The 57,671-nt window shown below is 45.4% G+C and carries 50 protein-coding genes and 1 riboswitch (1 of these 51 running past the window's edge); of the genes, 39 read left to right on the forward strand and 11 right to left on the reverse strand.

The window, feature by feature from the left end; translation table 11 throughout:
* The first annotated feature begins 484 nt into the window (after positions 1 to 484).
* From AZ46_RS19735 to AZ46_RS19745, 3 genes are all read left to right on the forward strand, one after another.
* Complete coding sequence (locus AZ46_RS19735; RefSeq protein ID WP_029283430.1) at positions 485 to 2,590, forward strand: ADP-ribosylglycohydrolase family protein; 2,106 nt, start codon at positions 485 to 487, stop codon at positions 2,588 to 2,590.
* 15 nt (positions 2,591 to 2,605) lie between these two features.
* Positions 2,606 to 3,742, forward strand: a complete 1,137-nt coding sequence (locus tag AZ46_RS19740) for an ADP-ribosylglycohydrolase family protein (protein WP_029283432.1) — start codon at positions 2,606 to 2,608, stop codon at positions 3,740 to 3,742.
* Between the two features lie 119 nt (positions 3,743 to 3,861).
* On the forward strand, positions 3,862 to 4,320 hold the full coding sequence (locus AZ46_RS19745) for an arsenate reductase/protein-tyrosine-phosphatase family protein (protein ID WP_051827411.1): 459 nt from the start codon (positions 3,862 to 3,864) through the stop codon (positions 4,318 to 4,320).
* Between the two features lie 185 nt (positions 4,321 to 4,505).
* Here the strand turns inward: AZ46_RS19745 and AZ46_RS21110 are convergent, their stop codons facing one another.
* Together AZ46_RS21110 and AZ46_RS19760 are read right to left on the reverse strand one after the other, a co-directional pair.
* Positions 4,506 to 6,389, reverse strand: coding sequence for an alpha/beta hydrolase (locus AZ46_RS21110; protein WP_051865786.1), 1,884 nt, complete (start codon positions 6,387 to 6,389; stop codon positions 4,506 to 4,508).
* Between the two features lie 115 nt (positions 6,390 to 6,504).
* The gene (locus tag AZ46_RS19760) at positions 6,505 to 6,939 is read right to left on the reverse strand and encodes an Rrf2 family transcriptional regulator (protein ID WP_029283436.1); all 435 of its coding nucleotides are present in this window, start codon (positions 6,937 to 6,939) and stop codon (positions 6,505 to 6,507) included.
* 186 nt (positions 6,940 to 7,125) lie between these two features.
* Between AZ46_RS19760 and hmpA the strand changes: the two genes are divergently transcribed.
* From hmpA to AZ46_RS19835, 15 genes are all read left to right on the forward strand, one after another.
* On the forward strand, positions 7,126 to 8,337 hold the full coding sequence (gene hmpA / locus AZ46_RS19765) for an NO-inducible flavohemoprotein (protein ID WP_029283438.1): 1,212 nt from the start codon (positions 7,126 to 7,128) through the stop codon (positions 8,335 to 8,337).
* A gap of 212 nt (positions 8,338 to 8,549) precedes the next feature.
* Positions 8,550 to 9,752 (forward strand): MFS transporter, encoded by a 1,203-nt coding sequence (locus tag AZ46_RS19770; protein ID WP_029283440.1) that lies wholly within the window; start codon positions 8,550 to 8,552, stop codon positions 9,750 to 9,752.
* Positions 9,753 to 10,283: 531 nt separating this feature from the next.
* Entirely contained in the window at positions 10,284 to 11,693 is a 1,410-nt protein-coding gene (locus AZ46_RS19775) for a SpoVR family protein (protein ID WP_029283442.1), read from the forward strand.
* Between the two features lie 112 nt (positions 11,694 to 11,805).
* Positions 11,806 to 12,255 (forward strand): MarR family winged helix-turn-helix transcriptional regulator, encoded by a 450-nt coding sequence (locus tag AZ46_RS19780; protein WP_029283443.1) that lies wholly within the window; start codon positions 11,806 to 11,808, stop codon positions 12,253 to 12,255.
* Positions 12,256 to 12,317: 62 nt separating this feature from the next.
* Positions 12,318 to 13,655, forward strand: coding sequence for an FAD-dependent oxidoreductase (locus tag AZ46_RS19785; RefSeq protein ID WP_051865789.1), 1,338 nt, complete (start codon positions 12,318 to 12,320; stop codon positions 13,653 to 13,655).
* 22 nt (positions 13,656 to 13,677) lie between these two features.
* Positions 13,678 to 13,878: a hypothetical protein gene (locus tag AZ46_RS19790; RefSeq protein WP_029283447.1), complete on the forward strand. Its 201-nt coding sequence runs from the start codon at positions 13,678 to 13,680 to the stop codon at positions 13,876 to 13,878.
* Between the two features lie 12 nt (positions 13,879 to 13,890).
* Entirely contained in the window at positions 13,891 to 15,138 is a 1,248-nt protein-coding gene (locus tag AZ46_RS19795) for an MFS transporter (protein WP_051865791.1), read from the forward strand.
* 132 nt (positions 15,139 to 15,270) lie between these two features.
* Positions 15,271 to 15,618, forward strand: a complete 348-nt coding sequence (locus AZ46_RS19800; protein ID WP_029283451.1) for an ArsR/SmtB family transcription factor — start codon at positions 15,271 to 15,273, stop codon at positions 15,616 to 15,618.
* A 15-nt stretch (positions 15,619 to 15,633) separates the two neighbouring features.
* On the forward strand, positions 15,634 to 16,929 hold the full coding sequence (locus tag AZ46_RS19805; protein WP_029283453.1) for an arsenical efflux pump membrane protein ArsB: 1,296 nt from the start codon (positions 15,634 to 15,636) through the stop codon (positions 16,927 to 16,929).
* A 39-nt stretch (positions 16,930 to 16,968) separates the two neighbouring features.
* Positions 16,969 to 17,388, forward strand: coding sequence for an arsenate reductase (thioredoxin) (gene arsC, locus AZ46_RS19810; RefSeq protein ID WP_029283455.1), 420 nt, complete (start codon positions 16,969 to 16,971; stop codon positions 17,386 to 17,388).
* A 91-nt stretch (positions 17,389 to 17,479) separates the two neighbouring features.
* A complete protein-coding gene (gene arsD / locus AZ46_RS19815) occupies positions 17,480 to 17,839 on the forward strand; it encodes an arsenite efflux transporter metallochaperone ArsD (RefSeq protein WP_029283457.1) in 360 nt (119 codons plus the stop codon).
* A 22-nt stretch (positions 17,840 to 17,861) separates the two neighbouring features.
* The gene (arsA, locus tag AZ46_RS19820; protein ID WP_029283458.1) at positions 17,862 to 19,640 is read left to right on the forward strand and encodes an arsenical pump-driving ATPase; all 1,779 of its coding nucleotides are present in this window, start codon (positions 17,862 to 17,864) and stop codon (positions 19,638 to 19,640) included.
* Positions 19,641 to 19,676: 36 nt separating this feature from the next.
* Entirely contained in the window at positions 19,677 to 20,105 is a 429-nt protein-coding gene (locus AZ46_RS19825) for a protein-tyrosine phosphatase family protein (RefSeq protein ID WP_029283460.1), read from the forward strand.
* A 23-nt stretch (positions 20,106 to 20,128) separates the two neighbouring features.
* Entirely contained in the window at positions 20,129 to 20,410 is a 282-nt protein-coding gene (locus AZ46_RS19830; RefSeq protein ID WP_029283462.1) for a HesB/IscA family protein, read from the forward strand.
* 88 nt (positions 20,411 to 20,498) lie between these two features.
* A complete protein-coding gene (locus AZ46_RS19835; RefSeq protein ID WP_029283465.1) occupies positions 20,499 to 20,987 on the forward strand; it encodes a GNAT family N-acetyltransferase in 489 nt (162 codons plus the stop codon).
* 24 nt (positions 20,988 to 21,011) lie between these two features.
* Here the strand turns inward: AZ46_RS19835 and AZ46_RS19840 are convergent, their stop codons facing one another.
* The 3 genes from AZ46_RS19840 to crcB (AZ46_RS19850) are packed head-to-tail and all read right to left on the reverse strand — an operon-like array spanning position 21,012 to position 22,881.
* Entirely contained in the window at positions 21,012 to 22,097 is a 1,086-nt protein-coding gene (locus AZ46_RS19840) for a M42 family metallopeptidase (RefSeq protein WP_029283467.1), read from the reverse strand.
* 38 nt (positions 22,098 to 22,135) lie between these two features.
* The gene (crcB, locus tag AZ46_RS19845; protein WP_029283468.1) at positions 22,136 to 22,489 is read right to left on the reverse strand and encodes a fluoride efflux transporter CrcB; all 354 of its coding nucleotides are present in this window, start codon (positions 22,487 to 22,489) and stop codon (positions 22,136 to 22,138) included.
* On the reverse strand, positions 22,486 to 22,881 hold the full coding sequence (gene crcB, locus AZ46_RS19850) for a fluoride efflux transporter CrcB (RefSeq protein ID WP_029283470.1): 396 nt from the start codon (positions 22,879 to 22,881) through the stop codon (positions 22,486 to 22,488). Before crcB (AZ46_RS19850) ends, crcB (AZ46_RS19845) begins: the two co-directional genes overlap by 4 nt.
* Positions 22,882 to 23,350: 469 nt before the next feature.
* Here crcB (AZ46_RS19850) and AZ46_RS19855 point away from each other — a divergent pair, with 469 nt between their 5' ends.
* From AZ46_RS19855 to AZ46_RS19865, 4 genes are all read left to right on the forward strand, one after another.
* Positions 23,351 to 24,025 carry a response regulator transcription factor gene (locus AZ46_RS19855; RefSeq protein ID WP_029283472.1) on the forward strand — a complete coding sequence of 225 codons (675 nt, stop codon included), beginning with the start codon at positions 23,351 to 23,353 and terminating at the stop codon, positions 24,023 to 24,025.
* 3 nt (positions 24,026 to 24,028) lie between these two features.
* Positions 24,029 to 25,426: a sensor histidine kinase gene (locus AZ46_RS19860; RefSeq protein ID WP_235728257.1), complete on the forward strand. Its 1,398-nt coding sequence runs from the start codon at positions 24,029 to 24,031 to the stop codon at positions 25,424 to 25,426.
* Between the two features lie 73 nt (positions 25,427 to 25,499).
* The gene (locus AZ46_RS21805; protein ID WP_139015520.1) at positions 25,500 to 25,655 is read left to right on the forward strand and encodes a lmo0937 family membrane protein; all 156 of its coding nucleotides are present in this window, start codon (positions 25,500 to 25,502) and stop codon (positions 25,653 to 25,655) included.
* 313 nt (positions 25,656 to 25,968) lie between these two features.
* Entirely contained in the window at positions 25,969 to 27,615 is a 1,647-nt protein-coding gene (locus tag AZ46_RS19865; protein WP_029283476.1) for a ribonuclease J, read from the forward strand.
* Positions 27,616 to 27,636: 21 nt separating this feature from the next.
* Here AZ46_RS19865 and AZ46_RS19870 read toward each other — a convergent pair whose 3' ends face one another.
* Positions 27,637 to 28,944, reverse strand: coding sequence for an MFS transporter (locus AZ46_RS19870; protein WP_029283478.1), 1,308 nt, complete (start codon positions 28,942 to 28,944; stop codon positions 27,637 to 27,639).
* Between the two features lie 115 nt (positions 28,945 to 29,059).
* Positions 29,060 to 30,532, reverse strand: a complete 1,473-nt coding sequence (locus AZ46_RS19875; protein WP_029283480.1) for a SulP family inorganic anion transporter — start codon at positions 30,530 to 30,532, stop codon at positions 29,060 to 29,062.
* Between the two features lie 362 nt (positions 30,533 to 30,894).
* On the opposite strand from AZ46_RS19875, the gene AZ46_RS19880 reads away from it, so the two are divergent.
* The 4 genes from AZ46_RS19880 (at position 30,895) to AZ46_RS19895 (ending at position 36,368) form a co-directional block, all read left to right on the forward strand.
* Entirely contained in the window at positions 30,895 to 31,812 is a 918-nt protein-coding gene (locus tag AZ46_RS19880) for a proline dehydrogenase family protein (protein WP_029283482.1), read from the forward strand.
* 28 nt (positions 31,813 to 31,840) lie between these two features.
* Positions 31,841 to 33,382 (forward strand): L-glutamate gamma-semialdehyde dehydrogenase, encoded by a 1,542-nt coding sequence (gene pruA, locus AZ46_RS19885; RefSeq protein WP_029283484.1) that lies wholly within the window; start codon positions 31,841 to 31,843, stop codon positions 33,380 to 33,382.
* Positions 33,383 to 33,564: 182 nt separating this feature from the next.
* Complete coding sequence (gene putP, locus AZ46_RS19890; protein WP_029283485.1) at positions 33,565 to 35,019, forward strand: sodium/proline symporter PutP; 1,455 nt, start codon at positions 33,565 to 33,567, stop codon at positions 35,017 to 35,019.
* Positions 35,020 to 35,147: 128 nt separating this feature from the next.
* Positions 35,148 to 36,368, forward strand: coding sequence for a PucR family transcriptional regulator (locus tag AZ46_RS19895; RefSeq protein ID WP_029283488.1), 1,221 nt, complete (start codon positions 35,148 to 35,150; stop codon positions 36,366 to 36,368).
* Between the two features lie 256 nt (positions 36,369 to 36,624).
* Here the strand turns inward: AZ46_RS19895 and AZ46_RS19900 are convergent, their stop codons facing one another.
* The gene (locus AZ46_RS19900) at positions 36,625 to 37,032 is read right to left on the reverse strand and encodes a YkvA family protein (protein ID WP_029283490.1); all 408 of its coding nucleotides are present in this window, start codon (positions 37,030 to 37,032) and stop codon (positions 36,625 to 36,627) included.
* 133 nt (positions 37,033 to 37,165) lie between these two features.
* On the opposite strand from AZ46_RS19900, the gene AZ46_RS19905 reads away from it, so the two are divergent.
* Positions 37,166 to 37,846, forward strand: a complete 681-nt coding sequence (locus tag AZ46_RS19905; RefSeq protein ID WP_029283492.1) for a zinc metallopeptidase — start codon at positions 37,166 to 37,168, stop codon at positions 37,844 to 37,846.
* Between the two features lie 49 nt (positions 37,847 to 37,895).
* Here AZ46_RS19905 and AZ46_RS19910 read toward each other — a convergent pair whose 3' ends face one another.
* Positions 37,896 to 39,902: a sigma-54 interaction domain-containing protein gene (locus tag AZ46_RS19910; RefSeq protein WP_029283493.1), complete on the reverse strand. Its 2,007-nt coding sequence runs from the start codon at positions 39,900 to 39,902 to the stop codon at positions 37,896 to 37,898.
* A 277-nt stretch (positions 39,903 to 40,179) separates the two neighbouring features.
* Between AZ46_RS19910 and AZ46_RS19915 the strand changes: the two genes are divergently transcribed.
* From AZ46_RS19915 to AZ46_RS19950, 8 genes are all read left to right on the forward strand, one after another.
* Positions 40,180 to 41,607 (forward strand): YfcC family protein, encoded by a 1,428-nt coding sequence (locus tag AZ46_RS19915; RefSeq protein ID WP_029283496.1) that lies wholly within the window; start codon positions 40,180 to 40,182, stop codon positions 41,605 to 41,607.
* Between the two features lie 36 nt (positions 41,608 to 41,643).
* Positions 41,644 to 42,819 (forward strand): beta-aspartyl-peptidase, encoded by a 1,176-nt coding sequence (gene iadA, locus AZ46_RS19920; protein ID WP_029283497.1) that lies wholly within the window; start codon positions 41,644 to 41,646, stop codon positions 42,817 to 42,819.
* Between the two features lie 56 nt (positions 42,820 to 42,875).
* Positions 42,876 to 45,401 carry a cyanophycinase gene (locus AZ46_RS19925; protein ID WP_029283499.1) on the forward strand — a complete coding sequence of 842 codons (2,526 nt, stop codon included), beginning with the start codon at positions 42,876 to 42,878 and terminating at the stop codon, positions 45,399 to 45,401.
* Positions 45,402 to 45,802: 401 nt separating this feature from the next.
* Complete coding sequence (locus AZ46_RS19930) at positions 45,803 to 46,468, forward strand: type 1 glutamine amidotransferase domain-containing protein (RefSeq protein WP_029283501.1); 666 nt, start codon at positions 45,803 to 45,805, stop codon at positions 46,466 to 46,468.
* 141 nt (positions 46,469 to 46,609) lie between these two features.
* Entirely contained in the window at positions 46,610 to 47,590 is a 981-nt protein-coding gene (locus AZ46_RS19935; protein WP_029283502.1) for a zinc-binding dehydrogenase, read from the forward strand.
* A 20-nt stretch (positions 47,591 to 47,610) separates the two neighbouring features.
* On the forward strand, positions 47,611 to 47,901 hold the full coding sequence (locus AZ46_RS19940) for a putative quinol monooxygenase (protein ID WP_029283504.1): 291 nt from the start codon (positions 47,611 to 47,613) through the stop codon (positions 47,899 to 47,901).
* Positions 47,902 to 48,020: 119 nt separating this feature from the next.
* A complete protein-coding gene (locus AZ46_RS19945) occupies positions 48,021 to 48,878 on the forward strand; it encodes a LysR family transcriptional regulator (protein ID WP_029283506.1) in 858 nt (285 codons plus the stop codon).
* A gap of 61 nt (positions 48,879 to 48,939) precedes the next feature.
* Positions 48,940 to 49,043, forward strand: a riboswitch (purine riboswitch).
* A gap of 188 nt (positions 49,044 to 49,231) precedes the next feature.
* Positions 49,232 to 50,266 carry a PTS sugar transporter subunit IIC gene (locus AZ46_RS19950; protein WP_029283508.1) on the forward strand — a complete coding sequence of 345 codons (1,035 nt, stop codon included), beginning with the start codon at positions 49,232 to 49,234 and terminating at the stop codon, positions 50,264 to 50,266.
* Positions 50,267 to 50,341: 75 nt separating this feature from the next.
* On the opposite strand, the gene bla is transcribed toward AZ46_RS19950, so the two are convergent.
* A complete protein-coding gene (gene bla / locus AZ46_RS19955; protein ID WP_029283510.1) occupies positions 50,342 to 51,268 on the reverse strand; it encodes a class A beta-lactamase in 927 nt (308 codons plus the stop codon).
* Between the two features lie 260 nt (positions 51,269 to 51,528).
* Between bla and AZ46_RS19960 the strand changes: the two genes are divergently transcribed.
* Together AZ46_RS19960 and blaI are read left to right on the forward strand one after the other, a co-directional pair.
* Positions 51,529 to 53,331, forward strand: a complete 1,803-nt coding sequence (locus AZ46_RS19960) for a BlaR1 family beta-lactam sensor/signal transducer (protein ID WP_051865797.1) — start codon at positions 51,529 to 51,531, stop codon at positions 53,329 to 53,331.
* Complete coding sequence (gene blaI, locus AZ46_RS19965; protein ID WP_029283513.1) at positions 53,312 to 53,692, forward strand: penicillinase repressor BlaI; 381 nt, start codon at positions 53,312 to 53,314, stop codon at positions 53,690 to 53,692. The genes AZ46_RS19960 and blaI overlap by 20 nt, the downstream gene beginning before the upstream one ends.
* 147 nt (positions 53,693 to 53,839) lie before the next feature.
* Here the strand turns inward: blaI and AZ46_RS19970 are convergent, their stop codons facing one another.
* Positions 53,840 to 55,231: a sigma-54 interaction domain-containing protein gene (locus tag AZ46_RS19970; RefSeq protein WP_029283515.1), complete on the reverse strand. Its 1,392-nt coding sequence runs from the start codon at positions 55,229 to 55,231 to the stop codon at positions 53,840 to 53,842.
* Positions 55,232 to 55,424: 193 nt separating this feature from the next.
* Between AZ46_RS19970 and AZ46_RS19975 the strand changes: the two genes are divergently transcribed.
* Together AZ46_RS19975 and AZ46_RS19980 are read left to right on the forward strand one after the other, a co-directional pair.
* The gene (locus AZ46_RS19975; RefSeq protein WP_029283517.1) at positions 55,425 to 56,627 is read left to right on the forward strand and encodes an ornithine--oxo-acid transaminase; all 1,203 of its coding nucleotides are present in this window, start codon (positions 55,425 to 55,427) and stop codon (positions 56,625 to 56,627) included.
* Between the two features lie 31 nt (positions 56,628 to 56,658).
* A protein-coding gene (locus AZ46_RS19980) for a Glu/Leu/Phe/Val family dehydrogenase (protein WP_029283519.1) crosses the window boundary here: on the forward strand, positions 56,659 to 57,671 show its 5' portion. Its footprint extends 268 nt past the window's final position; 1,013 of the gene's 1,281 nt are visible here — the first part of the coding sequence; it begins with the start codon at positions 56,659 to 56,661; its stop codon lies off the right edge, out of view.

The raw sequence follows: 57,671 nt of genomic DNA on the forward strand, positions 1-57,671 counted from the left end.
ATATTCGCTGCTAATTTAGTATAGATCCTCAGAACTCAGTGGAATGAAGCGGAAGGCGCTTGACTTCTTGTCCAGCTGCAGCGCCCAACTCCTCTGTCAGAACAAAATCCCCCAAAAAGTCAAACCCGGACTTTTCGTGTGATTTCTTATCTGACTGCCGGAGCAAAACGGGCGCTTCCGCTTTTCTATGGGATGAAGAGGGCACGGGAGACCCCGCAAGCGCAGCGAGGAGGCTCCCAGGGCTCCCCGCGGAAAGCAAGTGACTGGAGCGCAATGGAACGGGTACCAATGCTAAAACAGTGTTAATTTTTATGATTCAAAGAGATTCTTCGCAGAGTCTCTTTTTTATTAGGAGCACGTTCAAAAAGCTCCCTGCAATCTTTCTCTATCAAACTTTTTCCTGCAAAAAAGTAAGAATGATTGCCTCTCCCCAAACGTATGGTAGAAAGAATAGCTTGTACAGAAAACAGGGGAAGGGGAATGCATGTTGATTCCTGAAGATTATCTGGAGCGGGTATATGCAGGGTTTCTCGGCATGAATGCGGGAATAAGACTCGGGGCGCCGGTTGAGCCGCTTGAGTGGACATATGAACGGATACATGATGTGTACGGTGAGATAAACGGCTATTTAAAAGAGTATAAAGTCTTTTCAGCAGACGATGATGCGAACGGGCCGGCTTTTTTTATAAGGGCCCTTTATGATGACGCGAAGGACCGGGAACTGACGGCTGAAGATGTTGGCCGTGCATGGCTGAATTATACCCGCAGCGGCATCGGAATGTTCTGGTGGGGCGGTGAAGGTATCAGCACGGAGCATACGGCGTATCTGAATCTTGAAAAAGGCATTCAGCCTCCGTATTCCGGTTCAGCAGAAAAAAACGGCCTCACGCTGGCCGAACAAATCGGCGGGCAGATTTTTGTAGATACGTGGGGACTGCTTTTCCCCGGAAATCCGGAAAAAGCGGCCGATTATGCAGCAAAAGCAGCGAGTGTATCACATGATAAAAACGGTATTTACGGGGCCAGGTTCATCGCGGCCTGCATAGCGGCGGCATTCGATGCTTCAGACATTCAGGAAGTGATTGCCAGAGCATTAAAGACAATTCCAGAGGACAGCACGTACGCTAAAATTGCAGGCGAAGTCCTGGATTTTCATTGGGAACATCCGGGTGATTTCCGGGCATGCAGAGATTTTCTTGAGGTGAACTGGGGCTATGACAAATACCCCGGAGTGTGCCATATTATCCCCAATGCGGGAGTGTGCATCCTTGCCATGCTCTACGGAGAGGGTTCCTTTGCAAGAACCATTGAGATTGCCACGATGTGCGGGTGGGATACAGACTGTAATGCCGGAAAAATCGGAACCATAGCAGGCGTCCTCTACGGAACCCGCAGCATTCCTGATTATTACCGAAAACCAATCAACGACTCTATCGTCCTGTCCAGTGTCTCGGGCTATTTGAACATCATGGACATTCCTTCTTTTGCAAAAGAGCTTGCGCTGCTTGGCTGCAGACTGGCTGGGGAAGAAGCGCCGGACATGCTCGTGAAAAGCTATAAAAAAGAAAATCTCTATTTCGATTTTGTCCTTCCTGGATCGACTCACGGTTTTCAAACGGATTTTCCCTTTAAGCTTTTTCTCAGGCACTGCCCTGATATCGGCTGTATGACAAAGGGTTCACTTGAGATCTTCATTGACCGGATGATTGAAGGAGAGGCAGGAAAAGTATTTTACAAGCCGTTCCACCGCAGAAAAGAGTTCAATGACGAAAAATATAAGCCTGCTTTTTCTCCTAAAATCTGCAGCGGCCAGACTATCAGTATGAAGGTGTTTTCAGATAAATGGCAGGGGGAAGATGTGGTTTTGACGCCTTATGTCAGAAATACGTTTACGGAAGAGAATCTGAAGCTGCAGCCGGTCAAACTCGTCAATGGGGCCTGGAATGAGATTTCATTTATCGTTCCTGATACACACGGTGCGGTTATTGATGAAGCCGGATTTATGATAGAAAGCCCTTCTCATCTGCTTGAAAGGGCGTTTGGAAAACTCTATCTTGATGAATTTGAAGTCAGCGGAAAGGCTGATTACACAATTGATTTCAGAAAACAGGCAATGGAGTTTCAGTCCGTTATGCCTTTTGCCCATCATAAAGGCAAAGCAGTCCTTGAGAACGGCAAAATGAAATGCTCGTCTGATGAAGAATGTTCCTCGTTTACGGGGAACTATTATGCTCGGGATTATACGGTTTCAGCAGACGTGGAGCCGGTCAGCGGCGGCTGTCACATGATGATTGCCAGAGCGGAAGGTGTATACCGCCATTACAGGGCGGGGTTTGACGGCCATAACAAGGTGTCCCTGCATCTAATTGATTTTGGAGTGAAGAAATTGGTGGAAGTTCCTTATGAATGGAGTCATACCGAAACATACAGATTCGAGGTCACATGCACAGGCAGTCAGATTTGCTTTTCCATTAATGATGAAAAGATTTTTTCTGCAGAAGACAGCCGCTTTGCATCCGGCATGTTCGGTTTTTCTGTGCTTGGAAAAGGCGAGGCGCTGCTTTCGAATGTTGCGTGTAAAGAGCTGTAGAAGGAGGGAAAGGATATGAAGGCAAAGCTGCTTGATAAAATCGAAGGCGCCATTTACGGCGGGGCTGTCGGAGATGCGATGGGATCACCTACTGAAGGGCTTGTTCCGGCGGTCATCAGAGAGAAATTCGGAGTTGTGACAACCTTCCGGGAACCTGCAAGCAATGCCTGGAAGGAGCCTGGAAACATGCGGCCTCTTGAAAAGGGCAATGGCCATATTACGGATGATACGCTGATGGTAGAAGCGCTTCTCAGGGTATATGAAAAAAAGCAGAGACATCTGACAGCCTATGACATTGCTGAATGTCTTGTAGAAGAAATTGCAGAGCACAAGGTCTACATTCCTGAGCTGAAAAAAGAGGCACCTGTCATTACCCGTCTTTATTACCCGGAGCAGTATTTATTCCTGAGACACAGGCTTGCAAACGTAGATCCGCGTGAAGCTGGACAAGGCAACATGGTGAACTGCGGGGCGGCGATGTACATGAGTCCGGTAGGCATCATGAATGCGGGTGATCCGGAGCGTGCCTACCGGGAAGCGATTGACCTTGCAGGTGCCCATCAGACAAGCTACGGCAGGGAAGCTGCGGGAGTCATGGCAGCGGCCATTGCAGAAGCGATGAGCATGGATGCAAGCGTGCAGAGCATTCTCGCTGCAGCTAGAGATCTTGCCAAAGATGGAACAAAGCTTGCGATAGAAGCTGTTCTTGACGCGGCAGCGGGACACCTTGATGTTTTATCGGCACGTGAAGATATACGGACAGCGATGGAACCTTTTGATACCGTAAAATCCTTTTCAGACCGGAAAAAGCAGGGAAAAGGAAATGCGAACATTCCAAGCCGGATCCATGCCATTGAAGAGCTGCCAGTTGCTCTCGCTCTTTTTTCCATTGCAGGCGGCGACACAATGAAGACCATCATTGGCGGTGTGAATTACGGGCATGACGCTGATTCCATCGCAAGCATGGGAGGAGCCATTGCAGGAGCACTCTGCGGAGCGGCATCTATACCGGAAGAGCTCAAGGAGGAACTTGATGCCGTCAATAAGCGTTCCTTTAAACAGCTTGCCCAAACGGCCTTTAAGACGCTGACACCCATTTTGGAAAGTGACCTGGCTAGCCATCAAAAGCGATTTTCCCGAATTGGCAGGTAGGACAGCAGTGGTATTTTCCAAAATTCCTTAAGATTAACAGTAAATGGTTGTAAATAAACGTGTAATTCTTGTTAAGAGCGGGTAAAGAATAATACAAACTCATAGAAAGAGGTACAGCGATGAGACAACCTACCATTTACTTTCTGTCCTATTTCAACTCATGCAGGAGCTTAATAGCAGAAGCCTGGGCAAAGAAATTGTTCTCCAGTAAATGGCAAATTAAAAGTGCCGGCCTTGCCAAAACTCAAGTCGATCCTGTCTGTGTGAAAGCAATGAAAGAAGTGAACATGTCCATGGAAGACTCTGACTCTGAGAAAATTGACCTTGGCCTGTTAAATAAAGCGGATATCGTTGTTCAAATGTACGATTACAAACAGGAGAAAACGCCCCCTGTAGACGGGGAAACAGAGAACGTGCTTTCATGGAACCTTCCAAACCTTTCCCTTTACGCATTTGACAGCGAGGAGGAGGAGTTTGCCCACTACCAGGAGCTTTGCGATGATATCGCAATGAGGGTAAAGCGCTTGTATGAATCGATGGAAGGAAAACAAGCTGATCATACGGTTTCTGCTGTGTAAAAGTAAAAAAGCTTGGCGGATGCCAAGCGTACATAACCATTTTCCCGCTGCCTCTTTCATGGATATCTTCATTATTAAAATCTTATCTCTCACTATCTCCATCCTTCTCTCTAATATGTTCCATCATTCTTTACACCAAAAAGAACTGCGCCCGGTGGACGCAGTTCTTTTTTTTGAACAATACCTTAACGTGCAGACAATCCATTTTCAAACATATACATCAGCCCCTGCTCAAAGCCCGCCGCCCAGACGGACATACCGTGCCCTCCGTTTACAATTCTAAGTTCTGCCGGGCTTCCGGGTACAGGGCTCCACTTTTCAAAAGATCTTTTAAAAACATTGGATCTGTGAATCCGTTCATAGGACGTGACGGCCTGAACTTCCATGTTGTATCTCCAGGCGTCAGGGGGAAGGTCTTCTTTTTCACTTAAATGGTTCCAGTCATCATCTCCCGCGATGATAAAAAGGGGTACTTCGTGCGGCTGGTTCCCATATGCTTCGAGCGCCTGAGGATAATTCAGCTGTTCCCAGCGATCCGCATTAAAGGGCTCTCCGAATGAACCGCGCTCAACTGCCCCTGATGTGCTTGGCGCTTCATCTGACTGTATGGCCGGACTCAGCAAGGCAGCAGCTCCAAACAGATTGGGGTATACAAGTGAATAACGCAGGGCTCCGTATCCGCCCATCGAATAGCCGACAAGCCCGCGTCCGCTCCGATCTGCAATCGTCCGAAACTGTGAATCCATTTCCTCCATCAGATCCTGGGTAACGGCTGTTTCCACAGCTCCGTATTTTTCAGAGTTCACCCAGTAGCTGTTTCCTGTTACAGGGGCTGCGGCAATAACAGGTTCGATTTTTTTCTCTTCAATCATTTTGTCTAAAATCGGCCAGAATGAATCCCAGCTTTTTTCATTTCCATATGACCCGTGAAGCAGATAGAGAACGGGATAGCGTTTAGTCGGGTCTTTTCTGTATTCTTCCGGGGTGTACACAACATAGGACAGATCTTTTGATAAGCTGTCAGAGTGAAACGTGCGGCTCTGAACGGCTCCATTTTTTGAGCTTATATAATCATCCGGACGGTAGACAGGCGAGAATTCAGTGCCTTCCGGCTTGCCGAACATGTACTTGATACCTTCTTCAAACCCTTTCAGCCATACATCCAGCCCATGCCCGCCGTTTACAATTCTGAGCTCGGCCGGGCTTGATGGAACATCCTCCCACTTTGGAAAATCAAGACCGAACAGGTTTTTTCTGTGAAGCTCCTGATAAAGCTGCACAGCCTGAACCTCCACATTGTATTTATGCGCATCAGGAGGCAGGTCCTCTTTTTCACTCAGATGATTCCAGTCGTCATCTCCTGAAACGATGTACATCGGAACCCGGTGCGGCTGGCTGATGTAGTGGCGGATGGCTGCAGGATAATTGAGTGCATGCCATTCAGAGAGATCAAACGGTTCACCAAAACTGCCCCTTGTCACAGCCCCTGATGTAACCGGAGGTTCTCCATTTTGAATAGCGGGGCTCAGAAGAGTGGCTCCTGAAAATAAATCTGGATACATGAGTGAGTACCGTAGAGCACCGTATCCGCCCATGGAATAGCCTGAAATAAACCTTCCGCTGCGGCTTCTTTCTGTATTGTACTTTTTATCAATATGGGGAATGAGATCTTTAATGATAGCGCTCTCATAATCTCCGTACTTTTTTGAATTTACCCAGTAGGAATTTCCGGAAGAAGGGACGACGGCGATGACAGGTTCAATTTCTTTTTCCGCAATCATTCTGTCAAGCGTTCCAAAAAAATCATCCCAGCTGTGTTCATTTCCTCCGCTGCCGTGCAATAGGTAGATGACGGGATAGCCGGCTTTCCGTTTTTTATCGTATCCTTCAGGCAAATAAAGTTTGTAGGTGAGTTTGTGGTGATGCGGGCGGTCATCCTTTTTTAGTGCTTTAGAGGCAATGGTTTCAACAACGGTCTTACTTCCGGTTTTGGATGCTTCGGGTGCAGACGGAAAGGCAATCATAATGACAGCAAACAAGATCAGCAGCAAAATTTGTTTGGTTTTCAAAAGCATTCCTCCTCTGAAATAAAGCAGATAATACCAGTATATTTGCATTTCAATTATTATGTAACAAAATGGGAACTATTTTTGGACAAAAGAAAAAACCGCCCATAGGCAGTTTTCATTGCTTCAGCAATTCTGAAAGCATCGATTTATTTTGAACGAGGTCAGCAAGTGTATAGCCGTCAAGGACTTCAAGGTATGCTCTTAAAGCTTTATGCAGGACACCCTTCAGCTTGCATGCGGGTGAAATGGCGCACATATTGCGCTCCGGATCAAAGCATTCCACAAGATTAAAGTCATCCTCTGTCTGTCTGACAATTGCGCCAATGTTTATCTCTTCTGGACTTAATGCCAGACGGATGCCGCCGCCGCGCCCTCTGACTGTCTCAATCACCTTCATTTTTCCAAGCTCGTATGTGACCTTCATCAGATGATTTTTCGAAATGCGATATGCTTCAGCTATTTCTTTTATATTGGACAGTTCTCCCTTTTCTTTAGAGGCAAGATAAATCAGCACCCTCAGAGAGTAATCTGTGTAGTTGGTCAGCCTCATGTCTCATCGCCCCACTGCAAGAAGTACGTTTATCTTACCACAACAGTCTGTCCTTTATATAAAAGAAAGGCTCATTTGTGACAGATCCGTTAAAGATGTATTTTAGATATTGCTTTAAATGGGAAGCGGGAGTACGATAAAGATGTATTTGAAATACCACTTTAATTGAAAAGGGGAGCATCTCTTATGCTTACTCAAAAAACCATTGAAATTATTCAATCTACTGTGCCTGTTTTAAAAGAAAAAGGGGTAGACATTACAACACGTTTTTACAGCAATTTATTCAAGGATTATCCGGAACTATTGAATATCTTTAACCATGCGAATCAAAAAAAGGGCCGGCAGCAGACGGCGCTTGCAAACACCGTCTATGCAGCGGCTCTGCATATTCACCAGCTGCACATGATTTTGCCGGCAGTTGAACAAATTGCCCACAAGCACCGCAGTCTTGGGGTAAAAGAAGAACATTATCCAATCGTTGGAGAATATTTGCTCGGAGCGATAAAAGAAGTTTTGGGAGATGCAGCCACACCTGAAATTCTTGAAGCATGGGGCGAAGCGTACGGCGTGATTGCCGGCGTCTTTATCAATGCAGAAAAAAATCTCTACAGCAAAGCTATATGGGAAGGCTTCCAGCCGTTTACCGTTACACGGATCGAAAAAGAAAGCGATGCAGTTACATCTTTCTACCTTGAAAATAAGGCGATAAAACCACAATTTAAACCGGGTCAATATTGTACCGTAAGACTACAAATACCTGGAGAAACGTATACGATGAACAGGCAGTACAGCCTTTCAGGAGGACCTGAAATGCCTTATCTCAGAATTTCGGTCAAGCGCGAAGAAAAAGGACTGGAATCAGGAAAAGTATCAAACTACCTTCACAGTCACATTCAAGCTGGAGATACGCTTGAAATCAGCGCTCCGGCAGGCGAGTTTATACTTAACGAAGAGGCTGAAACTCCTGTAACCCTTATCAGCGGTGGAGTCGGCGTAACACCTTTTATGAGCATGCTTGCGTCACTTGCTGCAAAACAGCGTGACCGTGAAATGACCTTTATTCATGCCACGCAGAACAGCGGAACACATGCCTTTAAATCTACAGTGGCGGCTCTCTGCTCAAACATGCCAAACAGCAGTGTCTACACCATTTACAGCAATCCGCTGAACGAAGACTGCACAGAACGGAACTTCTTTAGAGAAGGACAGATCGAGAAGAAGGATCTGGAGAAAATGCTTCAAACGAAAAATGGAGATTTTTATGTTTGCGGTCCGGTCGGATTTATGAAGTGCGTCATCGACATGCTTGCTGAGCTCGGCATCAAAGAAGAGCAGATCCATTCTGAGTTTTTTGGGCCTGCTGTTGATATGAAGAGTCTTCCTGAAACAGTCTCCTAAATTCGTCAATTGTTTAAAATGACATCAAAATGTTGATAGTAAACCGGGAGAAAGTCAACCAGATTTTCTCCCGGTTTTTTCTGTGATGCAAAACAGTACGAGGCGGGGGTGCTTTCCATTGACAATGGGGCAGCAAACAATTTAACATAGTTAAGTATTTGCTGAAATAATGCTTACAACATTCGTTAACTATAGAAAGCGGGGCTGTCATTTTGTCTGCAGAACAAAAAAAGAAAATGTTTATTTTGATGGTCAACATGTTTATTGCCATCGGCAGCTTTGGGATTATTATTCCGATCCTGCCTGCGTATCTTGAATCAATCAATCAGGGCGGAACTGCCGCAGGATTGATGATTGCCATCTTTGCCGGCGCTCAGCTCATTTTTTCCCCGATAGCTGGGAAATGGGCAGATCAGTACGGAAGAAGAAAAATGATTATTTACGGGCTGGCAGGATTGACGTTATCCATGTTCGTTTTTTACGCCGTTGATTCGATCTGGTGGCTTTATGCTTCCCGTGTGATCGGCGGAATCGGTGCGGCTCTGCTTGTTCCTGCCATTTTTGCCTATGTGGCGGACATCACGACGATGGACCAGCGTGCAAAAGGGAACAGCTTTGTTTCTGCTGCAATGTCTCTCGGGATTGTCATCGGACCCGGCATCGGAGGATTTCTTGCGGATTTCGGGCTGAAAATGCCGTTTCTGATTTCTGTGATTGTTTCGTTGGGAGCCGTTATCTTCTCGATTGTGCTGCTTGAAGACAGTGAATCAAAAATGACGACAGCTGCCATGATGCCTCAGGACAATGAATCCATGGCGCGTAAAATGGTGCGCTCGGTGAAAATGCCTTACTTTGTGCCTCTTATCATTACGCTTGTCATGAGCTTTGGCCTCATGGCGTATGAATCTGTGCTTGGCCTGTTTGTTGACAATCAGTTTGGCGCGACGCCGCAGGAGATTGCGCTGATGATTACATCAACCGGGATTATCAGTGTCATTGTCCAGCTGTTTGTTGTAGACCGTGTTGTCAGACGCTTCGGTGAAGGAATTGTGCTCAATATTTTCCTTGCGGTTGCAGCTGCAGGATTCCTGCTTTCACTGTTTGCAACGAGCTATGTCTTGTTCTTCGGAATTACGCTGCTTATCTTCCTTGCAACTTCGATCCTGCGCCCCGTGCTCAACACCCTGATTTCTAAAATGGCCGGAAACGAACAGGGCTTTGCAATGGGGATGAACAATGCCTATATGAGTATTGGAAACGTGCTTGGGCCGACGATTGCAGGCATGCTGTATGATGTCCAGATTCTGTATCCCTTTGTTCTCGGACTCGTCTTCCTCGTTGTCACACTGGTGATGACAATGATCTGGCAGAAGCGGTCATTGAAGCGGGAAATGGTTGTTAAAACTGAACATTAATGAGAAAACATGAATCCTTTGGGGTTCATGTTTTTTTGTGGGCTCTTTTTTAGATTCCCGGAGTTCTTCTTACCCTGCCAGAACGAAAAACGGTTCTCGAGGGGAAGGAAAGGAGCGAATCATACCCAGCTAGACCGAAAAAACGGTTGGGGTGGGTAAGCAAAGGTGTGAATCGTACCCAGGTAGACGGAAAAAACGGTTGGGGTGGGTAAGCAAAGGAGGGAATCGTACCCAGGTAGAGCGAAAAAACGGTTGGGGTGGGTAAGCAAAGGTGTGAATCGTACCCAGCTAGACTGAAAAAACGGTTGGGATGGGTAAGCAAAGGTGCGAATCGTACCCAGGTAGACGGAGAAAACGGTTGGGGTGGGTAAGCAAAGGTGTGAATCGTAGGGCAAGGAAAGGAGCGAATCATTACCTTTTCAACAAAAAACATCGATTCGCCCTAAGAAAAAGGACCGGAACGCAATGTCTGTTCATGTTTTTCCCTTCCCGCTCATACATTGTCTTAAAGACGAGATAGGGGGAAAACGTGTGAACGAAGCCTACCGGAAATCACTGGAATATGCGATTGCGGAGATTACGGAAATTGCGGATGGATTTGGGCTCGATTATTATCCGATGCGGTACGAAATTTGTCCTGCTGATATTATTTATACATTTGGCGCTTATGGAATGCCGACCCGTTTTTCACATTGGAGCTTTGGGAAGCAATTTTTCAAGATGAAACTTCACTATGATCTGGGGCTGAGCAAGATTTACGAGCTTGTCATCAACTCGGATCCCTGCTATGCGTTTTTGCTGGATACGAATTCGCTCATTCAAAATAAACTGATCGTGGCGCACGTTCTGGCCCACTGCGATTTTTTCAAAAACAACAGCCGATTCCAAAATACAAAGCGTGATATGGTTGAGAGCATGGCTGCTACGGCCGACAGAATCAAACAGTATGAAATCGAGCATGGCAGAGCCGAGGTTGAAACATTTCTTGATGCGGTGCTTGCGATTCAGGAGCACATCGATCCTTCGCTTATGCGTCCAAAGCTGTCCTGGACGATGGAGGATATAGAGGAAGAGGATGTGAAAAAAGCATCACCTTATGATGATCTTTGGGGGCTGGATCAAAAGGACAAACCTAAGCCTGAGCGGGCGAAGAAAAAGAAAAAATTCCCTCCAGCGCCTGAAAAGGATATTCTTCTCTTTATTGAGGAGTACAGCCGTGACCTCGAAGACTGGCAGCGTGATATTCTGACGATGATGCGCGAAGAGATGCTTTATTTTTGGCCGCAGCTTGAAACGAAAATCATGAACGAAGGCTGGGCATCCTTTTGGCATCAGCGTATCTTGAGAGAGCTTGATCTTTCCACAGAAGAATCCATTGAGTATGCCAAGCTCAACGCTGGCGTTGTCCAGCCGTCCAAGACCGGAATCAACCCTTATTACCTCGGTCTCAAAATCTTTGAAGACATTGAGGAACGGTACAATAACCCGACAAAGGAAATGATCAGACGTGGAGCAGAACCGAACTCCGGCCGGGAGAAAATGTTTGAGGTGCGCGAGGTCGAATCAGATCTTTCCTTTATCCGGAACTATTTAACGAAGGACCTCGTCACCCGTGAAGATATGTATCTTTTCCAGAAGCAGGGGAGAGATTACAAGGTTGTCGACAAAGAATGGGAGCATGTCCGCGATCAGCTGATCAATATGAGAGTAAACGGAGGATTCCCGTATATTACGGTGAATGACGGCGATTATCTCAAAAACAATGAGCTGTACTTGAAGCACTGGTTTGAAGACATTGAACTTGACCTTAAATACCTGGAAAAAGTGCTGCCGTACATTCACCAGCTTTGGGGCCGCGCGGTTCATATGGAGTCCGTGCTCGAAGGCAAGCCGGTGCTGTTCACGTATGACGGGAAGGCGATTCACAGGAAGTATTTATAAGTGCAGGGACTGGCCGAAAAGACTAATTGTCTGGCAGGCCAGTTTATTTTTTTAAAAAACACTTGCATTTTACAAGTAATAAGCGTATAAATAAGGTATGAGGTGAGAAAAAATGGAAAACCCGCGTGAGTTGTTTCAAATCATGACCCGCCGTTTCGGACTGTTGAACAAGAACTGCTGTACAGCAGGAGGAATTGATATTTCTTTAATACAAAGCCATATCCTTTATGAAGTGGAAAAGATGACCCGCCCGTCTATGCAGGAAGCGGCAGAAGTGCTTGGCACGGATATAACAACTTTCAGTAGACAGGTCCAGTCATTGGTAAAGCTGAATTTGCTGAAAAAAACCCCTCACCCTGATGACCGCAGAGTTCATATCCTGTCACTGACAACAGAGGGAAAGTATGTGGCAACAACGATTGATCATCAGATGAATGCCTATTTGAACGAGGTTTTTTCGCACATGAATGAGTTTGAAAAAGAAACGGTTATCCGCTCGATTAAGCTGTTAAATGAAGCAATGGCGAAGTCCAGTGTATGCTGCACCACTCCTTTGGGGTGATTTCTTCAGTTTAATACTTGCAATATGCAAGTATTAATAAAAATGGTTATGGAGGGTTTTAAATGAAACTTGATGTAAAAGTGAACACATGCTGCAATGCCACGGAAAAAGCGCCCAAGGAAAAGAAATTGCCGGTTGCCATCATAGGAGGAGGGCCAGTCGGCCTTGCAGCTGCTGCACATTTGGCTGAACGGGGAGAAGCCTTTTTCCTGCTGGAAGCAGGGGAGGCGGGGGCAAACGTATTGTCCTGGGGTCATGTGAGATTATTTTCACCGTGGCGTTATAACATTGATAAAGCTGCGGCCGCACTGCTTAAGAAGCATAACTGGCAGGAGCCTGAACTGGATGCACTGCCTTATGGAAAAGAGCTTGTTGATCACTATCTGGCGCCTCTGTCGAATCTTCCTGAAATAAATCCTTTTATCCACACGAAAACAAAGGTTCTATCAGTCGGGAAAAAAGAGATCGATAAGATGAAATCCGCGGGAAGGGAAAAAGTTCCGTTTGTCATCTATGCAGAAAAAGAAGGAGACCTTCAAATTTTCGAAGCAAAGGCAGTCATTGATGCCGCTGGAACATGGGGAAATCCAAATCCTGCTGCTTCAAGCGGCATCTGGCTCAGCGGAGAAAAAGCATTGAGCGGTCAAATCTATTACGGAATCCCTGATATTGCCGGAAAAGAAAAGGAGCGTTATGCAAAGAAGCGGACAGCTGTGATCGGCGGAGGGCATTCTGCAGTCAATGCGCTGCTTGAACTGGCAGAACTTAAGGAATTACACCCTGAAACGGACATTGTCTGGGTGATGCGCAAGCAGAACGCGGTAGATGCATACGGCGGAGAAGAGAAGGACGCGCTTGCTGCAAGGGGGGCTTTGGGAAGCAGGGTTCATCAGCTTGTCGATGCCGGAGTGATAGAAGTCCAAACACCGTTTTTCATCCAATCTATGAAAAAGTCGGATAATGGAATTGAACTGATTGGAACTCAATCTGGAGAAACAAAGCAGCTTTCAGGCTTTGACGAAATCATAGTTAATGCGGGAAGCAGACCGGACTCCAGCATCATCAGCGAGCTGCGGATATCCATTGATTCTGCAACAGAAAGCGTATCCGCTTTATCCCCGTTAATCGATCCCAACGTGCACAGCTGCGGTACCGTCCGGCCGCACGGTGAAAAGGAATTGCGCCAGCCGGAGAAGAATTTTTATATGGTAGGTGCAAAAAGCTATGGGCGTGCTCCAACCTTTTTAATGGCAACAGGGTATGAGCAGGTCCGTTCAGTAGTTGCACACCTGTGCGGAGACTTTGCTGCGGCAGAAAAAGTGGAACTTGACCTTCCTGAAACAGGGGTGTGCAGCGTGAGTTTTTCAAAAAGCAGCAAGACAGAATCCTGCTGTTCTTAAACTGAAAGGCGGAGTGATGGGAATGGTCATCAATCATGCAGGAGCACTGCGGAAAGAGTATTTTATTGCTTATATGAATTTGATGATAAATGCATTTGGATGCACGGATGAAGAGGCTTTTGACAAGACCTTTCAACGTCTGTTTCAGTCGCAGGAAACGTATTTGGGAAAAGAAAGCTATCAGCAGTTTCTGCTCGCTTTTGATCAGCTGAAAAAGAAGTAAAGAGGTGGCAGCATGGCGAAAAAACCCCGCACGACCAAAAATCACAACATCATCACACTTACAGCTGTCATTACAGCGCTAAGCCTGCTGGGAGATTCCATGCTGTATATTGCTCTTCCGATTTTCTGGAAAGAAGCGGGACTGGACTCCATCTGGCAGGTTGGCATTCTGCTTTCTATTAACCGGTTCATTCGTCTGCCTGTCGGACCTGCTGTGGGCTGGCTGTACAAACGAATACCGCTGAAAACCGGCTTGCTTATCGCTGTGTGTATTGGTGGACTTACTACGCTTGGGTATGGGCTCTTTAAAGGATTCATTGCCTGGATTATCCTCAGAAGCTTGTGGGGAATTGCCTGGTCGTTCTTCAGGATCGGTGGACTGTCCGCTGTTGCGCTGTATTCGGATGAAAGCCGCAGGGGAGAAGCTATGGGCTCATACAACGGCATTTACCGTCTGGGCAGTCTGGCTGGAATGCTTATCGGCGGCCTGCTCGTTCCATACTTCGGATTAACAGCGGTTTCTATTGTGTTCGGATTCATCACATTAATTGGTATCCCCCTCATTTTGCTCGGTTTTTCTGAGAAAAAACAGGTGGAAAAAGAAAAAAAGATTCAGCATATCTCTTCTTTTTCCTTTGAATATAGGCAAAAGCTTTTGATCATCGTCAGCGGTTTTTTCATCACGCTTCTCATTCAGGGAGTTCTTACAGCCACCTTGAGCTCTCTTATCAATCATCATTTTGGAAAAGAAATTTCTCTGGCGGGACTAATCATCAGCGTCACTTTTTTATCCGGATTGCTCCAGTCTGCAAGATGGATGTGGGAGCCGTTGCTGGCGAAGAAAATCGGCAGGTGGTCTGATCAGAAATCAGTCAGGAATCCTTTGTTCATAGGGTCTTTGTTCTTTAGCTCGCTGTCGTTTTCCCTTATATCATATAACCTGCCTGCTGAAGTCTGGATTGTTGCTGCCGTTGCAGTTCTTCTGTGTGCGACAGCTGTTACAACTTTATCCGATACTCTTGCGATAGACGCAGCCAAACACACCGGAGCCCTGACGTTCCTTACTTTTTACTCAGTTGTACAGGATGCAGGAGCCGCGCTGGGGCCTTTTCTTGGCTATATGATTATCGGCCTTAAGAATGGATTTTCTTATCTGTTTTGGGGAGGCGCTGTCATCTTTTCTCTATTGGGCCTGCTTTGGATTCTTCTCCATGCTGAAAAGAAATCAGTATTGGCCGGCAAGTCTGAATCGGCCCTTTGACTTGGCTTGGAAACTATCCAGGCCTATTTTTATTGGAGTGGAATTTTTCATTTACAAACTTTTTACACATAAGCTCTTTATTATATAAGTCTTTTATTATATAATAGTTTTCGACATGGAGGTGTCGGCAAAATGGAAGTCTCTTCTACGATAGAAATCGAACGGGTTTCTCAAGTGCTTAAGCTTCTCGGAGACAGAACGCGTCTTACCATGATGAAGCTGCTTGAGACGAATGAATGCTGCGTCTGTGAATTTACGGCTATTTTTAAAACTAGCCAGCCCGCAATCAGCCAGCATTTGAGAAAGCTCCGCGATGCCGGTCTAGTGAAGGAAAACCGAAAGGGACAATGGATTTTTTATTCTATAAATAAAGAAAATGACGTTTATCCTTTTCTGAAAGGTTTACTGCAACACCTGCCGGAGCAAAATAACTTATTGGCAGATTTAGAAACACAGGGTCTTCGTATATCATGTGAATAGAGAGGGGAAGAAAGATTGACTTCAGTACTTTTAGCATCCAGTATTTTTCTTTTAACTCTCATCTTGGTGATCTGGCAGCCGAAAAATCTTTCCATAGGGTGGTCAGCCTGCGGAGGAGCTTTAGCTGCCTTGTTGGTTGGAGTAGTTGATTTTGGTGACGTTATTGACGTTACATCGATTGTCTGGAATGCAACTTTGGCATTTATTGCAATTATCATCATTTCTCTGATTTTAGATGAGATTGGATTTTTTGAATGGTCTGCCCTTCATATGGCCAGAGCAGCGCGGGGGAACGGCCTCCGGATGTTTGTTTATGTATCGATTTTGGGAGCACTTGTGGCGGCGTTCTTTGCAAACGACGGCGCAGCGCTCATCCTGACGCCTATTGTCCTTGCAATGGTGCGGAACTTGAATTTCAGTGAAAAAATGGTGTTTCCGTTCATCATGGCGAGCGGATTTATTGCAGATACGACATCGCTGCCGCTGGTTGTAAGCAACCTGGTAAACATTGTGTCCGCCGACTATTTTAATATTGGCTTTATCGAATACGCTTCGCGGATGATTGTGCCGAACTTCTTTGCTTTAGGAGCGAGTATTCTTGTCCTGTACTTGTACTTCCGCAAAAGCATCCCGGGAAATTATGACCTGGCGGATTTAAAAACACCTAAAGCTGCCATTAAAGACGAGAAAATGTTCCGTCTTTCCTGGTTCGTACTCGGTATTCTGCTTATCGGATACTTTATCAGCGAGTTCCTTCATATCCCTGTATCCATTGTTGCAGGTGTTGTCGCCATTTTCTTCTTGTCCATGGCCAGAAGAAGCCCGGCCGTGCATACGAAAAAGGTATTAAAAGGAGCTCCGTGGGCGATTGTATTCTTTTCGATCGGGATGTATGTCGTAGTGTACGGACTCCGGAATGCAGGATTAACAGCCGTTCTTGCTGATGTCATTCAGGCAGCCGCTGATCAGGGTCTGTTTGCCGCAACCATTTCAATGGGCTTTATTGCAGCCATCCTGTCTTCTGTCATGAACAACATGCCTACGGTCATGATTGATGCATTGGCCATTGCTGACACAAATACGACAGGAACACTTAGAGAAGCATTGATCTATGCCAATGTGATTGGTTCTGATTTAGGACCTAAAATCACCCCGATCGGATCCCTTGCAACCCTTTTATGGCTCCATGTATTGAGCTTAAAAGGAGTTAAAATATCCTGGGGCACCTATTTCAAAACAGGAATCATTTTAACCATTCCAACATTGTTTATCACACTTGTCGGACTTTATCTGTGGCTGCTTATTATTTAACATACAATCTAAATACTTACTTAAAAGGAGACTGCACCTATGTCTAAAAAAACAATTTACTTCTTATGTACTGGAAATTCATGCAGAAGCCAAATGGCTGAAGGCTGGGCAAAGAAACATCTTGGTGAGGACTGGATCGTAAAAAGCGCAGGACTTGAAGCGCACGGACTAAATCCTAACGCTGTAAAGGCGATGAAAGAAGCAGGAGTCGATATTTCTAATCAAACTTCAGATGTCATTGATCCTGAAATCCTTAACAATGCTGATCTGATTGTCACTCTATGCGGGCATGCAGCAGACAATTGCCCTGTAACGCCTCCTCACATTAAACGCGTTCACTGGGGATTTGACGACCCTGCTAAAGCAGAAGGAACAGATGAAGAGAAATGGGCATTCTTCCAGCGTGTTCGTGATGAAATCGGCGAGCGCATCGAGCGTTTTGCTAAGACTGGTGAATAAAACAAATGAAAAGCCGTGAGGAAATCTCCCGGCTTTCCTTTTATTTATGACATAAGTAAATGATTATATTTTAATAAAGGAGGCTGTAAGTATGAATGTTCAAATTTTTGACCCGGCCATGTGCTGTTCGACAGGGGTTTGCGGACCAAGTGTGGATCCTGAATTAACTCGTGTGGCTTCAGCTGTTTATTCGTTAAGCCAGAAGGGATACAAAGTTACAAGGTACAACCTTGCAAATGATCCGGGAGCATTCACGGCTAGCCAGGCCGTTAATCAGCTGCTACATGAAAAAGGCCCTGATGTTCTGCCGGTTACTCTTGTCGATGGTGAAGTAGCAAAAGAGAGGGAATATCCTTCGAATGAAGAACTGGCGGAATGGTTCAGCGTCAGTCAGAATGAGCTAACACAAAAACCTAAAACAAGACTGTCCATTAATCTCAATCAACTGTAAGAGGAAAGACAGGTGAATGCAAGTGTATCAGCCATATAATCCGAAAAACGGCATTAAGACCCCATATTTATTCTTTACCGGGAAAGGCGGAGTCGGCAAGACCTCCACTGCATGTGCGACCGCCGTTTCGCTTGCTGATCAGGGGAAAAAGGTATTATTGGTCAGCACAGACCCTGCATCCAATCTGCAGGATGTCCTTGATATGGAGTTGACCAATCAGATTGCCCCCGTCTCTTCTGTCGAAGGTCTGTATGCATGCAACCTCGACCCGGAAGAAGCAGCTTCAGCTTACCGTGAACAGGTTGTAGGGCCATATCGCGGACAGCTCCCTGACAGTGTGATTGCTTCTATGGAAGAGCAACTATCAGGAGCATGCACCGTTGAAATTGCTGCATTTGACGAATTCACCAAACTGCTTGGCAATGCAGCGGCTGCTGATTCTTACGATCACATCATTTTTGATACGGCACCAACAGGACATACATTAAGGCTGCTGCAGCTCCCATCTGCATGGAGCGGTTTCCTGGAAGAAAGCACTCACGGGGCATCGTGTCTTGGACCTCTTTCCGGTCTTGGGGATAAAAAAGAGGTGTACTCAAAAACGGTTAAGGAATTATCCGATTCCAGCCGGACAACACTAATACTTGTTTCCCGCCCGGATGCTTCGTCACTGCATGAAGCGGGCCGTGCTTCACTTGAGCTAAAAGAAATCGGCATTCAAAATCAAATGCTCCTCATTAACGGACTGCTCCAAACGTATTTGCCGGACGATGAGGTATCCGCCGCATTTTATCTAAGACAGCGCCGTGCTCTGCAGGAGATGCCTGATGTTTTAAGACAGGCCGTTACATACTCCCTGCCTTATGTTTCCTATTCTTTGACAGGAGTTCAAAACCTCCGGTGGTTATTTAATCAGTATACGCTTCCTGTTTCAGAGGCGAAGGATCATGGACTAGACTCCTTGTCTTTACCGGGCTTGAATGAGGTCGTTGAAGATTTTTCACAAAAAGGAACAAGGGTCATCTTTGCAATGGGCAAAGGGGGAGTAGGCAAAACGACAGTGGCTTCTGCTATCGCTGTAGGGCTGGCTGATAAGGGTCACAGAGTGCATTTGACAACAACTGATCCAGCGGCACATTTAGAGTATATGTTTAAGCAAAGCAAGGGCACTGAAAACCTGTCAATCAGCAGGATCCACCCCGGAGAAGAAGTCGAAAAGTACAAACGTGAGGTACTTTTGAAAACAGGAAGTGAGCTGGATGAAGAGGGAATTGCCTACCTGAAGGAGGATCTTGACTCTCCCTGTACGGAAGAAATCGCCGTGTTCAGAGCATTTGCAGAGCTTGTCCACCGGTCAGAACAGGAGATTATCGTTATTGACACTGCTCCGACAGGGCACACTCTGCTTCTGCTTGATTCTGCCGAGGCTTACCATAGAGAAATGAGCCGTTCATCGGGAGATATACCTGAAAGTGTTAAAAAACTGCTCCCAAGACTTAAAAATCCAAGTGAAACCGGCGTTGTCATTGTCACTCTTGCAGAAGCAACGCCTGTCATTGAAGCAGGCAGGCTTCAGGCAGATTTGAAACGGGCAAAAATCACGCCGCAATGGTGGGTCATTAATCAAAGTTTATATGCAGCACATACAAAAGATCCTGTCTTAAACGGAAGAGCTCAATCAGAAATAGAGTGGATAAAAAGAGTTACTGCAGATTTTTCTTCTCATACAGCCATTATCCCTTGGATGAAAGAAGAGAAATTCGGCTATGAAAAACTAAAAGATTTTCTGACTCTCAAGTGAAACAATACAACTAATATGATAAAGGCGGAATGCACAATGACACAAAAAAACTATCATGAACTAATTAAGAACCGTATTTTTATTGGAGGCGCAGATGATGCAAAGCATGCTGCCGAGAATGAAAAAGCAGACGTTATTTTCGACTTAAGGGCAGAAGCGCCTGATGATGCTCCTGAATACAATCGCATTCACAGCCCGATTGTTGATGATGCTGATAAGCAGGATGAGTCTGTAAAATCATCCATTGATCATGTTGTAAAAGCCTATAATGAAGGGGAGAAAGTGTATTTTCATTGTGCCGGCGGCAGCAACCGAACAGGTACCGTTGCAATTGGCACGCTCCTTGCTCTTGGTCAGGCAAAAACAATAGAAGAAGCAGAAGCAATGGCGAAGGAAGCGCGCCCGAAAATCAACGTAAAGCCTGAGATGAAAGAAACGTTAAAACGCTTGTTTCCGAACGCATAAAGACTGAGGGGGAGACGGAGAAGATGAAGATTACAGACAGTGCTAAACAATTGCTCGAGACTATTTTTACAGAAAGAAATGCGGAAAATATCAGAGTCTATGATGCAGGATCGGGCTGCTGCGGGCCGCAGATTGGCTTATCTTTGGATGCGCCTGCAGATACAGACCTTATCCAGGAAGTGAACGGCATAAAGGTTGCCATCGACCCTAAAGTGTCCGCTGCGGTGGACGGTGTGTCTCTTGATAAGGAAGAAGCAGAAAATGGAGCCGGTTTTGTCTTAATTGGAGGCAGCGACTGCTGCTGATTGGAAAGAAGTCTCAGAAATGAGGCTTTTTTTCTTTCAGCATTAATGGTATGTGGTAAAGTTGATAGAAAACAAGAGGTGCATTTAAGTGGACTTTCAAATCAGCCATTTAACCGAACGCGACTGGAATCAGGTAAAAGAAATTTATCTCGAAGGCATCTCGACCGGCAACGCCACTTTTGAAACGGAAGCACCTGAATGGGAAAAATGGGACGGCAGCCATTCTAAAGAATGCCGGCTTGTTGCTGAACATGGCGGAACAGTCTATGGTTGGGCGGCATTGAGTCCGGTATCAGGAAGATGTGTTTATGCAGGGGTGGCAGATGTGAGCATCTACATAGCCAGTGCCTATAAAGGAAAGGGAATCGGAACAGCTCTGCTGCGTGCGATCATTGAACTAAGTGAGCAGCAAGGCTTTTGGACTCTGCAGGCTGGAATCTTCCCTGAAAATACATCAAGCTTAAAGCTGCATGAAAAGGCCGGATTCAGACGAATCGGTGTCAGGGAGAAAATCGGAAAGATGAATGGCGTATGGAGAGATGTGGTGTTTTTGGAAAGACGGAGCGGGAAATTGTAAAAAGAGAGCCGCGGCTCTCTTTTTTTAATGCAGATTCCCATCAATTTCAGTCAGCTGTCTGACTGTTTTTTCATCCAGCTGTTTAATCACCTGATAAAGCAGCTCGGCGGCATGGTCGAGGTCATCTCTGTGAACAACGGATACATGACTGTGGATATATCTCGCGGGAACACTTACAACCAGAGTAGGAACACCTTCATATCCGAGATGGAATTTCCCGCCGTCGGTTCCGCCTCCCGGCATAATATCGACTTGATAAGGGATGCCGTGTTTACCTGCAATGTCTGTCACAAAGTTTCTTAGCTTCAGATGGGGGATCATACTTGCATCAAAAAAGCCGATCAGCGGTCCTTTTCCTAGCTCTGTATGCCCTTCATCTTTCATCCCCGGTGTGTCTCCTGCAACACCGACATCAAGAGCGAAAGAGATATCAGGCTTTACTGTATTGACGAGTGTTTGAGCGCCTCTGAGCCCTACTTCTTCCTGTACGGTGGCCCCGGCATATAAAATATTTGGATGCTTTTTGTCCGCAGCCGCTTTTTCAAGGGTTTTCAGCGCCACATAACACCCTGCGCGGTTATCCCAGTTGCGGGCAAGCAGGAGCTTTTGGTTTGGAAACACTTCAAACGGGCAGATTGTCGCAATGGGATCGCCGACCTGAACGCCGAAGCTTTCCGCTTCTTCCTTGCTTGATGCGCCAATATCAATAAACATATTTTTGGTCTCAAGAACGTTTTTCCGCTCTTCAATCGACAGAACATGCGGCGCTTTTGAACCGATGACCCCTGTCAGATCTCCTTTTTTTGTCATGACTTTCACTCGCTGTGCAAGCATGACATGGCCCCACCAGCCCCCGAGTGTCTGAAACTTCAGGAACCCGTCCTTGGTTATCGCTTTCACCATAAGCCCGACTTCATCCATATGTCCGGCAATCAGAATCTTAGGTCCTTTTTTGCCGGAAACCCCAGTGATGCTTCCAAGTTTGTCTTTGACTAAATCAGGGGTGAATACCTTGATTTTTTCTTCAAGGACCTTGTGAATTCTCGCTTCAAATCCCGAAGGACCTTCCGGATCCGTCACGTCTTTTAATAGCTGCAGATCTTTATCCATTATACATCCCTCCAGTAGGTAGGATGCCTTTCTTGCCTTTAGCTCATACCAATCATAATGCCGGCAAAGGCTGATAAAATTCCTCCTGTATAGCTGATGAAAAGGTAGGTGATGAGTACACGGTGATTTTCTTTTTCTCTGAGCTGAATGTTCTCGAGCTTGAACGTGGAAAATGTCGTGAATGCTCCCATAAATCCGATGCCAAAAAGAGAATAGAGTCCTTCCGACAGCCCGTATCCTGTCATCAGGCCGAGGAGAAAGGAGCCGGCAAGATTGACAGTCAATGTGCCGATTGGAAAGCCTGTTTTGCTTTTATTGTTCATCCAGGAGCTTAAAAGAAAGCGGGCTATAGCACCGAGAAATCCGCCTGCAGCAATCAGCAGCATGTTCATAGCGCGGACTCTCCCTTCCTTTTAAAAGAGCGTCCCAGTGAGTATCCGTACCACGCGAGGAAAAGACCCCCGAAAAGGCTGAGCAGCACATATAAAATGGCCAGTGCAAACATGCCGTCTTTCATCAGCAGCACCGTTTCAACGCTGAAGGTGGAAAAGGTAGTAAAAGAGCCCACAAGTCCGGTGCCAAGACCCGCGAGAATATGGGGATGAAAGACTTTCAGTTTGACGATGCTGTTTGTAAACCATCCGAGGACAAAACAGCCAATCAGATTGGCAAGAAGCGTGCCTAGCGGGAAGCCCCCGGTGTACCAGGTGTGAGTAAGCAGTCCGAGCCCGTATCTGAGGAGGCTGCCGGCGACTCCTCCTGCGCCTATAAGCAGATAATTCATTGTAGTAGTCCCCTTACTTTCTTTATAAACTTTCGCGGGCAGTAAAGAAGTATCAGCCGATGTTATAACCCTTATTTTAAAATCCGACTGTATTCTTTACAAGCTGTTCATTGATTACGTGAAGAAAATGGTGCCCTATAAAATTGCACTCCAGGAATATAGGGTATCGAAAAGCGAAAATGGTACCCTGTAAACCGGTACTCCGGAAATATAGGGCATCAAAAAGCGAAAATGGTACCCTGTAAACCGGTACTCCGGAAATATAGGGCATCAAAAAGCGAAAATGATACCCTATAAATTGCCCCTCAGGAAATATAGGGCACCAAAACTCCAAAATGGTACCCTATAAACCTGCCCTGCGCGAATACAAGGCACCAAAACCCAAAATAGCAAAAACCTCATAAAAATTTCACATCCTTCAGGTAAAATAGGAGGTACTATATAGACAGGCAAAAGCGAGGTTATTCTTATGAGCACAACAACGGTGATGGTACTTGATGATGAAGAAGCAATGCGGTCTCTGATCAGAACGTTCCTGGTTCAGGAAGGCTACAGGGTGATTGAAGCGGCAAATGGTTCAGAGGCTCTTGATCTTTTGAAAAGAGAGGTTCCGGATCTGATTATTGCAGATGTTATGATGCCGTATATGGACGGGTTTTCTTTTGCAGCGGAATTAAAAAAGGCGTATGAGATTCCGCTAATTTTCCTGTCGGCAAAAGGGGAAGAGTGGGATAAGATTCAGGGCCTGAAACTTGGCGGGGATGATTATATTGTGAAGCCGTTCCACCCGGGAGAATTGCTTGCGAGAGTGGAGTCTGTTCTCAGGAGAGCAAGGCAGAGCACGTCTGCAGGCAGCAGGGCAGCAGTGGGGCCGCTTGTTCTGGATGCTCTCTCTTATAAGGCGATGATTGGAAGCGAGACGCTTTCGCTGACGCTTAAGGAGTTTGAGCTTTTGTCGATTCTCGCCAGAAATAAAGGAACGGTCTTTACCAGGGAGCAGCTCCTTGAATCGGTATGGGGCTCTAATTATATTGGTACTGGCAGAACGGTGGATACTCATATCAAAACATTAAGGCTTAAATTAAAAGACCATGCGCATCTTATACAGACCGCATGGGGCGTGGGCTATAAATTTGAGGTGTAGGGATTGATTAAGCGATTAAATTTAAGTCAGAAAGTGCTGATGCTGATTGGTGCCTGCATTCTTTTCAGCATTGTTTTTTCTTTTTTCTTTCTGCATTTTTTGTATAAGGAGCTTTATTTCAACAGTGTGAAAGAGTCTGTGATTTTTCAGGGAGAGAGAACGGCAGCACACTATCACTCCGGGACGCTGAGTGAAGACCTTGCAGAGAAAATCCACTGGTACAATATGGTTTCTGAATATGAAGTGATTGTCCTTGATGAAATTGAAGATCTGTCTTCTTATTTTCCTTATGAAATTAATCATCAGGCTCTCATTACCCGTTCAGACAGAAAGAGGCTTGAGAATGAAGAGTTTATTGTAAAAGACGGGTATGTAGAAGAGTTCGGCAGGGAAATCATTGGAGCCGTTTTCCCTGTTGCCGGAAAAAGCGGCACAGAAAGCTATATTTATATTTATGTGCCTCTCGCTGATCTTCAGGAAGTGTTTGAGGGAAGCATTCCGATTCTTTTGCTTGCAGGCTCCATGTTTTTTATGATTTTGTTTCTTGCCGTCAATCAGATTCGGCGTTCCCTGTTTCAGCCGCTTCAGGAAATCAGGCTTTTTTCAAAGGAAGTTTCCAGAGGGAATTACTCCAACAGGCTCCAGATTTCAAAGCGGGATGAAATTGGAGAACTGGCAAGAGCGTTTAATTCGATGAGTGAATCTCTTGAGAAGCAGGAGGCGCGCAAAAAAGAATTCCTTGCAAATATTGTTCACGAGCTGAGAACACCTCTTACTTATATTGGAGGGTACAGCCAGGCGCTGTCCCATCAGATGTATGAATCTCCTGAGGAAGCAGAGCACTATTTGAAGACGATTGAAAGGGAAACGAACCGGGTCAACAAGATGATTCATGACCTGATTGACCTCGACGTCCTTCAGGAGAGTATGTATACCCTGAAGACAGAGCCGATCGCCATTTCGCAGCTGTTTTTGGACACGTTTGCTTTGTTTGAAATTAGGCTGCATGAAAAAAATCTGCAGACGAAGCTTCATTTACATGAAGATCTTGTGATCATGGGCGATCCGAAACGGATTCAGCAGGTGTTCTACAATTTGATTGACAATGCGATAAAGTACGCAGAAGAAGGAAGCGTGATCCGAATTTCCTTCTCAGAAGAGAAGCACCGGTTTCATTTCCGCATTCATAACATTGGAAGCGAGCTGTCGGAACAGGATCTTGCTCATATCGGAGAGCGCTTCTTCCGGACGGATAAAGCGCGCAGCCGCCTGACAGGAGGAACCGGGCTTGGGCTTTCAATTGTCAAAGAAATTGTCAGGCTCCATGAAGGTGAACTCAGGATTGAAAGTGACGCTTCAACAGGGACTGCGGTAACCGTTATGCTGCCGGCACTTCTTTAAAAAAAGGATCTGTTTATTTCTGCAGAATTAAGGGAAACTACTACGTAACTAAACGAGAAAGTAGGGACCCGCTATGTTATGGACGATTATTGGACTTTTAATCTTATTTTGGATTCTAGGGCTTGTTTTCAAGGTTGCTGGAGGAATTATTCATATTCTTCTTGTCCTTGCTTTGATTGTGTTCCTGTATAATTTCTTCATGAAAAGAAAAGGCAGGGCACGGGGATAAGTGCGGAAGACCAGCGGAAGCGTATGCTGACTGCTGGTCTTTTTTTATGCCCTATAAATTCGAAAAGAATTTTTTAGGCTAGTGATGATGTTATAAAGATATCTTCGGCAAGCGGAAGGGCCTAGATCCTCTGTCAGAACAAATCCGTCAAAAAAGGCGGGACCCGGACTTTTCGGCCGGATTCTTATCTGCCTATCGGATCTGAGCAAGGCGCTTGCGCTTTTGTGCGCCATCTTATGTTACAATGAAACAATAGTTCACTTTGTGAAGAAACGATACTAAGATAAGCAATCAGCTTGCTGGGAGACTAAACATGACTAAAGAAAAAAACGTAAAAATCATACCGCTTGGCGGGATGGGCGAAATCGGAAAGAACATGTATGTGGTTGAGTATGGCGGAGAAATCGTCATTGTTGATGCAGGCGTCAAGTTTCCGGATGAAGAATTAAGGGGCGTTGATTACATCATTCCTGATTACTCATACCTTGTGAAGAATGCAGGGAGAGTAAAAGGCCTGTTCATCACTCACGGACATGAAGATCATATCGGCGGAGTGCCGTTTTTATTGAAACAATTAAATGTGCCTGTTTATGCCGGAGGACTGGCTATGGGCTTTATCCGGAACAAGCTTGAAGAGCATGGGCTGCTGAGAGAAGCAGAACTGCACGACATTACGGAAGACAGCTTGATTGAACTTGGTGAATTGCAAGTGTCCTTTTTCCGGACAACGCACAGTATCCCTGATTCATTCGGAGTTGTGATCCACACGCCGCAGGGGAACGTGGTTCACACAGGTGACTTCAAATTTGATTTAACTCCGGCAGGTCCTGAACAGGACTTGTCGAAGATTGCAAAAGTCGGGCAGGACGGAGTTCTCTGTCTTTTATCTGACAGCACCAACAGCGAAATTCCCGGGTTCTCTGTTTCTGAGAAGAAAATCGGCCAGAACATTTTGAACGTAGTCAGAAAGCAGTCCGGCCGAATTATCGTCGCTCTGTTTGCATCAAACGTGTTCCGTCTGCAGCAGGTGATTCAGGCATCTGTCGCATGCGGAAGAAAGGTTGCCTACACAGGTAGAAGCATGGAGAGAGCGATCGGCATCGGCCTTGAGCTCGGATACATTGATGCTCCAAAGGGCACGTTTATCGATCCTAATGAAATCAGTGCCTATAAAAACAGCGAGCTGACTATTCTGTGCACGGGAAGTCAGGGAGAGCCCTTTGCTGCCCTTTCCCGAATTGCAGAAGGAAAGCATCGCCATATCCATATTGAAGAAGGCGACACGATCATCTTCTCATCTTCTCCAATTCCGGGGAATGTTCTCAGCGTGAACCGCATCGTCAACAAACTGATGAAAGCGGGAGCGGATGTTATTGATAACAAGCTTTATGACATTCATACATCAGGACATGGCGGCCAGGAAGAGCTGAAGCTGATGCTTAAGCTTCTAAAACCGAAATTCCTTGTGCCGATCCACGGGGAGTACCGCATGCAGAAGATGCATCAGGCACTTGCCCTGGACTGCTTTGTTCCGGAAGAAAACATCTTTATTCTCGACAACGGGCAGGTTCTTAATGTGTCAAAAGAAAAAGCTTACCAGGCAGGAAGAGTGCCTGCACGGTCTGTCTATGTAGACGGCCACGGTATCGGCGATGTCGGAACGTCTCTGCTTGGTGAACGGAAACAGCTCGCAGACAGCGGAATTCTATCGATTCTTCTTTTCAAAGAAGGGGAAGAAATTATCCGCAAGCCGCAAATCATCTCAAGAGGCTTTGTCTATTTGAGAGAATCAAGCAGCTTTATGGGAGAAATCGAAACGAGGGCAGCAGCTCTTGTTGATCAGCATCCAGCAGATGATATTGAACGGAAATTAAGTTCGGCTATTTCTGATTTCATCTATAAAAAATTGAAGAGGTCTCCAATTGTTGTGACGAAAGTCATTGATGTGACAAGGGGATAATGAAAAAAGCTCTGAATTGTTTCAGAGCTTTTTGCTTTTTACAGAAATCTGTTCAATATCACCGAGCACGACGGTGTAAAAAATCAAGCCAATGACGAGTACGGCCGCCGCAATGATGAAAGCAAGATTAAATGAACCTGTTGCGTCCACTATATATCCGGTCAAGAAGGTAGCAATGATCCCTCCGAAAAGGTTGTTCGCAAAATTGACCATTGAACTCAGGATCGCTGTTGTGCCGGGCGGTGCAAGCTTTGCTGCAATCGTCCAGCCGATTGGGGCTGTTGCGGATATTCCGGCAAGGCCAACGGAAATGAAAATCATCGACAGGACCGGGCTTGATGTAAAGATGGACCCGATAAAGATAAGGCCGATAAGAAGTCCAGCCGCAATGATGTTTTTATATACTCTGTCAGGGGCGTATCCTTTCTTGATCAGGCTGTCGACAAGCCACCCGCCAGCGAGAATCCCTGAGAGAGCGGCAATCAGCCAAGGGATGGCTGTATAAAGAGCGGAGGAAAGCAAATCCAGCTGAAACTGCTCCTTAAAGAACGTAGGAAGCCAAAGAAGCAGCAGGTTAAAAGTATATCCGTACCCGGTAAAACCAATCATCAGCCCCCAAGCCTTTCTGTTTGTAAAAAACGATTTCAGCACAAGTGCCGCTTTATAAGAAGGAAGGTCTGAAGAATCTTCGTACATATGAATGTAGTTGATTTCTTCTTTTGATATGCTCTTGTGAGTGTCCGGCTCGTCGTAATATTTCCAGAAGACAAAGGTAAACAGCACGTTAATCGCCCCGATTGCCAAAAAAGCGGTTTTCCAGTCATAAAGGGTGATCAATATCGCTACAAGAGGCCCGCCGATTACATTTGAAAGTTTGGCAGAGGAATCAAACAGGGCATTGGCAAGTCCTCTCTCATGAAAAGGAAACCAGCTGGCTGTAGCTTTTGCTGCGGCAGGAAAAGCAGACGCGCTGGTGATGCCTGTGAAAAAACGGATGATGTATAAAAGAAGAGTGCCTTGAATAAAGACGAGGCTGATCGTCAAAAACGTCCAGATGACCATGCCGGTCCTTGTCACCCAGCTGACTCCCCACCTGTCGAGCATACTGCCGATCGGAAGCTGCATAAGGGTATAGGCATAGTTATACACCGTAAAAACAAGCCCCATTTCAAAAGCGCTCAACGAAAAGGCTTTCTGAAGTTCAGGGGCAGCGGCAGCAAGGGCAACCCTGTCAAAGTAATTCAATATAATGAACGTGCTTAAAAGCGCAGATATTGTCCACCTTGTATTTTTTCCCGCGGGCCGGGCTATTTCTGTTTCATTACTCAACTATCACACCTGCCTATCGAAAAGAAATCTATGCTTTAGGTTTCCTCAATTAGGCAGCATCATGCTAATAGAAAAACAAAAAAGAGAGATGCACGACGGCATCTCTCTTTGTTTATTAGTGATTTACTGCTTTGGCATCCGGTTTATCGTAAAGAGCTAGCTTTTCTAAAAGACTGCTGCTGTCGTCGTTTAGACCGGTTAGTATGACTTCTTTGCCGTGCTGTCTGTATTTCATGATGATTTTATCAATTGCTCCTGCTGCCGAATCATCCCAGAGGTGGGCGCTGCTTAAATCAAGATAAATGGTACGGGCTTCTTCTTTAAAATCAAAAGCAGCTACAAGGTTTTGGACGGAAGCAAAGAATACCTGCCCGTGCACTTTGTATGTTTTTGCCATCGTCCGTTTATCTGTAAACGATTCGACGTGCACCTTCGATATTTTAGCGGCAAAGAACAGAGCGCTTAAAATAACTCCGGCCAGCACACCTTTGGATAAATCATGTGTAGCGACGACGGTAACGACTGTGACAACCATGACTGCCGCATCTGACTTCGGCATCACATGAAGCTTTGTGAGCGAGGACCAGTCGAATGTGCCGATTGACACCATAATCATAACCCCGACAAGGGCTGCCATTGGAATCTGAACGAGCAGATCGTTCAGTAAAACAATAAGAACCATCAGGAAGACACCTGCCACAAACGTTGAAAGCCTGCCTCTTCCTCCGGACTTCACATTAATGACGGACTGGCCGATCATGGCACAGCCTGCCATACCGCCGAAAAATCCATTCACAATGTTAGCGATGCCCTGTCCTTTGGCTTCTTTATTTTTATCACTTTCCGTATCTGTCATATCATCGACAATCTGAGCTGTCAGCAGGGATTCCAATAATCCTACAAGAGCAAGCGCAAAGGAATAAGGAAGAATGATCTGCAGTGTTTCGAATGTTAATGGTATTTGGGGGATTAAAAACATAGGCAGCTCCTGCGCCAATTCACCCATATCACCGACTGTGCGCACACCGGCACCCGTCATAACCGCAATGACCGAGATGACAACAATGGCAACGAGCGGAGACGGCACGGCAGTTGTGAATCTAGGCAGAATATAAATAATGGCCAGTGCTCCTGCTACCATCGCATACATGATCCAGGATTCTCCCGCAAAATGTGGAAGCTGAGCCATAAAAATGAGTATAGCCAAAGAATTAACAAAGCCGACCATTACAGATCTCGGAATAAACCGCATCGCCCTTCCGAGTTTAAGTGCACCCATGACATACTGAATGATGCCTGTGAGCACAGTAGCGGCAAGAAGATACTGAAGACCATGTTCAGCAACGAGCGTCACCATCAGAAGTGCCATCGCCCCGGTTGCAGCCGAAATCATGCCGGGCCTTCCCCCGACAAATGAAATAACCACCGCAATACAAAATGAAGCGTAGAGTCCGACCATTGGATCTACTCCTGCAATAATGGAAAAGGCAATGGCCTCCGGAATAAGCGCCAGAGCAACAACAATGCCGGATAGAATATCTCCGCGTATGTTGCCGAACCATTCCTGTTTAATTGTCTGTACGTTCAAATCAAAAAACACCTCTTTTTATTTTTTTATGGCTTTCAACTCTCATGAAAGCCGGGTCCGTTAGTAACCTGAAAATTATATCATCATACGCCATAAAAGGGGTAATGTCATGTAAGCGTCAACAAGAGGTGTTTACTTTTAATTGCTTACTTTTTCATGAGTTTAGTCTTGGATGGCAAAAATGGTGATCAGTTTGTTGAAATGGTTTCATCTCTATCCAGAAAATACCGGATTATGGCTTCTATTTGTCTAAAACCAACAAATAAAGCGCTTGAATATTGTTTTTTTAGAACGTTGTGAAAATTGTCGACAGGACGTAAGATGAGGGTGTAGAACAACTTTTATGAGGGGGTGCATGTAAAGTGGAAGCGATTACAAGAGACTTTTTCCTCTTCTTATCAAAGAACCATTTACTTAACAATATAGCTAAAAAGCGCGGAGGCAGTTTTGCAGCCGGCAAAATTATCGGCGGAACTGATTTTAAAAGTTCCATAAAGTTCATCAGACAGCTGAATGACAGCGGATTATCTGTAACAGTCGATCATCTTGGCGAATTTGTAGATTCAGAGGCCGTTACACGCGAGCGGACGGCAGAATGCATCGAAACCATTGAAATGATCAGCAGAGAGAAGCTTGATTCTCAGGTGTCACTGAAAATGACATCGCTCGGTCTTGATATCGACCGGAAGCTTGTGATTGAAAACATGACAAAGATTCTGGATACGGCAGAAAGACACGGCGTCATGGTCACCATTGACATGGAGGATGAAGTGCGCTGCCAGGCAACTCTTGATATCTTCAAAGAGTTTAAAGCAAAATACAGCTGCATCAGCACGGTGCTGCAGGCATACTTGTACCGCACAGAAAGAGATTTAAGCGACCTGGCTGACTATCAGCCGTTTCTCCGTCTTGTAAAAGGCGCATATAAAGAATCACCGGAAGTAGCGTTTCCTGAAAAGAAAGATGTAGATGAAAACTACAAAAAGCTGATTGAACAAAGCCTGCTTAACGGCAACTATACAGCTATAGCATCCCATGACGATCAGATCATCGAATATACGAAAATGCTTGCCAAAAAGCATCATATTCCTAATTCGCAATTTGAGTTTCAAATGCTCTACGGCATGAGAAGCAAAACGCAGCTTGACCTTGTGAAGCAGGGCTACAAGATGCGCGTTTATGTTCCATACGGTCTTGACTGGTATGGCTACTTCATGAGAAGACTTGCCGAAAGACCTTCAAATATCGCATTTGCATTTAAAGGTATGGTCAAAAGCTAACCAATTTTATTAAAGGGAGAGGATCTGCATGATTCCATACAAACACGAACCATTTACTGATTTTTCAAACGAGGAAAACAAGAAAGCATACCTTGAGGCGCTTGAGCAGGTAGAAGGCTACCTTGGCCAGGATTATCCGCTTTATATTGGGGCAGAAAAGGTAACGACTGAAGACAAAATCACGTCTTACAACCCGGCTGATAAAGCTCAGGTAGTCGGACGCGTTTCAAAAGCAAACCGCGAGCTTGCTGAAAAGGCTATGCAGGAAGCATCTGCAGCATTTGAAAGCTGGAAAAAAGTAAAACCTGAAATCCGCGCTGACGTTCTTTTCAAAGCAGCAGCCATCATCCGCCGCCGTAAGCACGAGTTTTCGGCTCTTTTAACAAAGGAAGCGGGCAAGCCTTGGAATGAAGCAGATGCGGACACAGCTGAAGCGATTGATTTCCTTGAGTTTTACGCTCGTCAAATGCTGAAGCTAAAAGACGGAGTGCCTGTTGAAAGCCGTCCTGGTGAATACAACCGCTATGACTACATTCCGCTTGGAGTAGGCATCATCATCTCTCCATGGAACTTCCCATTTGCGATCATGGCAGGAACGGCTGTTGCTGCAATCGTAACAGGAAATACGATTCTATTAAAACCGGCTTCAACAACTCCGGTCGTTGCAGCTAAATTCGTTGAGGTTATGCTTGAAGCGGGTCTTCCTGCAGGCGTTCTGAACTTTGTTCCTGGAAGCGGAGCAGAGGTTGGCGACTATCTGGTTGACCATCCGAAAACTCGCTTCATCTCATTCACCGGCTCACGCGATGTAGGCCTTCGCATCTTCAACCGTGCTTCACAGCTGAATGACGGCCAGATTTGGCTTAAGCGTGTAATCGCTGAAATGGGCGGTAAAGATACAATTGTAGTAGACAAAGAGGCAGACCTTGAGCTTGCTGCTCAATCTATCGTGAAATCAGCATTTGGCTTCTCGGGACAAAAGTGTTCTGCATGCTCGCGTGCGGTTATCGTTGAAGATGTATACGACCAAGTATTGAACCGTGCGGTTGAACTGACGAAAAAGCTGACAGTAGGCAATCCGACTGAAAACCACTTCATGGGTCCTGTGATTGATCAGGCTGCTTTTGACAAAATTATGAGCTACGTTGAAATCGGCAAAGAAGAGGGCCGCATTCTAGCTGGAGGCGAAGGCGACAGCTCAAAAGGCTTCTTCGTTCAGCCGACAATCGTTGCTGATGTAGATCCGAAAGCGCGCTTAATGCAGGAAGAAATCTTCGGACCGGTTGTTGCATTCGCTAAAGCAAAAGACTTTGATGAGGCGATTGAAATTGCCAACAACACAGAGTACGGCCTGACTGGCGCCGTTATCACGAAAAACCGTGAAAACATGGAAAAAGCACGCGAAGATTTCCATGTAGGAAACCTTTACTTCAACCGCGGCTGCACAGGCGCCATTGTCGGCTACCAGCCATTCGGCGGATTTAATATGTCCGGCACTGACTCTAAAGCGGGCGGACCAGATTACCTTCAGCTTCACATGCAGGCAAAAACAACGTCTGAAACGTTCTGATTTCAGACCCAGGGTAAACAAAAGGGATAAAAAGAAGGAGGAAGTGACCAACCAAGTTGCTTCCTCTTTTTAAAGGCTGATTTCGCATGAAGATGCAGGAAGCTGCATTAAAAAAGGAAGCAGCCTCTATAAAATAGAGAGATTTTTGGCGGGAGAGGGGTACTTTTATGATAGACTATGCACTGCTTACATCGATAGGCATTTACATGGCAGGTATGCTGCTGATCGGGTATTTTGCCTATAAACGTACTTCGAATTTAAACGACTACATGCTTGGGGACCGCGGTCTCGGACCTGCTGTTACGGCTCTCAGCGCTGGAGCTGCCGATATGAGCGGATGGCTTTTGATGGGTCTTCCGGGGGCAATGTATGCGACGGGCTTAAGTTCCATATGGATTGTCATCGGGCTGACGCTAGGAGCTTATGCAAACTGGCTGTATGTTGCACCGCGCTTAAGAACGTATACGGAAATTGCGAATAATTCCATCACCATTCCGTCCTTCCTTGAGAACAGGTTTGCAGACGGATCCCGGATTCTAAGACTGATTTCGGCTTTAGTTATCTTAATATTCTTTACCTTTTACGTATCTTCAGGAATGGTTTCCGGGGGAGTGCTGTTTGAAAGCACGTTTGGACTTGATTATCACACAGGTCTTTGGGTTTTAACGGGCGTTGTCGTCGCCTATACGCTGTTTGGAGGTTTCCTTGCAGTCAGCTGGACTGATTTTGTTCAGGGAATTATTATGTTTGTTGCACTTATCCTGGTTCCGATTGTCACGGTGATTCATGTGGGAGGGTTCGGTCCTGCATTTGAAACGCCGGGAACAATCAATCCGGCTTTACTTGATATTTTTAAAGGGACAAGCTTCCTTGGCATCGTTTCACTCTTTGCGTGGGGACTCGGCTATTTCGGTCAGCCTCATATTATCGTCCGCTTTATGGCGATCAGCTCTGTGAAAGAAATTAAAAAGGCACGCGCAATCGGGATGGGATGGATGATTTTTTCCAGCATCGGCGCGATGCTTACCGGATTTTTCGGCATCACTTATTTTGCGGGAGAGGGCACAAAGCTTGAAGATCCCGAGACAGTTTTCATTGTCCTTGGAGAAGTATTGTTTCATCCTTTTATCACCGGATTTTTAATCTCGGCAATTCTCGCTGCCATCATGAGCACAATTTCTTCGCAGCTGCTTGTAACAGCAAGCTCGCTTACGGAGGATATGTACAAAACCTTCTTCAGACGTTCGGCATCAGATAAAGAGCTCGTCTTTTTAGGCAGAATGTCCGTCCTTATGATTTCGATTATTGCCCTGTTTCTTTCATGGGAGCAAAATGATACGATTCTTGGACTTGTCGGGTATGCGTGGGCAGGCTTTGGTTCTTCATTTGGACCGCTGATCCTCCTGAGCCTTTTCTGGAAACGCATGACGAAGTGGGGTGCACTCGCCGGAATGGTTGTAGGCGCAGCAACGGTCATCATCTGGTCAATGGCCGGATTGTCAGACATGCTTTATGAAATGATTCCGGGATTTGCCGCAAGTTTAATTGCCATTGTGGCAGTCAGTCTGATCACACCTCAGCCTCCGAAAGAAGCAGGAGAGCAATTTGATGAATTTGAACGAGTGTTGAAGCAGTAATATTCAGCAGGAAGTCCCTATATGCGGACTTCCTGTTTTTTTATAAATCCCCGGCTATTCCATTCTTCTGAATAAAAGGTATATAATTAGGTTCATCATTTACCTAAAGAATCGGGGGGCCGATCTGCATGATCCTTGAGAAGATCCAGACCATTACAAACATTAATGACATTACGGATATGGTCAGCACCTATTTGAAAAAGCCGGTTGTGATTGAAAATGATCAATTTTCTCTTTTGTCCTACAGTTCGTATTACATCGATCAGTTTGATCAGGCGAATCAGCAGACCATTTTCACGAAACACTGGCCCATTCCCATCTTGGAAAAATTTATGGACGAGGGAATTGTGGAACAGCTGAAGACCATTCCCCATCCGTTCAGAGTGAAACAGATTGCAGACATTGGCCTGAATCAGCGTGTCGTTGTAAGCGCTATTTATAAAGACCAGGTTTTTGGCTATATATGGGTCCAGGAGACAGAGCCTATATCAGAGGGGGATCTCGATTTTCTCCATGAAGTGTCCCGTCATATCGGGAAGCTACTCTACCAGAAAAATCAGATTAACCTCAGGGAAAACGAAGAAAAAAATGAATTCTACAAAAAGATCATCGGGGAAGCCTTTCAAACGGAAAACCAGATCAGATGGGAAGCGGCAAATCACAGTATCATGATACCTGAGACGTTTATTGTCACGATCTTTACGGTTTCCCAAAGCGAGGAGGAGCAGCTGGAGGAACTGACGGAGACGGTCAGGCTGTTTGCCAATGCCCTGAATCATTTTGCGCACGTCTTCACCGATCAGCTGAAGGTGGTTGTCATTATCGGAAGCAATGCAAAAGTATCCGATCAGCTCGCGGCAAGTGCAGCAGAACTGACGTCGACGGTCATTTCCCAGCTTGGCGGCTATAAGATATATGCCGGGATCGGCAATTCGTATTCCTCCATCCTGCAGCTCAGAAAATCTTACTATGAGGCTCTTGAAGTGATTAATGCAGCCAAGTTTATCGGCTCTTCTGAAAAACTGCCGTTTACATACAGCAAGCTCGGCATTTTCAGATACCTGGAGACCATTTCAAAGCACCACAGTATTACCGGCTACAACAATACGAGCCTGCAGATCTTAAGGAAAAAAGATGAAGAAAGCCAGACAAAGCTGATCCATACGCTTGAAATTTATCTTCTTAATAACTGCAAGCTGAAACCAACCGCTGAACAGCTGTTTGTACACACAAACACCCTCAAATACCGGATTAATCAAATCCAGGAGCTGACAGCCATCGATTTTGATGATTTTTATACGAGGATCCAGCTGTATATTGATCTGCAGCTTTTGAAAAAAGAGATCTAACCGGGGGTTGAGGCGGTTATTTTTCAGGCACTTATAATGATTGGCGTGTTACCCGGCCGAATTGGATTGTTAGACCGGGAATTCGGATTGTTAGCGGACCGGATTGGATTGTTAGACCGGGAGTTCGGACTGTTAGCCGGCACAACTGGATTGTTTGACCTTGAAATTGGTTCGCAGCCCTGCTGAAGAGTTCATAAAAGTCATTTTTCACATAAAAACGTCTGTTCCAAAGCGGAACAGACGTTTTTTATCGCACTTATTTTATTTTCTCGTCAATGGCAGCCGTGTCGACAGAAGGTCCGAACCATTCCGTCAGCTTTTCTTTCGCCTGGCTTTTAATATCATCATCAATATACATTGCTACCTGAAGGAGGGCGAGGCCCAAAGCCCCGAGGTCATCGGTGTAGCCCACGCCTGCGGCAAGGTCCGGTATAAGGTCAAGCGGCAGGATGAAGTAGCCTAAGGCGCCGATGATGATGGCTTTTGTTTTGGCGGGCACTTCAGGTTTTTGAAGGGTATAGTACAGCAGAAGGACGGCGTACACGACAGATGATCCGGCTTTTTTGCCGAATTTTTTTAATTTATCCCAAAACTTTGAGTCGGAATAGTGTTTTTCCGCTTTCTGCAGTTCCTCAAGGGTATTCTTTTCCTGCTTGATGGTCATGCTTTCACCTTCGTTTCCATGTGGTATGCCATTATTTTACTACAAGATGGGCACATCATGATAGCACTTCGCTGTTTATTAACAGATGCTTCAAGGAAATATAACAGTAAGAACTTTACTCAGGAGGCGCTATATGTTTTTTCATCCGATGGATATTCTCATTTTTGCCGCGTTTGGGCTTGCCCTGTGGGCGCAGGCCAAGGTAAAAAGCAATTTTAATAAATGGTCCAAAGTTCAGGCGTCATCAGGACTTACCGGCATGGAGGTTGCACGGAGAATTCTTGATCATCACGGTCTACACGATGTGCCGGTAGAACCGGTCAGAGGAACTCTTTCCGATCATTATGATCCGACGAAAAAAGCGGTTCGCCTTTCCGAGCCTGTCTATGCGGGTCATTCGATTGCGGCCATTTCGGTTGCGGCACATGAAGTGGGCCACGCCGTTCAGCATAAAGAAGCATACGGGGCACTGACGTTAAGGCATAAAATGTTTCCGGTTGTAAGCCTGTCCTCCGGGGTGGCACCTTTTCTGCTGATCGGAGGGTTTTTGCTCGGTTCAATGAATCTGATCGGACTCGGCATCATTTTCTTCTCGGCAGCTGTCGCCTTTCAGCTGATAACGCTGCCTGTCGAATTTAATGCAAGCAACAGGGCAAAGGATTTTATGATTGCAGAAGGCATCATCCGGAATGAAGAGGAGCGCGGAGTAAATAAAGTGCTTGGAGCAGCCGCCCTGACATATGTAGCTGCGGCGCTCATCTCTCTGCTTGAGCTGCTGAAATTTGTATTGATTTTTACACAGAACAGAGAATAGAAAGATGCCGGACCTTGTAAAAAAGTGTCCGGCTTTTTTGTGCTGACATTTATTTCACGGGAGCAGTACTCTCCAAATATCTTATCCCCGCCTCCGTAATTTTCGTTCCGCCGCGTCCTTTCCGTTTTTGGATCCATCCTTTTTCCTCCAGATCGTCAAGCCGTCTGCGCACTTGCTGAGGGGTAAGGGGAATGATCCATTCTTTTGTTTTTTCCGAAATCAAATCTCTGCTTGCTGCTTTTCCTGCCAGGTTGCATTCTTTCACAATCGACAGGATGGCGTCATGCTCTGACTGCTCGCCGCTTGCTGACTGCGGAATGCTTGGTGAAAACGAATGAGGCAGGTCATTTTTTGTTAAAACAGACCCATCGGCGACTGTAATCATATAATCGACCGTGTTTTTAAGTTCTCTTATGTTGCCGTCCCATTCGGCTGATGCAAGCAAGTTCATCAATGCGGGTTCGACCTTGAGCCACTTGCCGTTTTTTGTGATGAAGTGGTGAATGAGAAGCGGGATATCCTCTTTTCTTTCCTTCAGTGACGGAATGGAGAGGTTAAGGACATTCAGACGGTGAAACAGATCATTGCGGAATGTCTGCTCTTTCATTTGCTTTTCAATCCGTTTATTTGTGGCCGAGATGATTCTGACATTAATGGGGATGATTTTCGTTCCGCCGATTCTGCGGATTTCCTTTTCCTGAAGCACTCTCAGCAGCCGGGACTGCATAGAGAGGCTGATGTCACCGATTTCATCGAGAAAAATCGTCCCATTGTCGGCAAGCTCAAACAATCCTTTCTTTCCTCCGCGCTGAGCACCTGTAAAAGTCCCTTCTTCGTAGCCGAAAAGCTCGCTCTCAAGCAGGCTTTCAGACAGAGCACTGCAGTTGACAGGCAAAAACGGTCCGTTTTTCCGCATGGAATGCTGATGAATGGCGTGTGCAAACAATTCTTTTCCTGTTCCTGATTCCCCCTGGATTAAAATCGGATGTTCAGATAAAGCCAATTTTTTCGCAATCTGTTTGAGGTTTTTCATTCCGGTATTCTCGCAAATGATGTCATCAAAGCTGTATTTGGCAAAAAAACCTTTTTCCCGCAGCTTCCTCTGGGCCGTTTTTTCAATTTCCGATGCCTGCCGGACGCTTTTGAAGACAGCGACAGTTGTTTGTTCTAAAGCCATTGAATAGCGATAAACAGCAACATCGACTCCGTGAATGCTGAAAAGACGGCTTTCTTCGATGCCGTTCTGAATAAATGAAACCACGTCTTCCTGAAGGGCTGCTTTTTGAATGGGAGTGTTGATGATGTCGGATCCTCTTACATGAAACAGAGCTTCAAGCTTTTCATTAAAAACCGTAATTTCCTTTTTTTCATTCATGGCGAGAATGCCGTCATCCACCGTGTTGACTACGTTCTCGAGGTGCTGATAAATCGCTTTTGTCTGTTTTTGCGCAGCCATCAGCTTTTGCTGCAGCTCAATCATGCTGCGGATGTACCTCTCTGAAATGTGGAGAGCTGCATTTTCAGGCAGATTGCAGTAGTCCGCTATTTTTAAAATCGTGGTCATATCAAACAGCCGCACGCCAATATCGAGAATAAGCGGGATATAAGAGGGGACAAGTTCGATTTCGCCCGGTGAAACGGCTGCATCGATTTTCTCTTGATAGGTCTCATTCTTTTTAAACGGGAGAAACCGGACATGGCTGATCCCCAGCTGATAAAGCGACTGAATCAGTTCCATTGTGACATTGTACTCATCATTTACGACAAGAACGCTTGAACCTTCCGGAATGGAAAGGAGTTTGTCCAGATAGTCATGATGAACGGTGCGTTTGCCGATTATAACTTTTTCTGCATCTATATTCTTTATGTAGGAAAGTTCATCTTTGAGGGCTTCAGAGGAATACAGGATAATATCGGCTTTCAAATTCGAAGGAAGACCTTCATCGGCAGCATAGCTCCTTATAGAAAGGTCATCACCCAAAAGCTGAACGAGCTGATGGTGAAGCGTTTTCTTTGTTTTTGTACCGCCTGTCAGGAGAATGAGGGATCGTTTCATATATTCGCTCCTTTTGGTTCTATTGGTTCTATAATATCACAATTGGCCGCCAATAAAAGACCAAAAAAGCAAGGGTTATTAGAAATTTTAGATAATAACTCTTTATGCAGTAAAGTGAATATGAGCCCTTGAAGAAAGTATCATTTTGAATGATACTTACATATGACAAGCATTGAGGTCGGTTGATAACAGCATTTTCTCTTCTTTTTTTCATCTTGGCACACAAATTGCATTTATCTTATTAAACGCATCAAAAGAAAAAGGGGAGAAAACAATTATGGCTCTTGCAGAAAATGCTTATGAACCAAAGGGAAAAGAAGTGAAACCAAAAAAGGAAAGAAAGATCAATGTATTTGCCCTCCTTCTGGGTGTACTGGTTGTTGCAACTCTATTAACCTATGTATTGCCCGCAGGAGACTACGCCAGGGTAGAGGTTGACGGAAGAACCGAGATTGATCCGGATACCTTCACGTCTGCTGAAAATACGCCGGTCAGTCCGTTCGGCATGGTAAAGGCCCTTCATACAGGAATGGTTGAAGCGGCAAACATTATTTTCTTCGTTCTGATCATTGGGGGATTTTTTGGGGTTTTAACTGCTACAGGCACGATTAATTTGCTCATTACCACTCTTGCAAAAAGGCTGGCTTCAAGGGAAAAGCTATTGATTCCGGTCATGATGCTGTTTTTTGCAGTCGGCGGATCGCTTATGGGGATGGCTGAGGAGACGCTTGCTTATATTCCGCTGCTTATTCCGCTTGCTCTTGCTTTAGGATTTGATGTGCTTACGGGAACGGCCATTGTCATTCTCGGGGCAGCTGCCGGTTTTACTACCGCGGTCATGAATCCATTTACGGTAGGGGTTGCTCAGGGTATAGCCGAGCTTCCGATGTTCTCTGGAATGGGATACAGACTTGTATTATTCGTGATTGTCTATGCGGTTTCTGTTATCTTCGTTTACCGTCACGCGATGAAAGTGAAAAAGGATCCGTCAAAAGGGTTCTTTGGAAAATACACAAAAGAGGAAGCGGACGTGCTTCTTCATTCAAAAGATAAGCTTCAAACGAAGCACAAGCTGATTTTGGGTGCATTCCTTCTAAACTATGTTGTCCTTGCTTTTGGAGTTATTAAGTTTCAATGGTACATCACTGAAATTGCGGCACTGTTTGTTGTGTTAACCATTGTTATCGGAATCATTGGCAGACTTTCTGCAGATCAAATGGCAAAATCCTTTGTTGAAGGTTCTTCGCTGCTGATTGGGGGCGCTTTGATTATCGGTGTTTCAAGAGCGACACTGGTCGTTTTGAATGAAGGTCACATCATTGACCCTATGCTTTTTGGAGTGTCTGATACGCTTAAGAACATTCCTGCTTTCTGGAGCGTGATCGGAATGTACAATTTCCAGGCTCTCATCCATTTCATTCTTGCTTCAGGCAGCGGGCACGCGATGCTTACTATGCCGATTATGACGCCGCTTGCCGATTTGCTTGATATTACCCGTCAGACAGCCGTTCTGTCTTTCTCATTTGCAGATGGAATCGGCAACATCATATTCCCGACAGCAGGCACGCTGATGGCAGGCCTTGCAATCGCAGGCATTCCTTGGACAAAGTGGGCAAAATGGGTGCTTCCGCTTGTTTTCATTCAATATCTGATCGGACTTGCAGCCGTTGTAATTGCTCATTTGATAGACTACGGACCGTTTTAAACGACGGATCATCCCAGATAAACAGGAGGTTTACACTTGCTTACACTTATAAAAAATACAGAAGTTTACGCGCCGCATTATTTAGGCAGGAAGGATGTTCTTCTTACCGCGGACAAAATCGGCTACATCAAAGACAGGATTGATCTTGATCTGTCAGCACTGTCCGTTCATGTCATTGACGGAACGGGGAAGCTTCTTGTTCCGGGGTTCATCGATTCACACGTTCACCTGATTGGCGGAGGGGGAGAAGGCGGGTTTAAAACCCGTACTCCCGAGCTGAACTTGAGTGATGCCACGAAAGCAGGCGTTACAACAGTTGTAGGAGTGCTTGGTACAGACGGGACGACAAGAAAAATTGAAAGTCTGCTTGCAAAAGCTCATGCCCTGGAAGAAGAGGGCATAACAACGTATCTGCACACAGGGTCCTACCAGACTCCTGTAAAAACACTGACAGGGAAAATTGAAGAAGATCTTATTTTTATCGATAAAATGATCGGGGTAGGAGAGATTGCGATTTCCGATCACCGTTCATCAGAACCGACGTTTGAAGAGCTATCCAAAATTGCCGCCGCCGCACGAAACGGAGGTCTGATCACGGGGAAGGCAGGCGTCCTTGAAATTCATGTCGGCGACAGTGAACGCAAACTCGACCTGCTTTTTGAAATCGCCGAAAAAACGGATATCCCGATTCATCATTTCCACCCGACTCATATTAACCGGAACGAAGAATTATTTGAAGAAGGCATCAAGTATGCAGAGATTGGGGGATATGTGGATTTCACAACGAGCACGATTCCCCAATTTCTCGAAGAAGGGGAAGTAAAGTGCAGCCGGGGTCTCAGACTGATGCTTGAAAAAGGCGTGCCTGTCACGCAAATCACGTTTTCATCAGATGGACAGGCAAGTCTTCCTTATTTTGATGAAAACGGTGATTTTGCCGGACTTCAAGTCGGGAAAGTTTCTTCTCTCTATCAGGAGGTGCGATCGGCTGTTCTTGATGAAGGAATCGAACTTGAGACGGCATTGCAGGTGATTACGTCTAACCCGGCCAGGATCCTGAAGCTTAAGAAAAAAGGGGAAATCCGCGAACAGCATGACGCCGATCTTGTCCTGCTTGAAAAAGAATCGCTTGCGATCGACACGGTCATTGCTAAAGGAAAAATAATGATTGAAGAAGGCGTCCCGCTTGTTAAGGGCACCTTTGAACAATAAATGAAAATCAGCCTGCGTATACAGACAAACATCCAACATTAAGAGGGGGAATTGGAGTGAAGAAACGTATCAGCATGCTAGCAGCAGCCTGTCTTCTGGCGTCAAGCTTCAGCATTCCGGCAGGAGCCGCCGGCAAAGAGGAAATCAAAGGAAGCCTCGTTATTGCCGGGGGATCTTTAGGAAGCAGCAACAAAGCGGTTTATGATGCTTTCATTAACCGTGCTGGAGGCGCCGGGAATGCTAAAATCGGGATCATACCTGCAGCGAGCGGGAAGTTGAAATCATCAAATGAGTTTAAAGCAGACCTTGTGAAATACGGTGTTGATTCCGCAAATGTTGAAATCCTCCCAATTTCTGATCATGATTTCAGCGATACAGATTTTGACGAAAAGCAATGGGCGGAAAATGTGAATAAACAGGGAACCGTTAATCAAATAAAAGAGCTCGATGCCATCTGGTTTGTAGGCGGGGATCAGCTTAAAATCACGAGCACCCTTTTTAACGATGGAGGAAAGCGGACAAAAGCGCTGGATGCCATCTGGGATATTTATGAAAAAGGTGCAGTCATCGGAGGGACAAGCGCCGGCGCTGCCATCATGAGTGATGTGATGATTACAGGCGGCGACAGCCTTGGCGGCCTTAAAGGCGAGTTTACAACAAAGGATCAGTCTAACCCTGATAAAGAATATGCCCCTGTCTACATTGAAAAAGGACTTGGCTTTTTCCAGCACGGCATTGTGGACCAGCACTTCGATGAGCGTGCACGACTTGGACGTCTCGCTGCAGCTGCTGTGAAGTTTGAAACGAATAAGAAAACAAACTATTCATACGGAATTGACGAAGATACAGCCTTAATCGTAGACAACAAGACCAAAACAGCGGAGATTGCCGGCCGCGGCGGCGTGACGGTTGTGGATACTAGCAAGGCGAAGCATGCGAGCAAAAATCTTCACCCTGTAAACAATGTGGAGCTGAGCTTTTTGTCGCCTGGGGATAAGATCGATTTGAAAACGAAAGCTTTTACTTTCAGAAGCGACAAGCTGGACACAAGAGGCTACGAATATTATTCGTTCAAACCGCTTGATGCCACCGGCGTACTAACGTCATACGGAAGGCTGAAGCCGTACCTATCCTATTCGCTTGTTGATAATAGCTCAACAGACTCAGTAAAAAGCTACTTATATGACAGCAAAGGAAAAGGATTCGCTTTAACCTTCAGCAAAACGGATGGAACAAACGGCTACTGGGGCTATCAGGACGGACAGAAAGATGACTATTCAATTGTGAAGGTCAAAATGGATGTCTCACCGGTGAAGGTTTCATTCAAGAAGGATGACAAGGCGTTTAAAGACTATAAACCTTCTAACTTTACGGTTCCTAGCAAGCAGGACCGCGGTGACATTAAAGGAAATCTGGTCATTGCAGGCGGCGCTCTTGGATCAACAAACGAGTCGGTTTACAAATCGTTCATCGATCTTGCAAACGGGAAAACGGATGCCAAATTCGGAATTGTTCCGGCAGCGAGCGGATCACTAAGTTCAAGCAATACGTTTAAAAAGGATTTGATTCGATACGGAGTAAAAGAAGAAAACATTCAAATCCTGCCTGTGACTGTTACAAATTACAAGGATACTCCTCAGAATGATGCAGCTGAATGGGACGCGACGAAGAATTCAGATGAAGCAGTCTCCAGAATAAAAGAACTAGACGCCATCTGGTTCGTCGGGGGAGATCAAACGAAAATCACGAAAGCTCTTTTCAACACGGATCAGTCCGAATCAAAAGCGCTGTCGGCCATCTGGGACATCTACAAAGACGGTGCAGTTCTTGGAGGAACGAGTGCCGGGGCTGCGATTATGAGTGACGTTATGCTTGCAGGCGGAGGAAGTCTTGACACTCTTGCAAAAGGGTTCACTGACACCTATGACGGCATGCAGCAGCAGGAAGGCGGACCGGGCTATCTCGAGCGCGGACTCGGCTTCTTCCAATACGGCATCATTGACCAGCATTTCGACAACAAAGCCCGTCTCGGAAGACTGATTGCAACAGCTTATGAAAAAGGAGACCGCAATCAGCTTTCTTACGGAATTGATGAAGATACAGCCATGGTTGTCCGCAATGCCGAGAAGAAAATAGAAGTAATCGGCCGTGCAGGGGTTACAGTCGTTGATCTGTCAGAAGTTCAGACAAACCCGGCGGCTCAAAGCCAATATAAAAATATCCAGCTGTCCTCACTAGCAGAAGGCGACTCTGTCGACCTTAAAACGAAGGAATTCAGCATCAGCGAACACAAAGTCAGCACAACAGGATACGAATACGGAGATTACCAGGCTGCGCCGCACTCAGGCGTACTGACTCCGCACGGAACACTCAGCAAATTCATTTCCTACAACCTTGTTGACAACTTCGGAGAAAAAGAAGTAAAAAGCTATGCCTTCAACCAGGGAAAAGGCGTTGAGCTCACATTCAGAAAAACAGAAAAAACCCACGGATTCTGGGGCTACAAAGACGGCGGCAAAGATGATTATTCATTCGTAAATGCCGTCCTTGATATCCAGCCTGTTTCTGTAAAAGTAAAATAACCTTTCAGACCAAGCCGCTTTTGGCTTGGTTTTTTGATGCTTAAAACAAGCATACATACCCAAAACTCCAGTGGACTGAAGCGGAAGGAACTTGACTCCTGCGGGATGAAGAGGGCACGGGAGACCCCGCAGGCTGGCCGAGGAGGCTCCCGGCCCTCCCCGCGGAAAGCAAGTACCTGGAGTGCAAGGGAACGGGTACGATTTTGGATTTATATTCAGCACAAAAACAGCCTGCAGAGGTTCATAGGGTTAATCTTGTACCTGGAACGAAAAGGAACGGATTTTACCAATAAAAATATTTATACATAAACAAAAAATATCTAATTTGTATTATAGATAACATCGAGCTAAACTAGGAATTGTTAAACAAACAAACCAACACACTCAGGAGGTAACACATTATGAGTAAACATATACTAATGGTCGTGACAACGGCTGACAAAATGAACGAGGATCACGCAACAGGACTTTGGCTCTCTGAATTCGGAGAAGCTTACGTTGAATTTAAAAAAGCCGGCTTTGACATCACAGTGGCAAGTCCCCTTGGCGGAAAAGCCCCGGTTGATGCACGCAGCTTAGAAGGCGGCGAAACTCCGCAGGAAATTCTTGACACAGCTCAATACCTTGAAAATACAGTAAAGCTTGAAGACGTGAAAGATGTATCTGCTTTTGATGCAATTTTCCTTCCAGGCGGACACGGAACCATGTTTGATCTTCCGGATAACGTGAAGCTCCAGGAACTGATCCGTGACCTGTACGAAGCAGAAAAAATTGTAGCTGCTGTATGCCACGGTCCAGCAGGTCTTGTAGGCGTGAAGCTTTCAGACGGCACACCGCTTATTGCAGGCAAAGCCGTTACTGCTTTTACAGATGAAGAAGAAAGAGCAACAACACTAGACCGCTTCATGCCGTTCCTTCTTGAAACACGCATGCGCGAGCTTGGAGCAAAATTTGTTGCAGCAGAGAACTGGACAGACCATCTTCAGGCTGACGGCCGACTAATTACGGGACAAAACCCGCAGTCTACAATCAGCGTAGCTAAAGAAGTCGTAAAACAATTAAGCTAACTCACGGCGGAAGCCTGTAAACTGCGGTTTACAGGTCTTCTTCTTTTATGTGCGGTTTTTTTTGCCGCAAAAAGAAAAGAACTTTTTTAAAACACAGGAAAGACTATTTGATGAAAGAACATATAAGGAGTGTCAGAAATGATGAAAGCATTACTGCTTAACGGCAAAAATGAATGGAAGAACATGAAGATTGAAGAAACAGAAAAACCGGCACCTCAAAAAGGTGAGGTTGTAGTCGAAATCCATGCAGCGGGGCTGAATCCGGTTGACTATAAAACAGGAACGAACGGCAACCCGAACTGGTCATTCCCTCACATTCTTGGCCTTGATGCAGCCGGAACAATCCATGAAGTCGGCGAAGGCGTCACTGAATGGAAAAAGGGAGACCGTGTTGTGTACCACGGAGATTTTAACAAAAAAGGGGCTTATGCAGAGTATGGCGTGACAACGGCTCATACGATTTCACGCATACCGGACAGCATCACGTTTGAAGAAGCGGCTGCTCTTCCAACTGCAGGATACACGGCGTATCAGGCGCTGTTCCGCAAGCTTCCGATGAATGCCATTGAGACCATCTTGATTCACGGAGGAGCAGGCGGAGTCGGCGGCTTTGGCATTCAGCTTGCAAAAGCGGCGGGCAAAACAGTCATTACAACAGCATCAGAACGCAACCATGACTATGTTCTTTCACTCGGAGCAGATCATGTCATTGATTACACAAAAGAAGATGTAAAAGCGAAGGTAATGGAACTGACAGACGGACGGGGAGTGGACGCTGTCCTCGATACAGTCGGAAGAGACAATGCAACAGCATCACTTGATTTGATTGCCTACAACGGGCACATTGCCCACATTGCCGGAGCACCGGATTACTCCCGTGTGAAACCATTTACAAAGGTCATCTCCTTCCATGAAATTGCTTTGAATGCGATTCATCATCACAATGATGTAATCTCAGAGCGCGATCTTGCAAAAATGGGCGATGAGCTACTGAAAATGGTCGAAGAGAAAAAAGTTTCACCGCTGCTTGAGAGAGTTATTACACTCGAAGAAGTGCCGCAAACGCTAGAGGAGCTTTCAAATCGTCATGTAAAAGGAAAAATCGTTGCAAAAATAAAATAACATAAAGGGGCAATCCATTCATGCAGCCAATTACAATCACAGCGATATTAACAGCTAAACAAGGCAGAGAAGCGGAACTCAGAGCAGAGCTTCAAAACTTGCTTGCCCCCTCTCGTGCTGAGGAAGGATGCATGGAATACTCGCTGCACGAATCTGCAGAAGATGAACGTGTATTCGTCTTTTACGAAACGTGGAAGGATGCGGAGGCCCTGCAGCAGCACATTGATTCGGCACATTATCAGGCCTACAGAAAAAATACGGCAGATTTAATGGAAAGCCGGCAAGTGCTTAAACTGAGAAAACTGTCATAAAACGGCATCCAGACACCGACCGCTTAGTCCGTCGGTGTCCTTTTTTATATAATAAAAGAATACTTCATAGCGATAACGATAAAAATTTTTATAACAGAATTAAAGGGAGAGAGCTTGAAATGATTGATTTTGAATGGTACCGGAGCTTTATCAGCATCTACCAGCACAGGTCTGTCTCCGGAGCTGCAAAAGCACGCATTCTTACTCAGCCCGCGATGAGCCAGCACTTGGCAGCACTTGAGGCTGAAGTCGGGGAACCGCTGTTCACGCGTGCTCCGCGGAAAATGATCCCGACAGAAAAGGGGAAGGAACTATACACAAAGCTTGTGCCGCTGATTGAGAACCTTGAAAAAATGACGCTGTCGATCCGGTATGCCTCAGCATCTGCATCTTCAGCACCGCTGATTCGAATAGGTTCGCCGGCAGAATACTTCACAAAAACGGCTTTAGGAAAGCTGACTGTTATGGACATACGGATGTCAGTTCACTTTGATGTGGCTCCGGTTCTCCTGGATGCTCTGCAAAAAGATGAGACGGACCTCATTTTAACGACTCAGAAGGTTCAGGTAGCGGGTATTGACTATGAAAAATTAGAGGACGAGCACTTTGTCCTTGTTGCCCCTGCGGGTTATCCAGAAGCGGAGGAAACAGAAGACTGGATGAAGAGTCAGAAATGGTTGAGCTATGGTCTTGAACTCCCGATTATCAGAAGATTTTTCAGGGTCCACTTCGGAAAACGTCCGGAAATTCAACCCCACTGCATTTTTCCTGATTTAAGAACCATTCTTGAAGCGGTTGAAATGGGGATGGGCATCAGTGTCCTGCCTGAATATTTGATAAAGGACTCTCTCCATGCCGGAAAAATAAAGATCCTGTTTCCGGAACGCAAAGTCGAGAATACTATTTTTGCCGCTTATAAAGTTGAGAATAAAGACAACCCTTATCTCGGCGAGGTACTGAAGGTGCTGAAAAAGTAAACAATTCTGAACTTTTTCAGGCTGTTGTTAGAAGTGCCATTATGAGTTATACTTTTACGTATTATTCAAAATTTTTTATTCTTGTATAATTTCAGGTAAGAGGGTCTGAACGTTTCTACCTGGCAGCCGATAAAATGCCAGACTACAAGAAAGTGTGTACAGCAAAAAATGAGTTTATACGGATGCTGCAGTCTGAAGTCTTTCAGATTGACCGTGTCTTTTCCATGCTCTTATTTTGCCATGCTTTCTGTCTAGCGGCTGATGGTGTGGGAAAATAGGGGCTTTTTATTTGATTTTATGCAGAATACGTAAAAGAGCAATTACGCTCTTTTTCAGCCGGAGGAGAGAGACAGATGGATTTAGTAAAAGGAACAGTGCTCTTATTAGTCGTACTAGGTTTATTTTCATTATTCAGCTATAAAGCTCCAAAGGGCATGAAAGCGATGGGAGCTCTCGCGAACGCTGCTGTGGCGGCCTTTCTGGTTGAAGCCTTTCAGCGATTTGTAGGGGGAGATCTCCTGAAAATTGAATTTCTCGGAGAAGTGGGAGATGCTGCAGGCAGTATGGGAGGAGTTGCAGCTGCAGCTCTTGTCGCACTTGCGCTTGGGGTGTCGCCTGTTTATGCCCTGATGCTTGGCGTATCCTGTGCGGGACTCGGTTTACTGCCGGGCTTTTTTGCAGGCTATGTTGTGGCGTTCCTGGTGAAATGGATTGAGAAAAAAACCCCTGCCGGATTGGATTTGCTCGTTACGATCATTGTGGCGGCGCCGCTTGTCCGCTTCATCGGAAATGGTCTGACGCCGGTCGTTGATGCGACGCTTCTGAACATTGGCGGCATTATTACCGAAACGGCCAACAGCAATCCTGTTCTGATGGGAATTATCCTTGGTGGAGTCATCACGGTGGTAGCCACTGCACCGCTTAGCTCCATGGCTCTTACTGCGATGCTTGGATTAACAGGCCTGCCAATGGCCATAGGGGCACTTGCCGTATTTGGATCGTCCTTTATGAACTATGTCCTCTTCAGCCGACTGAAATTTGGCGACAGACGGACGACGATTGCCGTTGCTATTGAGCCTCTGACGCAGGCGGACATTATTACCGCGAATCCTGTGCCTGTTTACGTCACGAACTTCTTCGGCGGGGCAGCTGCAGGGGTTGTTGTTTCCTTGTTCGGACTTGTCAATGATGCCACAGGAACAGCAACACCGATTGCAGGTCTTGCGGTCATGTACGGCTTCAATGATCCAATGACCGTTACAATCGCAGCAGCCCTATGCGCCATTGCAGGCGGAATCGCAGGACTGCTAGGTTCCATCGTGTTTAGAAATTTCAAGATTAAAACTGTTTCAGAGATTAGAAAAAGCAGTGTGAAAGAGGCTGCATGAGAACAATAGTTTAACTCTTCAACAAACTAAAAACAGGGACTCCAGCTGGAAGTGGAGTTCCTGTTTTTTTATAATCTATTTATTTTTGTCTTTAAGCGCTTTAATTGCTTTTTCTGTTGCTTCAGCAATAAGCTTGTCGTTATATTCAGCATCTTTTTTATCACGGCTTGAAAGGACAGCAAGCACAATAGGATCTCCTTTTGATGGCCAAATGATGGCAATGTCATTCCGCGTACCGTATGATGCTGCTCCAGTTTTATCAGCTACTTCCCATCCTTCCGGCACTCCAGCCCGAATTAACGCATCTCCAGTAGTATTCCTCTTCATCCAATCTATTAAAAGTTCACGTTTCTCGGGTGGAAGTGCATCTCCCAATATAAAAGCCTGAAGACTTGCAGCAAGTGCTCTCGGGGTACTCGTATCATGAGTTTCACCAGGATTGACTTCATTCAAATCTGGCTCAAAACGCTCAGGGCTTGTCGTGTTATCTCCAATATCCTCCAGTGCTTTCTTAAATCCTGCCGGCCCGTCCAATTGTTTAAGGATAAGGTTCCCTGCAGTATTGTCACTGTATCGAAGAGAAGCATCAGCAAGCTCCTTAAGAGTCATCCCCGTATCAATATACTTTTCTGTAATCGGATTATAATTAACTAGATCCTCGCTTGTATAAGCAATTCTTTGATTAAGATCTTCTAAAGATTTCTGTTGTAAAAGGACTCCTACAGCCAGAGCCTTATGAGTAGATGCATAAGCAAAACGCTCATCTGGATGATAGCTTACTGTTTGGTTTGTGCCAGTATCCAACGCAAAGACACCAAGTTTGGCATCATATCTTTCTTCAAGCTCAGCAAAATCATGATGATGGGCATTTTCTTTTTCCTTGGTTTTAGTTAAACTGGTATGAATATCGTTGTTTGAACAACCTGCAAGAGCTGCACATGAAAGAAATAGTACAGGGACAATTTTTCTAAATGTGAAAGTACTAAAGCTCAATGATTTCATTAAAATTCAACCTCTTTCTGAAAAATATTTGTTATGTATCTTCTCTGATAGCAACCGCACCTTTAGTTCTTGATGTAGAATGAAGACCATCTAAGACTATTAAAAGATTACATTTGTAGTCCGACTACATCTGTAGTAAAGTATTACATATGTAATCAAGCTAAGTCAATCCTTAATTTTTTTATCATCAAGCCACTATGAGTATGCTATATTCCTGTATTTTAAAAATTTTATAGTCAAGAGAGGTGGTTTTGAAGGACATGATTTTAACTCAGTTTATAATAGGTCTATTGGTGTCTTCCTTTTCCGTTACTGTGATCTTGCTTATAAGAATGTGGTTCCGAAGACAATTAACGGCAAAATGGACCTATCATTTGTGGATGCTGCTTTTTTTTGCTTTAGCACTTCCATTCATTCCTGCTAGTTTGTATAATTTTAGTTCTCTCTTTAGCAGTGGGGAGACGTATCAGACTAATGCGCCAGGCTCTAATACTGGAAAAAATGGAACTCAGAGTCTGCACCTTTTACAAGATTTTTCTGAATCTGTCAACCGGCCTGACCTGTCTTTCCTTAATATGAGTGTGATGGGCTTATGGATGTCAGGGGTGCTTATACTTACCTTTATGATGCTGCGCGGATGGATCAAACTTAGAAGGATAAAGAAGGAATCTTCTTCGTTTGGCAATAAAGAAGTTCTCGTCCTTTTCGAAGAATGCAAGAAAAGACTGCAGATTAAAAAATCAATTAAGATTGTTCATTCGAAGAGTGTCCAATCTCCAATGATTTTCGGACTTTTTCAAACATATATCGTGTTACCTTTTCAGCATGAACACTGGCTTAGCTTGAAAAATTACGAGTATATCTTTCTTCATGAACTGAGTCACTATAAAAACAAGGATTTGCTGACAAATGTCGTGATATTGTTCTATCAAATCATTTATTGGTTCAATCCCCTTATCTGGCTTGCTTTTAAAAAAATGAGATTCGATCGGGAAATTGCATGCGATGCATCTGTCTTACAGTTACTGGATGATCACTCTATTAGTGATTATGGACATACAATCATTAACTTTCTGGCTCTTTCAAAGCGGTCAAGTAAGCTGCAGTTAGTGACGCAATTAGACGGTTCGAAGGTCCAAATTAAAAAACGAATTGAGCAAATTTCTGCCTACAAGAATTCCGCAAAAAAACCAATCAGAAAAAGCATCTTTATTTATGTTTTGGCCAGTGTCATACTAACGATTCAGTTACCTTTCGTTTCTGCATTTTCTACGGAAAACGACCGATACTATTTCAGTAATGACAGAGCAGCGTATAAAGATTTGCATCAATTCTTTCGTGGGTATGAAGGAAGCTTTGTTTTATATGATCATAATGCACAGCAATATCACATTTATAATGAAGAGAAAAGTACGCTGCGGGTGTCACCTGATTCCACATACAAAATTTACAGTGCCTTATTCGCACTGGAATCAAATGTAATCTCACCTGAAGAATCCACTCTTGCATGGGATGGGAAGGAGCAGCCCTATAACGCTTGGAATGAGGATCAGGATCTCTCATCTGCTCTTCAAAAATCTGTAAGCTGGTATTTCCAGGAAGTAGATCGCAGAACAGGATTTGAAACTATACACTCCAATCTAAAAGAGATAAACTATGGAAATTCTGATATATCAGGGGGAATGGATGAATTTTGGCTAGAATCCTCATTGAAAATATCTCCTGTCGAGCAAGTTAAACTGCTGCATTCCTTTTATTACAATAAATTTGGATATAATGAAAAGCATATCAAAACTGTGAAAGAAGCACTGCTCATAGAAAATCATGAAGAAGCCCGCCTCTCGGGAAAAACTGGTACAGGAACAGTAAATGGAAAAAATATCAATGGCTGGTTTATCGGTTATGTAGAGACGAAGGACAATACATACTTCTTTGCTGCCAATATACAAAACGAAGTTAATTCAACAGGAAGCAAGGCGGCAGAAATCACATTATCAATCTTACAAGATTTAGGAATCTATAAAGGGAATGGAGGGGTGGAATATGGAGAAAAGCATACCTAGTATTTCAGAATCAGAATGGGAAATCATGAACGTACTTTGGGACAAAGCCCCTCGAACAGCGAGTGACATCATATCTTCCTTACAGGAAAGTTCCAACTGGAAGCCGAAAACAATACGCACTCTTCTCGATCGATTGGTTCAAAAAGATGTAGTAGGTGTCAATAAAAATCTGAGAGTTTACACCTTTTACCCGCTTTATACGCAGGAAGAATGCCAGCGTGCCGAGACTGAATCATTTATCAACCGCATCTACGGAGGCACCCTGAAATCCATGCTTGTCCAATTTATTCAGGAAGATACACTATCTGATGATGATATTAATGAACTTCGCTTTATGTTAAATAAGAAACCTGAAAAGTAATACCAAAAAAGTCGATTTGGAATGTTTCCAAATCGTTTTTTTTGTTTGGATCGCACTACAAGAAGCACACCATTAATAAATGATGTGCAAGTTTTAGATTTATTTAATTGCATTTCTAAACGTAATGGGCGCAGCTAAGAAAGTTTTTTATGCCTGTATACCAAGCTTCTTCATCCTATACTGCAGGCTCTGACGGCTCAGCCCGGCATCTGCCGCGGTTTTTGTGATGTTGCCCCGGTTTTTTTTCAGCATGGAGCGGATATAGCCTGCTTCTGTCCGCTCCAAATGCTCTTTCAGCTGTATGTCTTCTGTCCCTTCCTCGAGGTGTATCTCAAAAGGTGCGGCAGAGGAAGATGTTCTCGTAAATGACTTTGAGCGGAAATGCATGGGAAGGTGGCTGAAGCGGATCGTATCTTCATCTGCCATCACATTCATCGCACCTTCAATCATATGCTGCAGTTCCCTTACATTGCCGGGCCAGTCATACGTGATCAGCATGTCCATGACCTCCTGATCAACACGCCGCACGTCCATTTGGAACAGCTCATTATATTTTCTGATAAAGCGCTGAATAAGAAGAGGGATATCTTCGGTTCTGTCTCTCAGAGGAGGGACAAAAACAGTGACTACGCTTAATCGGTAATAAAGGTCTTTTCGCATCCGGTCTTTCGTGATGGCTTCAACAGGATCTTCGTTGATGGTAGCGATGATCCGCACATCAATCGGAGTGTCTTTCGTATCGCCTATCCTTCTGATCGTTCTCTCCTGCAAAGCCCGAAGCAGCTTGGACTGGAGGTTTGGATTCAATGAGTTGATTTCATCAAGCAGCAGTGTGCCGCCTTCTGCCTGTTCAAATAAACCCGGATGATCAACAGCCCCTGAAAAAGCCCCTTTTTTTGTGCCGAACAGCAGGCTTTCAATCAAGTTGTCCGGAAGTGCGGCGCAGTTCTGGGAAATAAACGGGGCGGCTGATCGGCTGCTTCCATTGTGTATGCTTTGAGCGAACAGCTCTTTGCCTGTTCCGGTTTCGCCGACTATCAGAACAGAGGAGGTTGTCCTTGTCGCCCTTTTTGCACCTTCAATCACATCTTTTATAGCAGAACCTTCTCCGATGATACTGTCAAACGTGTAAGATGTTCCGCTTCTTCCTTTTATCGTGTTCTTCATCAGACTTTCAATCTTGGTCATGTCTTTGGCAATTTCGACCGCGCCAATAATCTCATGGCCGTTTTTGATTGGAAAAGTGTTATTGACCGTTGTAATCTCCTTGCCCCTGTTGTTGAAGTAAGTCTGTTTGCTGTTCTTTGTTTCCGTTCCGTTTTGGAGAGCCTGCACAAGTGTGCTTCCTTCCTTTGAAAACATAAAGACGTCAAGGAGGTTTTTGTGCATCACATCTTTGCTGTCCATTGATTCAAGCTGGGACATTTTTTTGTTGTAAAGAATGGTGGTGCCGTTTTTGTCTATCACATGGAGCCCGACATCTATTTCATCGATGATGGCTTCCATGAAAAGCTGCATGTATTCTATGTTTATATTCATCATATTTTCTCCGGATTTTTCTTCTATTTTACTCTCATTCTGAATGGAGTGCAAAAATTTTTTGCGTTTAATAAGCAAAAAAAGTTGGCGGTGCAAAATGACTTTGCACATCAAAGCTGATTCTTTCAGCGAATGAACGTTGGCACAGAACTTGCATTTACATGTGTAAGGAAAGTATGAAGGAGGAAACAAAATGACAACTTTGACAAAATCACAGGAACTGATCCAGCAGACATCCAAGTTTGGAGCAAACAACTACCATCCGCTGCCGATCGTAATTTCTGAAGCGCTGGGTGTATGGGTGAAGGATCCTGAAGGAAATGAGTATATGGATATGCTGAGCGCATATTCTGCTGTGAATCAGGGTCACAGGCATCCGAAAATCATCAAAGCCCTGAAAGATCAGGCAGATAAAATTACCCTGACATCCCGAGCTTTTCACAATGACCAGTTAGGCCCGTTTTATGAAATGACGGCAAAGCTGACGGGAAAAGAGATGGTTCTGCCGATGAATACGGGGGCAGAAGCAGTAGAAACGGCCATAAAAGCAGCACGCAGATGGGCATATGAGGTGAAAGGCGTGGAAGAAAATCGTGCTGAGATTATCGCATGCATCGGGAATTTTCACGGCCGTACAATGTCAGCTGTGTCCCTGTCATCAGAAGAAGAATACAAGCGCGGCTTTGGTCCAATGCTCCCGGGCATCAAACTGATTCCATACGGAGATCTTGAAGCTTTAAAAGAAGCAATTACGCCTAATACGGCAGCCTTTTTAATTGAACCAATCCAAGGAGAAGCAGGCATCGTCATTCCGCCTGATGGTTTCCTGAAGCAGGCATCCGTGCTGTGTCAGGAACAAAACGTCCTGTTTATTGCCGATGAAATTCAGTCAGGTCTTGGCAGGTCCGGGAAAACATTTGCATGTGACTGGGAAGATGTTGCTCCTGATATGTACATTTTGGGCAAAGCACTCGGAGGCGGGGTATTCCCAATTTCATGTGTGGCCGCAAATAAGGACATACTTGGTGTTTTCAACCCGGGATCACACGGTTCCACGTTTGGAGGAAATCCTCTGGCATGTGCTGTTTCGGTTGCTGCGCTTGAGGTGCTGGAAGAGGAGAAGCTTGCTGAGCGTTCACTGAGACTTGGAGCTTATTTTAAAGAGAAGCTTGCAGAAATAAAAAATCCTCTCATTAAGGAAGTGCGAGGGAGAGGCTTATTTATTGGGGTAGAGCTGACAGTTCCTGCACGCCCTTACTGCGAAAAGCTTAAGGAAGAAGGCCTGCTCTGCAAAGAGACGCATGAAACGGTTATCCGTTTTGCACCGCCGCTTGTGATTTCAGAAGACGATCTCCAGTGGGCAATCGAACGTATTACGAGAGTACTTTCTAAATAAAAAGCTATTATCATATCAATGGGGTGGAATCATGGGGATTATTAAGGACGTACAACAGGCAGATAAAGAAAAAGAAAGCTTGAATTTATTTCAGTCGACGCAGACAATTATTAAAGAGGCTTTGGGGAAATTAGGCTACTCAGAAGAATTTTATGAGCTGTTGAAGGAGCCTGTCAGGATGCTGACTGTCCGCATCCCGATTCAGATGGATGACGGATCAGTTAAAGTGTTTACCGGCTACCGTTCCCAGCACAACGATGCCGTCGGTCCGACAAAGGGCGGCGTGCGCTTTCATCCGGAAGTAAATGAAGATGAAGTAAAAGCCCTCTCCATCTGGATGAGCTTAAAATGCGGCATAGTCAATCTTCCTTACGGCGGAGGGAAAGGCGGCATCATCTGCGACCCGAGAGAAATGTCATTAAAAGAGCTCGAAAGACTGAGCCGCGGATACGTCCGTGCCGTCAGCCAGATTGTAGGTCCTACAAAAGATATCCCTGCCCCGGATGTGTTTACAAACTCCCAGATCATGGCGTGGATGATGGATGAATACAGCAGACTGCGCGAGTTTGATTCACCGGGTTTTATAACAGGCAAACCGCTTGTCCTTGGCGGTTCCCACGGAAGAGAAACCGCAACAGCAAGGGGAGTGACGATCTGCATCGAAGAAGCGGCAAAGAAAAAAGGCATCAGCCTTGCAGGTGCCCGTGTAGTCATTCAGGGCTTTGGCAACGCAGGCAGTTTCCTCGCCAAATTCATGCATGATGCAGGGGCAAAAGTCATCGGCATTTCAGATGCCTACGGCGCTCTGCATGATGCAAACGGGCTTGATATTGATTACCTGCTTGACCGCCGCGACAGCTTTGGCACGGTAACAACTCTTTTTACAGATACCATCACAAACCAAGAGCTTCTAGAGCTTGACTGCGACATCCTTGTGCCGGCAGCCATCTCAAACCAGATCACGGCTGAAAACGCCAGTAAGATTAAAGCATCCATTGTCGTAGAAGCAGCAAACGGGCCAACGACGATTGAAGCTACCAAAAT

The organism is Metabacillus indicus LMG 22858 (assembly GCF_000708755.2).
GTDB lineage: Bacteria > Bacillota > Bacilli > Bacillales > Bacillaceae > Bacillus_P > Bacillus_P indicus.

What these genes read in the sequence shown, in the direction of transcription:
- AZ46_RS19790 (WP_029283447.1), top strand. Translation starts at nt 13,678, where the DNA reads ATGGTCATCAATCATGCAGGAGCACTGCGGAAAGAGTATTTTATTGCT.
- AZ46_RS19865 (WP_029283476.1), top strand. Translation starts at nt 25,969, where the DNA reads ATGACTAAAGAAAAAAACGTAAAAATCATACCGCTTGGCGGGATGGGC.
- AZ46_RS19960 (WP_051865797.1), top strand. Translation starts at nt 51,529, where the DNA reads ATGATTTTAACTCAGTTTATAATAGGTCTATTGGTGTCTTCCTTTTCC.
- AZ46_RS19950 (WP_029283508.1), top strand. Translation starts at nt 49,232, where the DNA reads ATGGATTTAGTAAAAGGAACAGTGCTCTTATTAGTCGTACTAGGTTTA.
- AZ46_RS19830 (WP_029283462.1), top strand. Translation starts at nt 20,129, where the DNA reads ATGAAGATTACAGACAGTGCTAAACAATTGCTCGAGACTATTTTTACA.
- AZ46_RS19855 (WP_029283472.1), top strand. Translation starts at nt 23,351, where the DNA reads ATGAGCACAACAACGGTGATGGTACTTGATGATGAAGAAGCAATGCGG.
- AZ46_RS19900 (WP_029283490.1), bottom strand. Translation starts at nt 37,032, where the DNA reads ATGACCATCAAGCAGGAAAAGAATACCCTTGAGGAACTGCAGAAAGCG.
- AZ46_RS19745 (WP_051827411.1), top strand. Translation starts at nt 3,862, where the DNA reads ATGAGACAACCTACCATTTACTTTCTGTCCTATTTCAACTCATGCAGG.
- AZ46_RS19785 (WP_051865789.1), top strand. Translation starts at nt 12,318, where the DNA reads ATGAAACTTGATGTAAAAGTGAACACATGCTGCAATGCCACGGAAAAA.
- AZ46_RS19940 (WP_029283504.1), top strand. Translation starts at nt 47,611, where the DNA reads ATGCAGCCAATTACAATCACAGCGATATTAACAGCTAAACAAGGCAGA.
- arsD (WP_029283457.1), top strand. Translation starts at nt 17,480, where the DNA reads ATGAATGTTCAAATTTTTGACCCGGCCATGTGCTGTTCGACAGGGGTT.
- AZ46_RS19740 (WP_029283432.1), top strand. Translation starts at nt 2,606, where the DNA reads ATGAAGGCAAAGCTGCTTGATAAAATCGAAGGCGCCATTTACGGCGGG.
- AZ46_RS19930 (WP_029283501.1), top strand. Translation starts at nt 45,803, where the DNA reads ATGAGTAAACATATACTAATGGTCGTGACAACGGCTGACAAAATGAAC.
- blaI (WP_029283513.1), top strand. Translation starts at nt 53,312, where the DNA reads ATGGAGAAAAGCATACCTAGTATTTCAGAATCAGAATGGGAAATCATG.
- AZ46_RS19905 (WP_029283492.1), top strand. Translation starts at nt 37,166, where the DNA reads ATGTTTTTTCATCCGATGGATATTCTCATTTTTGCCGCGTTTGGGCTT.
- bla (WP_029283510.1), bottom strand. Translation starts at nt 51,268, where the DNA reads ATGAAATCATTGAGCTTTAGTACTTTCACATTTAGAAAAATTGTCCCT.
- AZ46_RS19735 (WP_029283430.1), top strand. Translation starts at nt 485, where the DNA reads ATGTTGATTCCTGAAGATTATCTGGAGCGGGTATATGCAGGGTTTCTC.
- AZ46_RS19945 (WP_029283506.1), top strand. Translation starts at nt 48,021, where the DNA reads ATGATTGATTTTGAATGGTACCGGAGCTTTATCAGCATCTACCAGCAC.
- crcB (WP_029283468.1), bottom strand. Translation starts at nt 22,489, where the DNA reads ATGAACATGCTGCTGATTGCTGCAGGCGGATTTCTCGGTGCTATAGCC.
- AZ46_RS19795 (WP_051865791.1), top strand. Translation starts at nt 13,891, where the DNA reads ATGGCGAAAAAACCCCGCACGACCAAAAATCACAACATCATCACACTT.
- pruA (WP_029283484.1), top strand. Translation starts at nt 31,841, where the DNA reads ATGATTCCATACAAACACGAACCATTTACTGATTTTTCAAACGAGGAA.
- AZ46_RS19840 (WP_029283467.1), bottom strand. Translation starts at nt 22,097, where the DNA reads ATGGATAAAGATCTGCAGCTATTAAAAGACGTGACGGATCCGGAAGGT.
- AZ46_RS19910 (WP_029283493.1), bottom strand. Translation starts at nt 39,902, where the DNA reads ATGAAACGATCCCTCATTCTCCTGACAGGCGGTACAAAAACAAAGAAA.
- AZ46_RS21805 (WP_139015520.1), top strand. Translation starts at nt 25,500, where the DNA reads ATGTTATGGACGATTATTGGACTTTTAATCTTATTTTGGATTCTAGGG.
- arsC (WP_029283455.1), top strand. Translation starts at nt 16,969, where the DNA reads ATGTCTAAAAAAACAATTTACTTCTTATGTACTGGAAATTCATGCAGA.
- AZ46_RS19970 (WP_029283515.1), bottom strand. Translation starts at nt 55,231, where the DNA reads ATGAATATAAACATAGAATACATGCAGCTTTTCATGGAAGCCATCATC.
- AZ46_RS19895 (WP_029283488.1), top strand. Translation starts at nt 35,148, where the DNA reads ATGATCCTTGAGAAGATCCAGACCATTACAAACATTAATGACATTACG.
- AZ46_RS19800 (WP_029283451.1), top strand. Translation starts at nt 15,271, where the DNA reads ATGGAAGTCTCTTCTACGATAGAAATCGAACGGGTTTCTCAAGTGCTT.
- AZ46_RS19975 (WP_029283517.1), top strand. Translation starts at nt 55,425, where the DNA reads ATGACAACTTTGACAAAATCACAGGAACTGATCCAGCAGACATCCAAG.
- crcB (WP_029283470.1), bottom strand. Translation starts at nt 22,881, where the DNA reads ATGAATTATCTGCTTATAGGCGCAGGAGGAGTCGCCGGCAGCCTCCTC.
- AZ46_RS19825 (WP_029283460.1), top strand. Translation starts at nt 19,677, where the DNA reads ATGACACAAAAAAACTATCATGAACTAATTAAGAACCGTATTTTTATT.
- AZ46_RS19760 (WP_029283436.1), bottom strand. Translation starts at nt 6,939, where the DNA reads ATGAGGCTGACCAACTACACAGATTACTCTCTGAGGGTGCTGATTTAT.
- AZ46_RS19935 (WP_029283502.1), top strand. Translation starts at nt 46,610, where the DNA reads ATGAAAGCATTACTGCTTAACGGCAAAAATGAATGGAAGAACATGAAG.
- AZ46_RS19915 (WP_029283496.1), top strand. Translation starts at nt 40,180, where the DNA reads ATGGCTCTTGCAGAAAATGCTTATGAACCAAAGGGAAAAGAAGTGAAA.
- AZ46_RS19780 (WP_029283443.1), top strand. Translation starts at nt 11,806, where the DNA reads ATGGAAAACCCGCGTGAGTTGTTTCAAATCATGACCCGCCGTTTCGGA.
- hmpA (WP_029283438.1), top strand. Translation starts at nt 7,126, where the DNA reads ATGCTTACTCAAAAAACCATTGAAATTATTCAATCTACTGTGCCTGTT.